Origin of the sequence: Nevskia soli DSM 19509, from assembly GCF_000711955.1 — a bacterium.
In the GTDB taxonomy this organism is placed as follows: Bacteria; Pseudomonadota; Gammaproteobacteria; order Nevskiales; family Nevskiaceae; genus Nevskia; species Nevskia soli.
Genome location: NZ_KL543998.1, coordinates 343,739 through 391,099, shown reverse-complemented (window position 1 = coordinate 391,099; position 47,361 = coordinate 343,739). Strand labels below are relative to the sequence as shown.

Below are 47,361 nucleotides of genomic sequence, written 5' to 3'. Positions count from 1 at the left end.
ATTGAAAATGAAAACGCCCGATGCGGCGCATCGGGCGTCTTTGGCACATCTTTCGTCCACCCTAGAAGGTGTCAACCCTGGCTAGGACGGGTCACCCCGCGGCGGTGCCCTCACCAGTCCTTCGCCCATCTTTACCCGGCGCGCAGCCCGTCCCTGTGCGGAAAAGACCTCCGAAAGGCTATGCTTGCGCATCCGTTTTGGAGTAATTTTCCATGAAGAGGTTCGTGGTGGCACTGTCGTTCCTGGCGGCGGCTGGTGTGGCGTCCGCCGCGACGCCGGTTGCCCTGAGTTATCCGCCCGCGGCGCGCGGCGAAGTGGTCGACGAATATCACGGCATCAAGGTGCCGGACCCGTACCGCTGGATGGAAGACATCGACTCGCCGCAAACCCGCAACTGGGTCGAAGCCGAAGCCAAGCAGAGCAGCGACTACCTGGCCGCGATCCCGGGACGCGACGGCATCGTCGAGCGCATGCGCAAGATCTGGAACTTCGAGCGCTGGAGCGCGCCGGAGAAGCACGGCAAATGGTGGATCTACTCGCACAACGACGGCCTGCAGAGCCAGTCCGTACTGTTCGCCACCGACAATCCCAAGTTGAAGGGCAAGATCCTGCTCGACCCCAACAGCCTGTCCAAGGACGGTACCGTGTCCCTGCGCGAGAGCGCCGTCTCCGACGACGGCCGCTACTTCGCCTACGCGCTGTCGGAAGCCGGCTCGGACTGGCAGGTGTGGCGGGTCAGGGACATCGCCAGCGGTCAGGACCTGCCCGACGAGCTGCACTGGTCCAAGGCCGGCGGCGGCAGCTGGCGCAAGGACGGCTCGGGCTTCTACTACACCGTCTACGACGCCCCCAGGGAAGGCGAACTGCTCAAGGCCGCCAACCAGTACGAGAAGCTCTACTTCCACAAGCTCGGCACGCCGCAGTCGGCCGACACCCTGGTCTACACCCGTAGCGACGATCCGGACTGGTTCGTCGGCGGCCAGGTCACCGACGACGGCCGCTACCTCGTCATCTCCGCCAACTACGGCGACCAGGTGCAGAACACCGTGCTGGTGCAGGACCTGTCCGTTGCCGACGGCAAGATCAGCGAAGTCATCCCCAAACCGGCGGCGCAGTACTCCGTTATCGGCAATATCGGCAGCACCCTCTACGTCCTGACCGACGACAATGCCCCGCGCTACCGCATCGTCGCCATCGACCTCGCCGATGCCGCGCCGGAGAAATGGCGCACGGTGGTGGCGGAAAGCAAGGACACCCTCGACCAGGCCAGCCTGGTTGGCGGCCAGATCGTCGCGCAGTACCTGCAGGACGCGCACAGCGCCGTGCGCCGCTACAGCCCGCAGGGCAAGCTGCTGGGCGAGGTGAAGCTGCCGGGCCTGGGCACCGCCAGCGGCTTCGCCGGACGCATCGACGACACCGATACCTACTACAGCTACAGCAGCTACACCACGCCGGCCTCGGTCTATCGCCTGGACCTGAGAAGCGGAAAATCCGCGCTGCTGCACGCACCGAAGCTGGCCGGCTTCAAGCCGGCGGACTTCGAAAGCCGCCAGATGTTCTACGCCAGCAAGGACGGCACCCGCGTGCCGATGATCGTCACCGCGCGCAAGGGCGTGAAGCAGGACGGCGCCAACCCCACCATCCTCTACGGCTACGGCGGCTTCAACATCTCCGTGCAGCCCACGTTCTCCGCGGCCATCGCCACCTGGATCCAGATGGGCGGCGTCTACGCCGTGGCCAATATGCGCGGCGGCGGCGAGTACGGCCGCGCCTGGCACGAAGCCGGCATGAAGACCCACAAGCAGAACGTGTTCGATGACTTCATCGGCGGCGCCGAATACCTCATCGCCCAGAAGTGGACCAGCCCGAAACGGCTGGCGGTCTACGGCCGCTCCAACGGCGGCCTGCTGATCGGCGCCGTGACGGAACAGCGCCCCGACCTGTTCGCCGCGGTGATCCCGCAGGTCGGCGTGATGGACATGCTGCGCTTCCGCGACTTCACCGTCGGCAAGGGTTGGGAATCGGATTACGGTTCGGTCGAGAACGCGGACGAGTTCAAGGCCCTGCTGGCGTACTCGCCGTACCACAACATCAAGGCCGGGGTGAAGTACCCGCCGATGCTGATTCTCACCGGCGACCATGACGACCGCGTCTACCCGGCCCACAGCTTCAAGTTCGCCGCGGCCATGCAGCACGCCGATCCGGACGGCAATCCCATCCTGATCCGCATCGACCTGCGCACCGGCCACGGCTCCGGCAAGCCTACCGGCAAGCTGATCGAGGAATACGCGGATATCTATGCCTTCGCGCTGAACGCCATGGGTCTGGCGAAGTAGCGACGAGGGTTTCCGGCACGGCTTCATGCCGCGGTGGCTTATGCTGTTGCGGCGTGTCCTGAACAAACTGGCTGAATGAACCTGCGTGAGACACGAGCGATGAAGAGATACGGTGGATTCGGACTTGCGTCGGCCGCGATGGCGCTCCTATGCCTGCTGGCGGGATGCTCCGCATCCGGAGGCAAGAACAAGGAACTCGCAGGCATGACGGACGACACCATCTGCCCACCTGCGACGCGGATGTTGGCGGCCACCGACAGTGCCTACGGGCAGGACTTCCTGAAGCGCTTCTCCAATCGCGTGTCCTACCCGACCGAAGCGCTGAACGCCGGCCAGATCGGCACCGTACAACTTTGCGCCATGATCAGCCGCGACGGCTTGGTACATAGCGGACGCATCGCCGAAGGTAGCGGGTTCCCCCTGCTGGATGGTGCGGCGCTGCTGGCTGTGGGCACGTTGAAGGGTGCCAAGGAACGTGCACCCCTGCCGCAAGACCTGGCGCCCGGCCAGCAGCAGGTATGGATCGTGTTCAGCGTGAACTTCAAACCCGAGCGGCCTGCCGACGCACCTTTGCACGAGGCGGCGCAGGATCGGCCCTGCAAGAGCACCGGAACGAAGGAAGGAGACGTCGGTGCCAAGGAGGTGACGGCAGAGGAATGGAGCGGTTTTCCGTCCGAATTTTCCGACGCGGTGAAGAAAGAACTGATCTTTCCGAAGTTGGCACTGGATGCCGGCGAGTCGGGATATACCCTGCTGTGCGTGTCGCTGGATCGCGACTCGCGCCTCCTCGGCGTTTCGATCAGCCGCAGTTCCGGCTCGGCCTTGCTGGACGGCGCCTCGCTGGTCGCGCTGGGGATGATGCAGTTGAATACCGAGATCCCATATATCCCGAATCGTGTGCGGGCGGCACATGACACCATCGTCTTCACCCAGGAGATCGACTGGAAGCCAACCAGCCCCTGAGCGACAGCACTCCCGCGGCCGATCGCCGAATCAACCGATGGCGCCTTGCGCCGCCGCTTTTCCGCTGCATCGTCCCCGGCCGATGCAGCCCACCCCGCTCAAACCGTCAGGAAAGCCTTTCGACCCGCTGGATCTGCGACTGTGCGGCCGGCGGCGTCACCGCCTGCGTCGGCTTGCGCAGGCTCAACATGCAGCGCAGCTTGTCGCGCTCACGCTCGTTCACCATCGCCAATATGGCCGGTGTCATGCCTCTGCTCATGGATATCTCCTCCTCTTGGAACGGCGGGTACTTTGCCCGCCTGCAATCAGTTTAGCGTACGGCAAACGGCTTAGCCGGAGACCTGGGCCGGCTGAACGTTGCCGGCAGGCCGCCAGACGGTGCACCGGGGTGTATCCAGGTTCAGAGCAGCCCCGGAATGATCGCCTTGCGCTCCCTCGGATAGTCGGGGAAGCGCTCGACGTACCAGCGATGATGCGATAAGGCCCGCGGCAGCAGGTTGGCGGTGCTGAAGACGGCGAAAGACAGGCCCGCCGGGGTGAAGCTCATCAGCGCCCAGCCGCACCACAGCACGATCTCGCCGAAATAGTTGGCGGACGATACGTAGCGGAACAGCCCGCCGTAGGGCACCTTGTAGCCGGTACTGCCGTCCTGCCGCAGCCCGATGAGAATGGTGTCGGCCTGGAAATTGATCAGCCAGCCGGCGACGGCGACAGCCAGGCCGACGACGAAGCGCGGGTCATGCAACCACGCCGCGTCCATCAGGTGCGGTGCGCGCGCCACCGCGTAGCCGTTGATAAAGCCGTTGATGCTGTTGAACAGGATGCCGAAGACCACGCCGCTCAGCGGAAAACGCTTGTGGCGGTCGCGCATGCGCAGCGGATAGACCAGGGCGCGGTAGCAATAGTGCGCCTGCCATAGCGCGAACAGGATTACCGCCGCCGTGGAGGGCGCATCGGCGCTGAGCCAGAAGGTGAGGGCGAAGGCGAACAATTGCGGCGCCTCGAACAGCAGCCAGGCCGGCAGCGCCGGCAGCGTATGGCGCTGGCCCGGCTGCATATGCCGTCCGTAAGGATTGACCGTGCGCAGGCTGCCCCAGAAGCTCAGCACCGAGACGACGAAGATGAAAATCGTCAGCCCCGCCTGGATATGGTTGACCATTCCGCGCCCTTGTCCCTTGTATTCCCCGGCTCAGACTAAAGGATCGGCCGCGCGGCGATTCAGCCGAATGGACGAGGGATCGTCATCTCCATCGATGGTTCGCGCAACAGGAAAGGCCCCGCGCCGCGGGGCCTTTTTTCGCTGCGGGCGGCGCTTACTTCTTGCCGCGTGCTTCGTCGATCTTCTCTTTCACCACGCCGATGCCGGCTTCGATGTGCTCTTTCACGTCTTCGATCTTGTCCTTGATCTCGCCCTTGAGGCGATCCTTCTTGCCTTCGACCCTCTGCGCCGTGCCCTTGGCTTCGAGTTCGTGATCGCCGATGGCGCCGCCGACCTTCTCCTTGACCTTGCCTACGGCCTCCTTGACCCGGCCCTTGGCCTTGTCGGCGCTGGCGCTGTGGGCCGCATCTTCTGCGGCATTGTGGATGCGTTCGCGCGCGTCGTCCTTGTCGTCCATGCTCATGATCGAACTCCTGTTCTGTATGGATTGCCTGCTTGTAGGGGATTGGCCCGATGGTATTGATCGGCCGTTGTTAAGACCCCCGCTACCGGTGAGGGTTCCGCCCCGGGAGTGGGCGTTCAAACTGAATTCCAGCTGAATCAATGGCATAGCCGCAGCTTCCGGCGAAATTCGCGGAACCGGGATAGGGGCGGGCGGTCTTAATCATGCCTGTCGCAGCAGCCCGGCGCATCGGAGTCAGGCTCCCATGCCCACCCGCCGGTATCACCGGCCGCCGCTCTCCAGCGGCGCTCAAGCAACGCTGCGGAAATGCCAGCAACGCAGCCGTTTCCTTCACGGCTCGGCAGCATTGCACGTGCCGGATTCATGTCGGCAGCAGGCTTCGTAGTCGCGGCTACATCCGCGTCTCCCATTCCAGTCGCGGCATGGTCCCGGACCAACGCAATGCCGCAAGCAAGCCCCATGACGTGGTTTTGCAGTTCGAAAATCACAGGGGAAAGGCGGACCCGATGAAAGCGATCCAGTCAGAAGCCGAGCAGGCGTTTTATCGTGAAGTGGTGAAACTGGTGGCCAGCGATGCGCCCGATGCCTGGGTCATCGCGGTGATGAAAATCGAAGTGAGCGAACCAGTCTGTGAAGTGACAGTCGACCATATCGACGCCACCGGCCACGTTATCTGGTTCGATATCACCAACGAACTGCGCCAGATGCTGTGTCGCGCCTGCGAACAATTCCGCGCCGCGATGCAGGACAGCGGCGGGACAGGCTGGCGGTGTGCTGCCCTGACGCTCTCTACCGGCGGTGTCATTTCAGCCGAATTCTGGAGCCGATGAGCGGACTGCGATGCGGCAGCCGCTACATCTGCGTCAGCGCCACGGTGAACCCGCCGAGGTAAAGGAGCAGGGCGAGCAGAATGCCTGCCAGCGGCACGCTGAACCAGTAGCGCCTGGCCAGGATCAGGTAGCACAGCAAAAACAGGCCGCCGAACACGGCCAGGAAACGATCCTGCAGCAGCAGGGCCGTGTGGTACAGGTCCAGATAGCCGTAAACCGCGCCGAAGCAAATCACGCCGAGGCTATGGCTGGCATTGAAGCCCACCCAGGCTTTCCACATGGTGGTGTCGCGCGAAATATTGGGCGAAACCTGCTTCAAGCGTGCTTCCAGCGCCGCATCGCCATGCGGACTGAATTTGTCGGTCAGGAAGGTGTAGGCCAGGTGCAGCAAGCCCATCGCCAGGATGATGCCGCTGCCGGCGAGAATCAGGTTGCGCGCGAGCATGCGTCTCCATTGCTATGGATGCGCGCTGCGGCTGCGCCTCAGACCGGTTCCGCCTCGCGGCGGCTCATCACCAGGGCGCAGGCCTGGCCCACGTCCAGCACGCGCATGGTGCGGCCGGCGCCCAGCCACAGCGAGCAGCACAAGGCCAGGTCGACGATCTCGTCGTCGCGGAACTGCTGGCGGAAACGATTCCAGAAAGCCTCGTTGTCGCGCAGGGCTACATGGTCCAGCGCGAAGCCCTCGGCATATTCCGCGGCAAGCTGCTCGCGCACGCTGTAATTGGTCGCCGTGCGCCACTGCGCCACGTTGGCGTAGAAGGCCTCGTCCATGCCCTGTTCCAGGCCTTCGGCGTAGCGGGCGTTGCGGCATACCTCGCACTGGTTGGCCAGGGCGATGCGCATGCGCGCGATTTCCTGCACCCGCAGCGGCAGGATCGACTTGCCGTACACGGCATCGCTCAGCGCCACCAGGCCGGGCGCCATCTCGGGCCGCAGCGCCATCCAGCCGCCCAGGTCGTCGGTCACATCGATACGTGGCATCGCCGTCTCCTCCGCGCCTCGTCTTGGGGCGGTGGCCCATTACCGCATTTTCAGGGGAGGCGGCGCAAGCCGGCACCGCAAACGAAGAAGCGGGCCAGCGGCAAGCGCCTGACCCGCTTCACGGATGCAGCGGCTACCACTTAATGATCGTGGTGGTCATGCCCATGATCGTCGTGCCCATGATCCGGGCCGCGGCCATGGTCGGGGCCGTGCCCATGATCGTCGTGTCCGCGACCCGGTCCCGGGCCATGCCCATGATCGTCCCGGTAGCCTGGGTCGCCGTGGTTCTGGTGGTAGCGCGGCGCGTAGACGTTGCTGTACCAGTTGTTCTTCACGAAATAGACGCGGTGGCCGCAGGCGTTGTATTCCATGCAGTGGTGACGCCAGTCCCGGGCATAACCCGGAGGCACGCGCAGGTAGATCGGCGGCCCCATGCTCTCCGGAACCTGCTGGATCACCACCGGCTGCCGGTAAACCACTTGCGGCGGCGGATAGCTCTCGCCGAGTTCGATCTGGCCGTAGAAACCGGGTTCGCCGATATTGACCGATACGCCCACGCCGGCGAACACCGGTGCGGCAAGCATGGCCATTGCCACGGTGAGCAGCATGCGCTTCATGTTGATTCTCCCTGTCGATATGAACACCCGCCCAGGATCTGCCATCGCCCAGGACGAACGATCATAGCAGCGGGGAGAGGGTGCGGCCGCTTATTGCTTGGCGGACACCACTTCGTAACCATGCTGCGTGTAACTGTCCACGCACTTGGTCATCAGGTCGTCCGCCACGCGGCTGGAAGTCACGCCGGTGGCACCCACGCCGCCCTTGCAGGAGGCCACCTCACCGTTTTGCGGATTCTTCAATGTCACTTCCGGGCCGCCGCAGGCCGCCAGCACGCAGCCCGCGACCACGATGGACAGCATTGTTGCTCTTGCCATGTCGAGCACCTCGTTCCTTGGCGCGATAAAGCCGGCGCACGGAATCCCTCGGATCGTCCGTGCCGGTCGCTATGTCAATCCGAGTACACAATGAGCGCGAAAGTTCAGCGGATCCCGGCGCGCGGGACGGGCGGTGCGGAATCCGGGGGCGAGCGGCAGCCGGGCAGGGGGCTGGGGCCAGGGCCTAAATGCGCCCTTTGCAGTTCGGCGCGCCGCAGCCGCAGCGCATGCCATCCTTGTGCGGCGTCATGCCGTAATTCACGGTGAGTTCGGCGCCGGCCTTGACCGGACGCAGCGTATAGACCTCGACCCGGTTGCGGATGATGCGCATATAGCAGTTGGCGGCGCAGCTATGGTTGAGATAGCGGAAACTGTTGCCGGTGGAGCACTCCAGCGCCTGCCGCGGATTCAACTCGATCAGATAGATCTTGTCCGACTGTTCCACCGTCTTCCACGCCCCCGGCAGCTTCACCACCTGCCCGGAGATTTCGCCCAGCTTCCTGCGACCGGGCAGATCGGCGGTGGCGAACAAGCCGCGCCCGTTGATGCGGCTGTTGCGAACTTTTACCGGAATGATGCGGTCACCTGGGGCGGACGGCTTGCGCTGCGTTCGGGGGATGGTCAAAGGCATGCTTGATCGTCAGGCGGGCGTGGGCCGGTATTGGGGAAGAACATGGCTATTGTGCAGGATCAGCGGGCCGCGCGGCACGGCATCGTGCCCGCCGCGTTTCCGGCCTGTCGCCTGATCCTCGGTGCCGCCGCATGCTTGTCCATCGCCGCATTCGCCGACGACAAGCTGCCGGAGAAGGCGCCGGATGCCGCGACCACCACCAGCGAACTTGCTCCGGTCATCGTCAACGGCCGCCGCAATCCGCTGGATAAAGCCGACCGGCGACTGAAGTCGCTGAAGGAAAGCCTGCCGGGCACCGACACCCCGCGCAAGCGCGACTTCGCCGACTGGTACCAGGCACACAGCGATCCCAATGCCTTGCCTGAACAGACGCAGGCCCTGATGCTGCATCTGATGCGCAAGGATCCGGATCAGGTGAATCGCGCTCCATGAATCATCTCCCCAAAACGGAGCACCTTCCGATCCGGGTCGCCATGACGCTTCGGGAAGCTCGACGCTACCGTTGATCGCACTGCACGGTACCAAGCCCGTCCGGAGCGGCGATACTGGCTTCCCCGACCAAACTCAAAACAGCGATAGACGGGGAGAGTGCGTCGCGCGGCAAGCGTGGCGGTATGATAGTTGAGGCGCCTGAAGCACCGTGCCTTGCTGATCCGTCGCGTTTGGAATCGCCGGCAAAGCTCTGCTGTCCTTGCAGGAAGAACCGATGGTTTCGGAGTGGGATTCAAAAGTACCGAAGAGTTCGCGTATGGTCGCGTTTCGCGCCAGTACGGTCTTCCTGCTGTTCGCCTTGCCGGGTTTGCTGCTCTACCTGACCGGTACCGAAGCGGCCCTGAAGCAGCTCTCCTTGGGTGCCACCTGGGTGCTGGTGGCGATGGCGCCGCTATGGGCGCTGCTCGGCTTCCTGTCCGCAACGATCTACCTGATGCTCAGCATCTCGCGTCCCTACAACGCGGCGCAACATCTGGTGGAAATGGTCGTGGCCGCGGCCGTGATCGTCCTGTTGCGACCGGTGTTCTGAGCGGCGCCGCCGGTAACTGTTTTGATTCCTTGGCGGAACCGCGGCAACAGCTGCAGGCACCGGCTCCCGATGCCCGCAGCCATCACCTGTGCGCTCCTACAGGCTCTGGTACACCGTGTACTCGAAGGCGAAGAACAGCGGCATGGCCTTGACGTCGGCGAACGGCAGGATCTGCGTCAGGAACACGCCGCCGATGCCGGTGGTGGGATCGATCCAGTAATAACAGTTGGTCAGGCCGGCCCACATCAGGCTGCCCGCCGGGCGCCCGGTGGGCAGCACCTTGGTGTTGATCATGTAGGCCAGGCCCCACTTGTGCGGCACGTCCGGCGGCAGTACCAGGTCGTTGGTCAGCATGCGGTTGGCGCTCTTCAGCGGCAGCACGTCCAGCGCGCCCATCTGGTTGGTCGACATCAGCTCCACCGTTTCCGGCTTGAGCACCTGTCCGCCGGCGGCCTGGCCGCGGTTGAGGATCATGCGGATGAACTTCAGGTAATCGCCGACCGTGCTGTAGAGCCCGCCGCCGCCCATTTCGAACTGCGGTTGTTGCGGCACCTCGAAATCGGTCGGCACCAGCGTGCCGTCCTCGAGCCGTTGATGGATCGCCGCCTTGCGCGCCCGCATCTGCGGCGTCATGCAAAAAGCAGTATCGCGCATGCCCAGCGGTTCCAGCACATGCTGCGTCAAATAGGCACCGAGCTTCTGCCCGCTTACCGCTTCCACCACGCGGCCGGCCCAGTCGGTGTTGATGCCATAACCCCAGCGCTCGCCTGGATCGGACAGCAGCGGCAGGCGCAGTTCCGCCAGCTCGCAGCTGAAGATGCCCTTGAGCCCCTTCGCCGCCTGGTACTTCTGGATGTCCTCGCTGAGGAATTCGTAGCTGAAGCCCGCCGTATGGGTCAACAGGTGGCGCAGCGTGATCGGCCGTTTCGGCGCCCGCAGGCGCGGCTGGCCCGCGGCGTCGAAACCTTCCAGTACCTGGATTTCACCCAGCTCCGGCAGCCACTTCGCCGCCGGGCTGTCGAGATCGAGCCGCCCCTGTTCCACCAGTTGCAGCGCCGCCGTACTGGTCAGCGCCTTGGTCATGGAGGCGATCAGGCCCACCGTGTCCGCCGTCATCGGCGCGTCCTGGCCCAGGCTGCGCTTGCCGAAGGCGCCTTCATAGACGGTACCCTGCCGGTTGGTGACCATCGCCACCACGCCCGGTACGGCGCCCGCTTCGGCCGCCTGCCGCAACAGCCCGTCCGCCTGCTCCTTGAGTGACATCGTTCCGCTCCTCTTGCGTTTATGTGTTTGTTCTTGAGGAAACCGGGCCCGCATGCGGGCCGATTCCTGGTGCCTGCAACGTTAGCATTCCCGCTGTATCCTCCGCCCACACTCGTTCGGGTAGTTGATGGGAGTGAATGACCGGCACATGGATCCGGGCTGGCTGCTGCTGCGCGCGGCGCTGGCGGCACCGGTAATCCTGATGGCCTGGCTCGTCCGGCGCGACATCCGCCGGGAAGGGCCCGCGGGGCGGCCGCCGCACCAATCCTGAACTGCGCCGCCCCGGCGCTGTCGAATGCTCTGCCACGGTTTGTGGCTGGCGGAATTTCTTCTTGTAAAACCGTCACTTGAAACGGATTTCTGCGGCCCCATGATGTTTCTTGGCGTATGCTTCCCAAACGCTCCCCGTCATCACCACAGAGAAACCACATGCCCATCGACCTGAACTCGATGCGAAACAATCCCGCGGTAGTCCAGACGCAGACCGATACCGGCTTGCGCGAGTACTTCCGTTCGATCTACAGCTACATGACCATCGCCCTGGCCCTGACCGGCCTGGTGGCGTACTTCGCCTTCGACTCCGGGCTTTATGCGAGCATCGCGCGCACCCCGCTGATGTGGGTGGTGATGCTGGCGCCGCTGGGCATGGTGATGTTCCTCAGCTTCCGCATCCAGAAGATGAGCCTGGTCACGGCCCAGGTGACCTACTGGGTCTTCGCCGCCGTCATGGGCCTGTCGCTGGCCGGCATCTTCGCGGTCTACGCGCATGAGAGCATCGCGCGCGTATTCTTCGTCACCGCGGCCACCTTCGGCGGCATGAGCCTCTACGGCTACACCACCAAGACCGACCTGACGCGCATGGGCTCGTTCCTGATCATGGGCCTGTGGGGCGTGATCATCGCCAGCCTGGTCAACATCTTCCTCAAGTCCAGCGCCGTGCAGTTCGCCGTCTCGGTGATCGGCGTGCTGGTGTTCGTCGGCCTCACCGCCTACGACACGCAGAAGATCAAGGCCATGTACTACGGCGCCGCCGGTTCCGGCGACACCCTGGGCAAGATGGTCGTGATGGGCGCCCTGACGCTGTACCTGGATTTCATCAACCTGTTCCTGATGCTGCTGCGCCTGTTCGGCGGCCGCCGCAACTAAAGCAGGGCCCGTGGAGCGGTTCGCTTCGCGGCAGTCGTAACAAGAGGGGCGGGACGGTGCAAGCTGTCCCGCCCTTTTTTTGCCTGTCGGGTCCTGAAGCCTCAGGGTTACCGAGGTAAAGACTTCACGGCACGGTCGAGCATGCTGCGCACAATCACCCGGTGAAACGGCAGGATCGCGGCGAGGTAGACGCGGCCCAGCAGGTTATGGGTATGAACCACCGTGGTCAGGGTAACCCGCTGTGTCCCGGCCGCCGCTGGCTGCACCGATACGGCGACGCGGAAATCCAGGTGCCGGTCGTCCAGCCCCATCAGCATCTCCTGCGGCGACTCGGCCAGCACCGGGAAAATCCCGATTCTGGCGGGCCCGTCCCCGGCCGGCTCGCGTATCCCGGGTTTCAGGCCGAACAGACCCACGATGCGGTTGCGTAAACCCATCAGCGCATCGACCCACCCGGGCTGCCGCTCCAGCATGCGCTGCGAGACCTGGCGCGCATCGAGGCCCGGGGTATTCAACGTCACCTGGTAGGCATCGGCGAAAGAAGGCGCGGGCAGCAAACCATGCAGACGAGGCTCGGGGCGCGTGGCGATCGCCTTCATCGCGGATTCTCGCGGGCTTCGGAAATGTTGCGCGGAGCGGCAGGGTGCCTTGCCAGGAGCATCGGGCCCTCCTGAGCGGGTGATGTTTGCGCCTAGCCTATGCTCGTTGGGCATGCGCGGGCAACACGCGCAGTATTGCCCGGCGACGGCCTCTGCAGGAGCGCCGAAATTCCGGGGTCGAAGCAGCCCTTGTCACCGTATTTCGTAGCAGACAGCTAGGCCGAACGGGTGAAATGCGTTGGGGTGGCGAGCTATAAGCTGGCATGGCGTTCAAACCAGGGGAGGAACGCCATGTCATCCAACGAAATCTTCTACGTCTGCATCGGCCTGCTGTCGATCGTGCTGACCATCTATCCCAACCGCCACCTGTTCACGGCTAAGGGCGGCGGTGTCGCTGTGCTGGAAGCGGTCTACTACCTCACCGCGCTGGCGGCCCTGCTGGTGGGCTGGTATTTCAACTTCCAGTACATGCGCACCTACGGCGCCGAGGCCACTTGGTCCAACTGGACCAAATTGCTGTTCGTCAATCCCGCCTCGGCCTCCGGCGGCCAGGACCTGCTCTTCGCCAACGTCGTGCTGTTTCCACTATGGACTTTCGCCGACGGCCGCCGCAGCGGCATGAAGTGGAACTGGATCTGGTTCCCGATGAGCGCCCTGACCAGCTTCGCCTTCGCCATGGCCCTGTACCTGGCGCTGAAGGAGCGGCAACTGCGCTGGAGCGCCGCCAGGTAACAGGCGGAACCCATGCGCTCCCGGGCGTCTTGTAATTTTTTTCCGGCCTTGGATAGCCGCAAGGATCGCCGCCGTCCTGCGTATCAAAAACCGGTTTACCCATCCGCGCAGGTTCGCGGGCTGCGCCCGCCACCCCGCCTTCCGTGCCGCCGTCACGACTTTTGCACAAATCGGCCACTTCGCCGGCAAAGCCGTTCGGCATAATGCGCGCCTGCACCCGTTTTCAGAACGAGCCCAAGGGAATCACCGTGACCAAAGCCGCCATCGCCGCCTTCCTGACCTGCTGCCTGCTGGCGGCCTGCGGCACCACGCCGCCGGCCCAGGATTCCGCCCTGGTTACCGCCGCACCCGCTCCGGCGCCGCTGCCGAAGATCGCCCTGGCCCTCGGCGGCGGCGCCGCGCGCGGCTTCGCCCATGTCGGCGTGATCAAGGTGCTGGAAAGCCACGGCATCGTGCCGGACATGGTGGTCGGCACCAGTGCCGGCTGCGTCGCCGGCGCCCTCTATTCGGCCGGTTACAGCGGCTTCGACCTGCAGCAGATGTCGTTCGACCTGGATCGCGCCGTGGTTACCGACTGGACCATGTTCGGCCGCGGCGTGATCAAGGGCGATGCCTTGCTGGCCTTTGTCGATCAGGCCGTGAAGCAGGCGCCGATGGAGAAGCTCAAGCGCCGCTTCGCCTGCGTGGCGGTGAAACTGCGCACCGGCGAGGCTGTGGTCCTCGACCATGGCGATGTCGGCGAAGTGGTCCGCGCGTCCTCCGCCGTGCCCGGCGTGTTCGAGCCGATGAAGATCCGCGGCGAGGACTACGTCGACGGCGGCCTGCGCAGCCCGGTGCCGATCCGCGAAGCCCGCGCCATGGGCGCCGACATCGTCGTCGCGGTGGATGTCTCCACTCCGCCGCAGGGCGATGCGGACAGCCGGCTGGCGGTGATGCATCGGGCCATCGACATCATGGGCAAGGGCCTGCGCGAGAACGAAGCGGCCCAGGCCGACGTCGTCATCACCCCGGACCTCGGCGCCATCGGCTCCACAGACTTCGACGATCGCATGCATGCCATCCTGGCCGGCGAGCGTGCGGCGCAGGCGGCGTTGCCGCAGATCAAGGAGAAGTTGGCGGAGCGGGGCATCGTGATGGGGATTTAGAGGTTCATTCATCCAAGAAAACTCATCGTCATTCCGGCAAAAGCCGGAATCCAGGCTTCGATGAATCTGGGTATCTGATGAACTCACCTTGGTCGCCGAACTGGCAACAAGGGCGGAATAAGCGAAGCGCATTGCGCCTGCGACACGGTGCCGCGAAGCGTGGGTGCGGGAGCAGGCGCAGCGGCCCCGGGATAATGTCGCCAACGCAGGCGGACGCCCCCTCCCGCACCCACCTCGCTACGCTCGGACACCGTGTCGGGGCCGCCCTTCCGCCGCAGGCGGAACACGGCCTTTCTTCTCACTTTGAAACTGTGGTGTACGCGCTTGCGCACGAGGCAAAGCAACATCAAAAGCCGGAATGTCGCTCTTGTGCGGTCCTCAACCTTCTTCGTCATCCCCGCGAAGGCGGGGATCCAGTCCTGCCGACCTCGATGCACGAATGCGGGCAACCAAATCCGAAAACCCGTCTCTAAAAACCTTCTTCGGACGTCCTGATACCTCCTGGACACCCCAAAAACGCTCCATTCGTTATTCGTTGGCCGCATGCGTGCCAACAACAAACCTTGGCACGCATGGCACGCATGGCACGCATGCCAATCCGGCCCTCCCGGCAGGTGCCCCGGTCGGCTCGCTTCGCCAACGCCACCCGGCGCTATATCATGGCCGCAATGGCGGACCCGTACGGAGCAGCGCGCAGTGGACAACAGGGCGATGAGCAGGGACGAGTACTACATGAACATCGCCATGGCGGTGCGCAAGAAGGCGAACTGCCTCGGGCGCAAGGTCGGGGCGGTGATCGTGCGCGAGAATCGGATCATTTCCACCGGCTATAACGGCACGCCGGAAGGCATGGTCAACTGCACCGACGGCGGCTGCGTGCGCTGCCGCGACCGCGCTACCTACCAGGCCAGCGTCGGCTACGATGTCTGCATCTGCGTCCACGCCGAGCAGAACGCCCTGATCACGGCGGCGCGCTTCGGCAACGCGGTGGAGGACGCCATCGTCTATTCCACCCTGCGCCCTTGCTTCGACTGCACCAAGGCCATGCTCCAGGCCCGCGTTACCTCCATTCATTACCTGCACAACTGGCACCATCCCATCGGCGCGCTGCAGGACCAGTACGAGCTGCTGCAGAGGTCCCTGCGCGGCGGGGTGCACCAGGTCACGATGCACGATCCGGAAGCGGACTGGGCCAACGCGAAATTGACTCCGACGCCGGACCAGTAACAGCCGGCGAATTCAGGCGTTGCCCAGGGCCTTGACGTAGTCGGCCGGCGAGCGTCCCACCAGCTTCCTGAAATCGCGGATGAAGTGCGCCTGGTCGGCATAACCCAGTTCCAGCGCGATATCCGCCCAGTCGATATCGCCGCCGGCGGCAAGCCGCGCCGCCGCCTCGTGCAGGCGGTAACGCTGGATCACCCACTTGGGACTGACGCCGATGTATTCGCCGAACAGCCGCTGCAGCGTGCGCAGGCCGACGCCGAATTCGCCGACCAACTGTTCCACGCGGTTGATGGCGCGGTCGGCGGCAATCCGTTCGGCGATGCCGCTGACAAGTGCGACCGAATGATCGGTTTGTGGCTTGCACTGGCGCAGGTAGGCCTCGAGTATGGCCACGGTCTCCGCATGCTCTTCCGGAGCCAGCGCCCGTAACGCCAGTCCTGCTGCTGCCTCGCCGAAAATCTCCTGCAAGGGAAAGCCCCGATCGGTGAAGTCCGCCACCGGCCGCATCACGAACGGCCTGAATCCACCGGGCCGGAACTTGATGCCGAAGACACGGCCCTTGCCTTCAAGGACACGGGTGAAACGGCGCCTGCTCACCCCGTGGACTTCACCCTTGCCGGCCTCCAGCACGATGTGCACCGAAGGATGTGGCAGGGTTTCCACGGTGCGTGGCGCGTCCAGGTCCCATGCCACCGTCCAGTAGTGCTCGACGAAGGGCGCCAGGTCCTCCGAGGGGTGATACCGCGCATGCCCGCTGACCGGCTGTGAGGCGGGCATATTGAGGATGCCGCGCGGCGGCTCGTCTTTGGGTCTGATCATGTCGCGTTTGTTCAATGCAGGCCGCGCTTCCCCGTCTACCATTGGCGCCCCGGTTCCAGTGAATCCGCGGCAGGTACAGTATGCACAAAGGCGATGGGCGGGAAATGCGCGTGCGCATCGTCGGTGCAGGCACCTTGGCGGCGCTCTGCCTGTTGCCCGGCCTGTCGCTTGCCGCCGGGGCGCCCGGTACCGCGTCTGAAACAAGCAAGAAGGAGAGGGTTGTGGCCAATCGTGCAAGCGGTGCGTTCGAGGTGAAGCTGAGCCCTCTGGAGATGGACGAGCCTACGCTCGGACGCATGTCGATCGACAAGCAGTTCCGCGGCGATCTCGAAGGCGTATCGAAAGGCCAGATGCTGACCGCGGGCACCGAGGTCAAAGGCTCGGCCGCCTATGTCGCCGTCGAACGCTTCACCGGCACGCTGGGCGGCCGCAGCGGCAGCTTCGTCCTGCAACACTACGCCAGCCTGAACCGCGGCACGCCGCAGCAGAGCATCGCCGTGGTGCCGGATTCCGGCACCGGCCAGTTACAGGGACTTGCCGGCACCATGACCATCCGCATTGCCGACGGCAAACATTTCTACGACTTCGACTACACCCTCGCAGCGGCGCCTTGAGCGTCTCCGGCGCCGGACGTACGGCGCATCACGGTGCCGAGAAAAAATCCCACTGCGCCTGCGTGGCGTCGATATTCTGCGAGGTGATGCCCAGCAGTATGGTGGAGAGAGTCACTTCCGCGCCAGGCCAGTTGTGGCCGCCGTTGACGATCTGGTAGAGCAGGGCGGGGCAGCCCGGTTTGCGGTGCAGAACCACGCTGGTGCCGTCGTTGACGCGGTTGGTCAAGGTGGTCGCGGTCTCCGCGCCATTGCATGCGTCTATGGTTTCCCATTGCGCCAGGGTAACTGGCGCGGACTGCAGAGAGCCCAGGCCGTTGTAAGGCACCTGGCTGTCCTTGGTGCCGGCAAAAATCATCATCTTCAGCGGCGTATGCGTTTCGCACGGCGTGGTCTTCAGCTGTGCCGCGGCGACCATGCCGAAGCCCGTCAGCAGGTCCGGCCGGGTGCAACCGAACAGGTCGGCCATGAAGCCGCCCTCGGAATAACCCGTCATGGAGACCTTGGCGGGATCCACCGGCATGTTGCGGGTTGCGTCATCGATGACGTGGGCGAGAAAGGTGATGTCGGTTCCCGTATCGCCATTCCCCGGCAAGCCGTTGTTCCAACTCGAACCCTGGTGAGCCGGAAAAGCCATCACCGTGCTGTTCCCAGTCAGGCTGTCGACTCCCGTGGCGTGTTCCCCGGCCTTGAGGAAATTGGCCATGAAGGTAGGATTGCCACCCAGGTAATCGAGCACGATCATCAGCGGCACTTGCGTCGCCGGTGCCTTGGGCGCATCGGCGGGAATGACGTAAAGCACCATGCGCCCGTCGACGGTGCGCACGAAGCCCCGCGAACCGGCCGGCAGATTCAGGATCGATGGCGGCGCGTCGCCAGAAAAGATGCGCAAGGGGCCACCCGAAGAGCTGCTGCCCGAGGAACTGCTCGACGAGCCCGACGAAGAACTCGAAGACGAGCTCGAGGAACTGGCCGAGCCGGAAGAAGAGCTGCTGGAAGAAGAACTGCTCGATGAACCCGACGAGGAGCTGGAGGAAGACGAACTCGACGAGCTCGAAGAAGACGAACTCGAAGAACTGGACGAACTGGAATGCGAGCCGGACGAAGAACCGCCGGACGACGCAGCCCCCGACGAGGAATTCGAAGAACTGGAAGAGCCGCTTGACGACGAGCCGCCCGATGAACTCGAAGCGAGCGATCCGCCCTGGTCGTTGGAGCCGCCGCAGGCGCTGAGCATCAACGCGGAAGCGGCGCCGATGGCCGCCAGGAAAATCTTCAACCGCATTGCTGCTTACCCCCGATAGGTGAATCGTCCCGCAGTGCGCGCGGAATCTGTACCGTCATTTGGTTTTTCAGTTGACGGGCCGCCGCCACACCACCCCGGGGCGGCCCGTGTCGCGATTGTCCCGCAGGATGATGGCGGGTGCATGACCCCGGTGCATTTTTACCATTGCCCGGAAAGGGGCTGCGGCCAATTTGTGCCCCTCATATGGGGCGTTCACGCGATATGGCCCTCAGCGCTCAGTTCCCGGCATCATCCCCGCTGCCGAACAGTCGTACGTCGCCGGAGCCGCCGGCCAGCCGCACCAGCCCTTCGAAGCGCAGGCCGATTTTCTCCAGCAGCCGGCCCGAGGCCTGGTTGTCCGGTGAAGTGATCGCCACGATGCGTTTCATGCCCAGGGTGTTGCGGGCATAGGCCAGCGTGGCCGCCGCCGCTTCATGGGCATAGCCCTGGCTGCGATACTGCGGCAGGAAGGCGAAGCCGATATCCACATCGTCCAGCGTATCGCGCTTGATCAGGCCGCAGAGGCCGATGGGGATGCCGCCATCCTTCAACTCGGCCAGGTACAGGCCGTGGCCGAGGCGGCGGTACATGTCGCGTGGTCCGATGCGGATATAAGTGTGCGCATCGTCCAGGTTTCTCACGCCTTTATCGCCGATAAAGCGCAGCCATGAAGGATCGTTGAGCAGTTCCAGGATGAACGGTGCATCTTCAGCGGTGAGCCAGCGCAGCACCAGGCGCTCTGTTTCGAGGACTTTCACGGCAAGGCCTTTTTCAATCGATAGGGTCCTGCCGCAGGCTTTCGAGCCGCTGCGGCGGGGGCGGATGGCAACAGCGTAGCGCATCGTCCGGGTCCGCCGCCCGGCCGGGAAAAATTCCGAATCCGCCCATCCTGGGAAATCGGTCACAGTGGCGCCGATCGTCGCGCACTACACTGCCGCTGCCTCGGCCAGAACCGAATCACGGGAGCGGAGCGTGTCCAGAAAAATTCCCTCACCTCTCAGCGCCGATGGCAGCGGGAGCGGCGGTTCCGTCGCGGTTGCAGGGAAAGCCCTGATGCGGCCCAGGCACCTGGTGCGCCGCATCTTCGGCGGCTTCGCGGAGGACATCGTGGAAACACCGTTGCCGGAGGACCTGGTGCGTTGGGTCGCCACTCATTTCAGCGCCGGGGACAGTGCCGCCGCCCTGGCCTGCCTCAAGCAGGCTGTGACCCACACCGGCGAGCCGGCCAGCCCGCGCTTCCTGCGTTGCGCCGCCCTGTCTTCCGGCGGCGAGCTGAAGCGGCTGCAGCAGCAGATCGCCCAGCTGCGCATCGACTGGCGCGACGTCATCGTGGCCGGCGAGTACAGCGTCAAGAACAAGAAACTGATCCGCTCGCGCGACCTCGCCAAGCCGATCGCGGGTGCCTGACTGAGCATCGGTTCAGCTTGATGCCGTGGTCAGCCGACCTTATCGTGTCGCCAGATTCCGTGCCCGAAGTTTTCCAGTGACCCTGATTCCCGATTTTATCGGATACCCAAGAACGCTGATCGTGGCGGCGGTGGTCTGCCTGCCCGCGCTTCCGGCCATCGCGCGATATTTTTTTGAGGATTTTGACACCTTCAAACACGACGCTTGGCTCGACAACAGCGCCGGACGCTGGGGTTGGCTGCTCGGGCTTGGCCGGATCGAGTACACCCTCGACTGGCGCATGCTGGGTTTTGTCGGGGCCTACGCGGGCCTGGTGGCGGCGGTGTATCAGCTGCTGGTGAAATTGCAGCACTGGTTGCACGCCGGGGCGACCTAGCCGGCCGCAGGGGCTGTACCCCGTTCCCGATCAAGCGGACCGGCCGGCGATTTCGCTATAGTGCGGCATCGAGCCCAGGGCTCAACCAATAACCGGGAACATCACTTGAAAAGCAGGCACTTGAAAGGCCGGCGCCGGATCGGCGGGACGGCTGTTTTTGCTTGTATGGGCGCGCTGGCGCTGAGCTCCCAGGCGGTGGCGGAGATCGCGCCGGACCCCCTGGCGCGGGACATCTTCAAGCAGCTGATCGAGATCAATACCTCGCTGTCCGTGGGCAGCACCACCGCGGCGGCGCAGGCCATGGCGCAGCGCCTGCTCGACGGCGGTTTCGCCGCCGGCGATGTGCAGGTGCTGGTGGGCCCCAATCCCAAGCGCGGCAACCTGGTGGCGCGCCTGCACGGCAGCGGCGCGCACAAGCCGATGCTGATCATCGGCCATCTCGACGTGGTCGAGGCCAGGCGCGAGGACTGGACCACCGACCCCTACGTCTTCACCGAGAAGGACGGCTACGTCTACGGCCGCGGCACCCAGGACATGAAGGACGGCGACGCCATCGCCGTGGCCTCGCTGATCCGCCTGAAGAAGGAAGGCTACGTCCCGGACCGCGACATCATCCTGGCGCTGACCGCCGACGAGGAAGGCGGCACCAACAACGGTGTCGACTGGCTGCTGAAGAACCACCGCGACCTGGTCGATGCCGAGTTCGCCATCAATCCGGATTCGGGCGGCGTCGATGCAGATGCCGGCAAGGCCGTGACCTTCAACCTGGAAGCCACCGAGAAGCTCTATTCCGACTTCCAGCTCACCGTCACCAATCCCGGCGGCCACAGCTCGCTGCCCAAGCCGGACAACGCCATCTACCACCTGGCCGATGCCCTGGGCCGGCTGGAGAAGAAGCCGTTCCCGTTCGAGCTGAACCCGGTGACGCGGGCCTGGCTGGAGTACATGGGCGGCATCGAAACCGGCCAGCGCGCCAAGGACATCAAGGCCGTGCTGCACACCCCGGCCAATCCCGCCGCCGTCGCCCGCCTGTCGCAGGATGCGCGCTACAACTCGACCCTGCGCACCACCTGCGTGGCGACCCGACTGGAAGCCGGCCACGCCAACAACGCCCTGCCGCAGCGCGCCACCGCCAACGTCAACTGCCGCATCCTGCCCGGCCATTCGCCGGAGGAAGTGCGGCAGGACCTGATCCGCGTCTTCGCCGACACCAAGGTGACGGTGGCGTGGATCGACTCCGCCACCAACCAGCCGCAGGACACGGCCCCTTCGTCCAAGGCGATGGCGCCGCCGCCGCCGCGCGCCGACCTGATGGCCGCGCTGAAGCAGGTTTCCGGCGCTCTCTGGCCGGGCGTGCCGATCGTGCCGGAGATGGAAACCGGCGCCTCGGACAGCATCTACACCATGGCCGCGGGCATGCCGAGCTACGGCTTTTCCGGCACCGCCATCGACCGCAACGATGTGCGCGCCCACGGCAAGGACGAGCGCCTGCTGCTCAGTTCCTTCGACGAGGGCGTGGAGTTTTATTATCGCTTTCTCAAGGCGATGACCGGAACGAAATAGGCCGGGTGCAGTCCATGAGTCCGCGCCGCCCGGTAAGATCGGCGCGATGCCTCGCGGCGCCCTATACCGGCGCGGGGCGAGGGTGGTCGGAAAAGTGGCCGGGACACCAGTCCCGTCGAATTCATTGCCTGTGGAGATTGCAATGCTGAAGCGTTTCGTCGTTGTTCTGGCCCTGCTCGCGTTCGGCGGTGCCGCCGTCGCGCAGGGGGGCGGCAAGTGGGTGGAAGGGAAGAACTACTTCCGCGTCGAGCCGGCGCAGCCGGTGTCGACCCCGGGCAAGATCGAGGTGCTCGACGTGTTTTCCTATGCCTGCCCGGCGTGCAACGGCTTCCAGCCGACGCTGGACAAGCTCAAGGCCGCCTTGCCGCCCGAGGCCAAGATGGCCTACCTGCCCGCCGCCTTCAATACTTCCGAGGACTGGCCGGTGTTCCAGCGCGCCTTCCTCGCGGCGCAGAGCCTGGACGTGGCTGAAAAGAGCCATGACGCGATGTACGACGCGGTATGGGGCAAGGGCACCCTCGCCATCACCGACAAGACCACCGGCCATCTGTTGCCCAAGTCGGAGCAGCCGACCATCGAGGACGTGGCCAAGTTCTATGTCGCTTATGGCGTCAAGCCCGAGGACTTCCTGGCGGTGGCCAAGTCGTTCACCGTCGAGGCGCAGATCAAGCGCTCCGATGCCGAGATGCTCAGCTACCAGGTCGACAGCACGCCGACCCTGATCGTCAACGGCAAGTATCGCGTGACCCCGACTTCGGCCGGCGGCGCAGCGCAGACGATCGAGCTGGTGCAATATTTGATAGCCAAGGAAAAGGCCGGCAAGTAAGCCGGTGCGAGGACGCGCACGCGGGCAGCGTGCGCCGTCCCTGCAGTGATCCGCGCCAGCGGGCGCGGTCGGCGGGGCCGGGTGAGGTGATCTATCCTTGGCTGGTGTCCATACCCGCCAAATCGCCCCGGAACCGGCCGCCAGGACTTCGGCAAGGCATTCCGGCATGAGAGTCCTGCTGGCCCTCATGCTGCTGGCCGTCGCCCCGGTGCTTTGCGCCGCGGTCTGGGTCCCGCCGCCGCAACCCGATCCCATGGTGATCCTCGGCCAGGCGCAAGCCGATGCCGCGGCGAAGCACTATGCGGACGCGCTGGCGAAACAGGTCTGGTTCCACGAGCACGCCCTGGACTACGCCCAGGGCCTGTACGGCGTGCGCCTGTCCTATGCCCTCAACGCCTGGGCTTCGCTGGGACAGGCTTACCCTCCGGCGCTGGAGAAGCTGCGGGCCGAGCGCGACGCGGCGGCCGATCATGTGCGCCAGGGAGACGGTGCGCGAGGCTATTTCAATGAAGTCGTCGCCATCGACCGGGCGCTGAAGGACGACGCGGCGACGCGGGGGCTATTTGTCTGGCTCGACGCCAACCGCAACGAAGTGGCCAGCCAGGTCTACGACATCGCCCAGCCTTCGCTGGTGCGGGCCAAGGACTATGCGCTGTGCGGCAAATACCTGCAGCCGCAGAAGGCCCTGCAAGCCATCCTCGATCAATACCGCACGGTGACGCAGCTCGCCGCCACCGCCGACCGTCCGGATGAGATGAAGGCGTTCGCGCAGAAGACCCTTGCCAACAAGACCGGACTGCTGATCGCCCTGCTGGTGCAGAACCACCGCAAGGACGAAGCCAACGCCATCGCCGCGCAGGCGGTGAAGGAATGGGACGACGCCGGCTACCGCCAGCAGTTGATCGAAGCGCTGTCGGGGCGGGTGCCCGAGCCCTGGCCGCTGTGATGCGACACGACCCTGCCTGGAAGGGCGCATCGGATTGGCGTGGCACGCTGGGTCTCCTGCTTCCAGTAGTGACGATCGAGCTGAGCTATGCCCTGGTGACGCGTCTGCTCATGCCGAGGTACTTTTCCGGTATCAGCGTGGAGTTGTACATCTCAGTGGCGCGACTCCTGACCTTGCCGCTCTACTGGAAGCTGTACCGGCCCTTGATCCGGAGCCGAGCCGCGCGGCTGGAAACGTTGGGCAAGCCATCATTCCTGGTCGGAGTGGTGATGCTGCTATCGGTGCCGCTGCTGTTCGGCAACGATGACTGGACAGATCCCGTTGCACGCACGGTTTTCGTCCTGACCAGCCCGGTGGTCGGCCTGCGCGAAGAGATCGTGTACCGTACCATCGTGCAGAATCTGCTGGAGGAGAGGCTGGGCAAGGCGGTTGCGATTCTCTTGGCCAGCGTTGTTTTTGCGCTCTATCACTACGGCTATGGCGGCTGGTCCTACAGCTGGCCGCGCTTCTTTGAATTGTTCCTGTTCGGCTGCATCTTCGGGGTGATGTACCGCATGAGCGGATCGCTGCTTCTGGCGGCGACACTGCACACGATGATTGACGTGGTCTATGCGGTTTCGCCGCTCATTCCCCAGCCGCTGCCGCGCGCTGACGGTCTGTGGGCCGAAGCCCTGGTCCTGCTGGTTTTTTTGGTCTGGGCGCGCCGCTGTGCGGATGATGGTTGCAGGCCCGGAATCGGATAAAGCGAGGGCGGTCCGAACTGAGTGGTTAGCCGAGCACTTTATCGAGTGCTGCAATCAGTTGATCGATGTCCTGTGCCGAGGTGTAGTGCAGGAACGACAGCCGCAGCGCGCCGCGCGCCGGATCGACGCCCAGGGCTTCGAGCAGGCGCACCGCGTAGAAGTGGCCGGCGGCGGCCATGATGCCGTGGCGGGCCAGCGCCGGCACCAGGTCGGCGGGCGTTTTCTTCAATGGCACAAAGGAGATGGTCGCGGCGCGCACTGAGGCATCGGCCGGTCCCAGCAGGCGTACGTCCTTGCGCTTGGACAGGTAATCCAGCACGCGGGCCAACAGCGGTAACTCCGCTTCGCGCAGCAGTTGCCGCACGCGCTGCGGCCGGCCTGCCGCAGTGCCGCCGCCGTGGTGGGCGTCCAGCGCATCGAAATATTCGGCCACGCCGCGCGCGGCGGCGATCTGCGCGTGGTCGGGGCCGGCGGGCACCAGGCGCTTGCGGGTATAGGCGCCGTTGAAATAATGCGCCTCGTTGCCGAGCCGCTCGAGCAGCGCTTGCCGCACCACCATCGCGCCCTGGTGGGGGCCGAAGGTCTTGTAGAGGGAGAACAGCAGGATGTCGGCGCCGAGCGCCGTCACGTCGGGCAGGCCATGCGGCGCGTAGGCCACGCTGTCCACCATGGTGATCACCCCGGCGGCGCGGGCCTTGGCCGTGATCGCGGCCACCGGGTTGATGTGGGCGACGATGTTCGAGCACTGGGAAAAGGCCAGCACGCGGGTGCGCTCGTTGATCAGTCCGTCCAGCGCGCCCGGATCCAGCATGCCGCTGTCCGGATCGACCGCCCATTGCCGCAGTACCGCGCCGTCGGTGGCGAGGCGGCGCCATACGCCGTTGTTGGCTTCGTGGTCCTGGTTGGTGACGATGACCTCGTCGCCCGGCTTCAGCAGCTTGCGCAGGGCCTGCGCCAGGACGTAGCTGTTCTGCGAGGTCGAAGGCCCGAAGTGGACTTCGTCGACGCCGACATTCAGGTACTCGGCCAGGCGCACATGGGACGCATCCATCCACTCGCCGGCTTCCTGCGAAGCGGGGTAGGCATAGTAGGGCTGCACCTTGAGCCGGCGGTAATACTCGCCGAGCCGGTCGATGACCTGGCGGCAGGCATAGGAGCCGCCGGCATTCTCGAAGAATGCCTGTCCCGCCAGGGAGGGTTCGGCGAAGGCGGGAAACTGGGAGCGCGCAAAGGCAAGATCGAGCGTGGTCAAGGGCGGTTCAGTTCCGGGATGATGCCGCTAGCATCGTCCGGTGTTGATCAGAGCGCAATCCTCCCGTGGCAAAACCCGCAGCTCAGGCTTAGACCGCGTTGAATCTTGCACGGCGGCTGCACGCCGTTTGCACAATCGCGCTCTAAGCTGATCGCTTGCCGCAGGGGCCGCACCGCCTTGCCAATTCCACGCCGGCCCGGAACCCGATGCACACCCCCGATCAAGTATTCGCTACCGTGCCAAGCCCGCAGCCGGAAAAGCGCCTGGCCGGCCTGGATCATCTGCGCGCGCTGGCGATCCTGCTGGTGCTGATCTTCCACTTCGGCCTGTTCGGGCATCCCCAATGGGTCGAGACCGTCGGCAGCTTCGGCTGGACCGGGGTCGACCTGTTCTTCGTGCTCAGCGGCTACCTCATCGGCGGCCAGTTGCTGGGCCGTGTGGCCGGCGGCAGGCCGCTGGCGCTGGGCGAGTTCTACTTCAAGCGCCTGCTGCGCATCGTGCCCGCCTACCTGGCGGTGCTGCTGTTGTACTTCAGCATCCCGGCATTCAAGGAGCGCGGCGAGCTGCCGCCGCTGTGGCGCTTCCTTACCTTCACCCAGAACTTCGGCCTCGACCTGCGCACCAGAAGCGCCTTTTCCCATGCCTGGTCGCTCTGCGTCGAAGAGCAGTTCTACCTGCTGATGCCGCTGGTGGTGCTGGCCCTGGCGGTGCTGAAACCGCGCCGCTGGGCCCTGTGGCTGGTGCCGGTGCTGTTCGGCCTGGGCCTGTTCCTGCGCTTCTACGGCTGGGAGCTGTTCATCGAGCCGATCCTCCAGTCCGGCAGCCGCAACGGCCTGGGCATCACCTACTACAAGTGGATCTATTACCCCAGCTACAACCGCATGGACGGCCTGGTGACGGGCGTTTGCCTGGCGGCCCTGTACCACTTCCAGCCCAGCCTGTGGTCGCGCCTGACGCGGCACGGCAATGCCTTGCTGCTGCTGGCTCTGGCCATGCTCACCGGGGCCTGGTTCCTCTGTGCGGATCTCATCACCTTCAATGCCACCGTGTTCGGCTATCCGCTGGTGGATCTCGGCTACGGCGTCCTGGTGTTGGCGGCCCTGAGCCCATCCGGCGTGCTCAGCCGCTTCGATTCCCGCGTCACGGCCTTCATCGCGGCTATTTCCTATTCCCTGTATCTGATCCACAAGCCGCTGATCCACCTGACCCAGGTCCTGCTTGCCCGCTACGGCTTTCCGGCGGACAGCAACGAGGTGTTCCTGAGTGCCTTGCTGACTGCCTTGCTCGGCGGGTGGGCATTGCATCTGGCGGTGGAAAAGCCCGCGCTGCGGCTGCGCGACCGGATCTTGCGACGGCGGGCTGCCGGCGCGCCGCATCCGGCGGGCCCCGCGGATGCCGGACAACAGGCCTGAACCCCCGTTGTTTGTTTCCGCCGGCGTGTCCCGATAGATTGGAACGGCGTGCCGCGACTAAAAACCATAAACGGCACCGGTTGTAGTTCGGAACATGGGGGCATGTCGATGCCGACGCCGTCTCGGGGAAACACTGCAATAGACAGCCGCGTTGCGGCCAGGGCCGATGCCCGCGCGGCAGCTCGGCACAATTGCGCGGCCGGCTCGCCACAATTTCAATCATTCAGGACAGGCCAGCGGGCTGATGTCCGGCTTGGCACTTTGCTTGCGTTGTCGAACAGGCCGGTCCGCGAGGCGATGGGGATCGCGGCGTACAAGACGGGACAGCAGTGGCGTAACACCTGAAAGACACTAGGGAGCGCCGCTGAACGGTTGGGGGAAGCCGTGCACATCGCGATATCTGGCGAAGCGTGCCGGCTGCGTTGTCTATCAAAAGGGCAGGGGGATTCGGCACATGTCGGGGAAATCGTTGTTGCAGAAGCTGTTTGACGGGCGGCGCCGTTCGTTGCTCGCCGGTGGAATGCTGTTGGCGCTGCTCGCCGCACCGTTGCCTTCGCTCGCGGCCTGGGAGGCGACGCTGTCCAAGGCGGTGACGCCCGATGCCTCTGCCGGCATGGCGCCGGTGCCGGCCGCCACCACCATGAACGTCCACCTCAGCCTGAAGATCCAGAACAAGGACGCGCTGGATGCGCTGCTGAAAAACCTCTACACCCCCGGCAATCCGCAATATGGTCAATACCTGACGCCGGCGCAGTTCGCGGCGGCGTTCTCGCCGAGCGAGGCGCAGGCGCAGAAAGTCGTCGACTACTTGCGCAGCGCAGGCTTCAGCAACGTCCGGCTGGCCGGCAATCGCCTGCTGGTCAGCGCCACCGGCACCGCGGCGGTGGTGCAGAAAGCCTTCAATACGCAGCTGGTGCTGGTGCCGCGCAATGGCCGCATCGTGCGCGCCAACGTCAAGGACCTGCAGGTGCCGGACAGCCTCGGCGGCATCGTGCTGGCGGTGCTGGGCCCGAACAACATGGCCGAATTCAAGACCAGCCTGGAGCAACAGGAAGCGCGCGCCGTGCTGACGCCGCTGACCCCCAATGCCTCGCGCGCCCTGGGCATGTTGAAGGGGGCGAGCGCGGCGGCGGCAGCGGCCGGGCAGGTCATCACGGCATTCCCGCCCACCGCCTGGGACGTCGCCTATGACGCCGGCACCTCGCCGGACGGCTCGCAGTCCACCATCGCCATCTCCACCTACGGCAGCGAGAACGTCAGCGTGGTCGATGACCTGCGCCAGATGGAGCGGCAATACGGCCTGCCCTATGTCCCGGTCGAGGTGCGTGAAACGGCGCCGTTCAGTGTGCCGACGCCGACCGGCGCCGGCGACGACGAATGGGATCTGGACACGCAGTCCTCGACCGCCATCGCCCACAACGTCAAGAAGCTCATCATCTACGCCTCCGAAAGCACCACGGACCTGATCAGCCAGTACAACGACTTCGCCACCAGCGGCGACGCCATCGCCGGCAACATGTCCTACGGCACCTGCGAGTTGCTGGCGCCCACCGGCCTGCTGCTGCCGGACATCGCCTCCTCCGATCAGGCCTTCGAGCAGGCCGCGGTCGAGGGCCTGAGCTGGCACGCCTCCACCGGCGACGACGGCGGCGTCTGCTCGCCGATCAACTTGCTGGGTGCGCCGCTGGCGGGCATCCCGCTGCTGGCCAACTATCCCGACTCCTCGCCCTACGTGGTGGCGGTCGGCGGCACCTCCCTGGTCACCGACGCCAAGTTCAACTACAGCTCCGAAACCGCCTGGCTGTCCGGCGGCGGCGGCATCAGCGTGCTGGAAGCGGCGCCGATCTGGCAGAAAGGCATCGTGCCGTCCTACGGACTGACCAACATCCCCGGTCTCGGCCTGTTCGGCAAGCTGCTCGGCGGCACTGGCGTCGGTCGCGGTGTGCCGGACATTTCGATGGATGCGGGTATCTACCTGCCTGAGGTCGCCATCGCCGCCTCGGCGGACACCATCGTCGGCGGCACCCACTACGCCGTGGTCGGCACCAGCCTGTCCTCGCCGCTGGCGGTCGGCGCCTGGGCGCGCCTGCAAAGCGCGCACTGCAACGCCCTGGGCTTCGCCGCGCCGGCGTACTACAAGCTGGATACGGCCGGCGGCCTGTTCTCCACCGCCACCGGCTTCCATGACGTCACCACCGGCACCAATGGCGACTACATCGCCACCACCGGCTGGGACTACACCACCGGCTTCGGCAGTATCGACCTGGCCGCGGTCAACGCCGCCCTGCCGGCCGCCTCCGGGAACTGCGTCGCGCCCAGGCCGCCGGTGGCGCGGCTCAAGTCGGGCGCCAGCAGCGGCCCGGCGCCGCTGAACGTCGGCTTCGACGCCAGCAGCTCCAGCGATCCCGCCGGCGACACCATCGAGTACTACACCCTCGATTTCGGCGACGATACCTTGCCGTTGCAGCAGCTGGTGCCGGTGTTCGCGCCGCACACCTACGCCTCGCCCGGTGTTTACACCGCCAGCCTGACGGTGCGCAACGCGCATGGCGCCGTCAGCGCCCCGGTGACGCAGACGGTGACGGTGGCGGGCGTGCCCACGGCCTGCACGGTGCCAGGCAAGACCCTGGTTACTTCGCCGGCCGGCAGCTCCAGCATCCCGCTGCCGGTGCCGATCGTCGGCAGTCTGCTGCCGGTGGTGCCCGATCCCTTGCCGGGCCAGGATTTGCTCACGGCCAGTGTGGCCGAGCCGACGAACATGCCGGGCAAGCTGGTGTTCACGCTCAAGGTGGATACGCTGGCCACGGTGACGCCGCTGACGCGCTGGGCGGTGTTCTTCACCCTGCCGGGCGACACTACGGCCTATTACGTCTCGATGAGCACCGATTCGCTGACGCCGACTTTCCGTTACGGCAAGCGCGGCAGCCTCGGCGGCGTCAAGATCAGCGCCCTCGGCCTGCTCACCCTGTACCAGGACATTGGGTCGCTCGATGCCGCCAGTGGCTTCAACGCCGACGGCACCATCACCCTGGTGCTGGACAAGTCCGTGCTCAAGCTGAGCACCGGCGAGACCTTGCAGGGCATCCTGAGCACCACCGCCATCCTCATCGACCTGCCGCCCAGCATCGCCGGTGCCGGCACGCAGATCGCGGTGGGCGAGACGGTCGATGCCGCCGGCACACGCTTCGGCTACACGCTGATCGGCAACGATAGCTGCGGCACCGGTTCGGGCAGCAGTTCCAGCTCGGGCGGCTCCGGCAGCAGTTCCTCCGGTAGCGGCAGCTCGTCGGGCGCCAGCTCATCCGGCGGTAGTTCCTCGGGGAGCAGTTCTTCCGGCGGCTCTTCCAGCGGTTCGTCTTCCGGCAGCGCGTCCTCGAGCGGCAGTGGCAGTTCTTCAGGCAGCTCGTCTTCGGGGAGTTCTTCGTCCGGCAGCGGTTCATCCAGCAGCGGTTCTTCGAGCACCTCTTCGGGCAGCGCTTCCTCCAGCAGCAGTTCGTCCAGCAGCAGTTCGGGCGGCGGTTCGTCGGGCGGCGCGTCGTCGTCCAGCGGCGGAACTTCCAGCAGCAGTTCCTCGGGGAGCACCACGTCCAGCAGTTCGTCAGGCAGCGGTTCGTCTTCGGGTGGCACCGCTCCCGGCAGCTCGTCGAGTGGCGTATCGGGCAGCAGTTCTTCCAGCGGCGGTTCCGGCGGCGGGGGCGGTGGCGGTGCCTTCGGGCTGTTCACGCTGTTGCCGCTCGGTGTGGCAGTGCTTCGCCGCAGGCGACGTCAGGGCTAGGCAAGTCCGTTGCAGGCTGGCGGCGCTATCGCGCCGCCAGCCTTCGGATGCGATCCGCGGCGGGCGCTTCGCCAACTCCACTTCGACGTAATTCGCCGCCATCTCGGCCAGGTAGCGGATGATGGTGAAGATGCCGCCGTTGACGATGATGCAGGCGATCCGCCTGCTGGCGGCGGGGCAGACCTGTATCCCTCGGTACTACTCGGTTGCCGGATGCGGCGTGCTGCGGATGCGGTGCACCAGGTACCACACCACCAGCAGGTTGATGACCAGCGCCGCGAGCTTGGCCGGCCCGACGTGGCGGGTCAGTTCCCAGACCTCGGCCGGCACCAGCAGGGCGGTGGTCAGCACCGTGATCCACTCGGCCCAGCGCTTGCGGCGCATCAGGCCGATGCCTTCCACCAGGAACAGCGCGGCATAGGCGAACACGCCGATGCCCACCGCCTTGATGCGGTGCGGCCCGAAGCCGGTCAGCGAATCCAGCAGATGCTGCGCCAGGATTTGCTGGGAGGCCAAAGGCAGCTGCGCGGCCCAGTCTTCCAGCCCCTTGATGATGTCGGGACGCAGCAATTCCAGGGCGGCGATGCCGGTGGCGCACAGCACCAGGGCTTCGAGCAGCTTCAGCACGGCGATGGCTTTCAGCATCAAGGCGCCTTTCCTTGATGATGGGTCGTTCGGGTGGATTTCTGACACGGGAACCGGATGCGAAGTGGAATTCATGGGGCTGCACGGTAGCATGCTCGTCCGGGACTTGCGTAAGGCATCATCGCAGGGCCGGTATGCTGCAGTGCGGTTTCAAAGCCTCGGCGGCGGCGGGGAAACTTAAGACAAAAACGCGGTCGAATGCAGGAACCAGGGCCCGTACGGCTAGATGAAACAACAAGAAACAACTCCGGCGCGGCGTGGTCCCGGTGCGCAGCTCGCCCCGAATGCCGACAACTGGCTGCTGTGGGTGCTGGGCGCGGTTGCGCTGCTGTTCGCGCTGGCCCGCCCGTTGCCGCTCTCCGCCTATCCGGCACTGGTGGACTGGCGCACCGTGGGCGCGCTGTGTGGCCTGTTGATCCTGACCAAGGGTATCGAGCTCAGCGGCATCCTGCAGCGCACCGCCAGCCGCCTGCTGTCGCAGGTACGGGACATGCGCCGGCTGGCGCTGCTGCTGGTGACGTTCTCCGCCGGCCTGTCGGCGCTGGTCACCAATGACGTGAGCCTGTTCCTGCTGGTGCCGCTGACCTGCAGCCTGGCGGCGCAGGCCCGGCTGCCGCTGGCGCGGCTGGTGGTGCTGGAAGCGCTGGCGGTCAATGCCGGCTCGGCCCTGACGCCGATCGGCAATCCGCAGAACCTGTTCCTCTGGCAAAGCTCCGGCATGGGCTTCGCCGCCTTCGTGGCGATGATGACGCCGGTGGTGGCGATCATGCTGGTGCTGCTCGGCGGTACCGTGTGTTGGCTGGTGCCGCGCAAGACCATCGAACTGAAGCCGCCCGCGGACGCCGGCGCGCTGTCGCTGCCCTGGTTCGCCATCTCGGGCGTTCTGCTGCTGGCTTTCCTGGCCGCGCTGGCTTTTCACCAGTTGCTGGCGGCGCTGCTGGTGGTTGCGGCCATCTACCTGCTGTGCAATCGCCGGGTGCTGGCGCGGACCGACTGGACGCTGCTGTTCATCATCGGCCTGATGTTCGTCGACCTGCGCCAGCTGGCCGATCTCCCCGCGATCACGGCCGTGGTGCAAGCCCTACCGATCGGCCAGGGCCTCGGCACCTACCTGGCCGGCATCGTCACCTCGCAGGTGATCAGCAACGTACCTGCCGCCATCCTGCTGGAGCGCCACGTGCACGATCTGCCCGCGCTCGCCGCCGGGGTCAGCGTCGGCGGTTTCGGCTTCTTCGTCGGCTCCCTGGCGAACATCATCGCGCTGCGCCTGGCGCGGGCGCCTGGGGCGTTCGGCGAATTCCATCGCATCGCCATCCCGTTCCTGCTGGCGACGACCGTGGCGGCGGGCCTGCTGTTCCTGCATTGAGGCAGCGGCGAAAGTTGCCGTTGCGCTCAGGATGCCTGCGCCAGCGCGTTTCCCGCGGCACTGTCGGCCAGGAAGAAATTGAGCCAGTCGATGCTGCGCAATGAGCGTCGTGCGGGAGCGGCGCTCTACGTTGTCGCCGAGGCTGCGGATCCCGGATTTTCCACGGCCATACTTTCCACGATGGCTCCCCTGGTCGATTCGTCCCCGGGCAAGGGAACGTTCGCCGCCGGACCGCCGCGGCATTCGCGACGCCCGATCTCGAACAGCGGCCCGGCAGGCGCATACGCCAGCCGGGCCGTGACGTCCTACCTCAACATTCGATGTCGAACATTTCCGCCGTGGTGACGGAAGGGAGCAGGGTGGGGTCTACGTGGAAATTGTAGGCCCAGTTGTAGGTCTGGGGATGTCCGTTCTTGTTCTCCATCTTGGGGGAATTCAGGATGGGCGAGGTGAAGACGGAGACGCCGGCGACATTGCGCAGACGCACGCGCGACTTCCAGATGTCGTTGTTGTCGGTGGTCATGGTCGCCAGGTTCAGCGTCGCATTGCCGCCGCCATCGAACACGATGGTGCCGCTTTGCAACACGCAGGCGTCCTTGCTGGTCTGCTTGAAGTTGAAGGTGTAGGTCTTGCCCGAGCTGGACGTATCGTCCGTGGGAACGGACGACTGGGCCTGAACCGCGAGTACAGGCGCGCACAGGGCAACCGCAGCGAAAATGCCGAATCCTTTCATTGTCATGTCTCCTTGTCCTTCTTGGACGCAATATGAGACAGCGGGATTTTCGATTGGTGCCGCCGGAAAAGCCTTGTGCAGTGCGGGAATTCGGCTGCTGGCTGGAATTTCGGATGTTGGCGGATGCAAGAAATGGCTGCGAATCCCCGGCTTGGGCGATGCCGCATTGTTCCTTCCGCGGATCGGTGATGACGGCATTTTTGGCGGTATTGTGTCGTGGATGTTTTCATCCATGAAAAGAAGCGGTCTGCGTGTTTTGCAAGTCTGAAATGCTCATATGCACCGGGCTGCAGGAGCGTTCCACGACGCTGTTGGCAAGTGCCCGGAAGCGGTGTATGTTCCTCCCGCATTGCCCGGTTCGCATCGGCAAATGCGAAACAGACGTACTAAACGGTACTCATAAAAACGAATGGCGCCAGCATCGCGCCGCTGGAGGAAGCAACGATGTCCGGGCAAGTGGTCAATCTGCGCGAATTGCTGGACGATCCCGCTTCGGCCAGGTTCCAGCGGCTGCTGATTCTCCTGCTGTGCTGCTTCATGTGCGTCGAAGGCTACGACATGCAGGTGCTGGGTTACGCCGCGCCGGCCATGATCAAGGCGCTGCATACCAGCAAGTCGGGCCTGGGCGTGGTGTTCGGCGGGGCCATGTTCGGCTTCATGATCGGCGCCTTCGTCATCGGCAACCTGGGCGATACGGTCGGTCGCAAGAAGGCGATCATCGGCGGCCTGGTCGTCTTCGGCCTGTTCACGCTGGGCACTTCCTTCGCCACCACCATTCCGGAACTGCTGATCATGCGCACCCTGGCCGGCATCGGCCTGGGTGGCGCGGTGCCGAACGCGGTGGCGCTGATGGCGGAGTACGCGCCTTCGAAGCGCCGCACCTTCTACGTGGCCGTGCTGTACATCGGCTACACCATCGGCTCGGCCACCGGCGGCGTCATCGCGGCCCGGATGATCCCGGTGGAGGGCTGGCCGAGCGTATTCATCCTCGGCGGCGTGATGCCCCTGCTGGTTGCCCTGCTGCTGTTGGGGACCTTGCCGGAGTCGGTGCGCTTCCTGGCGCTGCGCGGCAAGCGGCCGGAACAGGCGCTCGGGCTGCTGCGCCGGATCCGCCCCGACCTCTCATTTCCCGCGGGCACCACCATTGCCGCGGAAGAGGAAGTGCGGCCAGGTATTCCGGCGAAGCACCTGTTCACCGAAGGCCGCGCGCTGATCAGCATCCTGCTGTGGGTCGGCGCCATCGGCAACATGATGACGCACCATTTCATGACCAGCTGGCTGCCCACCGCCCTGAACAGCGGCGGCCTGCCGCTCTCCACCTCGATCATCGCCACCGCCGTGATGCAGGCGCTGGGCGCTTTCGGCAGCCTGTTCATCGGCTATGCGGTGGACCGCGTCGGCGTGATGGCGCTGGCGGGGCTGCTGATCCTGGGCGTGCCCTGCGTCATCGGGCTGGGCCATCTCAACGGCTCGGAGGCGCTGCTGCTCGGGCTGGTCGGCGGCACCGGCTTCTTCCTCATCGGCGGCCAGACCGGCCTCAACGCCGTCGCCGGCACCATTTATCCCACTTACATGCGCTCGACCGGCACCGGCTGGACCAACGCCATGGGGCGCCTCGGCGCGATGTTCGGCCCCATGCTGGGCGGCGTCATCCTGTCGTTGAGCCTGCCGCTGTCCACCGTGTTCCTGCTGTCGGCGGTGCCGGTGCTGATCTCGGCCTGTGCCCTGTTCGCGCTGGCGCAGGTGCAGAAGTCGCGCGGGCAGCCCCGGCCCCGCGGCGGCCCGACCAGGGAAATGCCGCGCGCGCAGCCGCGGCTGCTGGATAGCAGCCCGGTTCCCTGAGCCCGGCTTATTGAGGGATTTGGATCGCGGAGGCCTGCACCCGGCAAGCCTCCGCAAAAACGTCCCGGCTACTGCTGCTTGGCGCTGAGCGGGTGCTCGCGCAGCCAGGTGAACATCGCGTTGTTCTGCACCTGCGGCCAGATCAGGTGATTGAGGTTGCCCGCCGGATCGCCTGCGATGGTCTGGCTGGCGCAGGCGGCGTTGCAGGACTGCACCACCTGCTTGTTGGAATCCACGATCACCACGTTCTGCTGCAGCTTGGGGAAGAGCTGCGCCAGGTCCTTGTGGAACTGGGTGGAGGTCTGGCAGGTGCCGATGATGTCGCAGGCGTTGTGGATGTCCATGATCGGCGTCATGGTGGTGGCGAAGGGCGTCTGGTAGCAGGGATCCTGCACGTCGCTGAAGGGGGCCGGCGCGGAGTACACCGCGGCGGCGGCGATGGAGGGCGTGTTCAGCGCATACAGCTCGGCCAGGGCGGCGCCGTTGGACCAGCCGGTGGCGTAGACGCGATCGTTGTCGACGATGCCGCGTCCCTGCACCTGGGATACGAACTGGTCGATCGCGGCGACATCGAGGTTGAGGTCCGGGCTGCTGCGGTCGAGGTTGCGATACCAGTTGTCCCAGCCCAGGGCATAGTTGTCCGGGAAGGGATAGAAGTGGTGGGTGTTGCGGCCGATCGGCAGCAGCAGGATGAAGCCGGGCCGCTTGGTATCGCCGGTGAGATCGGCGGTCTTGCTCAGCGGAATCCAGTCGCTGAGGATCAGCTGCGGCGGTGCCGGGAACAGCGAACCCTGCAGGAACACCAGCAGCGGCAGCTGCGTGGTCTTGCTGGCGTTCGGCGGCACGAACAGGCAGGCGGTGCGCGCCTCGTTCTTGGCGTCGGTCCACTTCAGCGTTTCACCGCCGACCGTGGCGCACTGGTTGAGGACGTTGAGCAGGTCCGCCACGGCGCCGGCGCCGCTGCCGGAAGTTATCGTGGATACAGCCGCCGGCGCATCACCGTAAGGCACGGCGCAGTTCTTGGTGTCGGTGGCGCCGGGGCCGGTGGAAGCCGCGGCCGCCTGTGCCGGGGATGAACTGCCGCCACCATCGCTACCGCTGCCGCCGCAAGCGGAAAGACCCGCCCCCGCAAGGGAAACAGCTGCCAGGGACAATACGCCCCCGAGTGTCCTGAATTTCATGCCCGCTCCTCTGAACCGGTTGTGCTTTTGTTTTATGGAAATGCCGCCGGCCAAGAATGCCACAGCCGGGCGGCCGGGTTCACGCATCGCCGAAGGGGGAGCCGGGGCGGATGGTCGCGACGCAGGGCAGCACCGCGGCTACTGGATGGCGGCTTCCGGCCCGGCTCCAGACGATGAGTGCCGGGGGCGGGCTCGTCCGGTTGCATCGCCGGCCGCTCTGCGGCGTCCGCGCTACGCTTGTCGAGGCTCAGGCGCCGAAGGCGCTCAGCAGGATGACGACCGATTCTTCGGGCGGCAGGGTGGCGGCGATTTCCAGTCCCATGCCGATGGCGGCCGCATCGCCGGGCTTGGGCATGAATTCCTCGACCCGGTCGCAATTCAGCCGCGCCAGCCGGGCCTTCTCGGGGTCCACTTCGAGGTATTCGACGCGGCCTGAGGCATGCAGCCAGCGCTGCTCGCGCAGGGCCAGCTCGTAGCCGGCCGCGCCGGGCTGCGGCACATCCGCTGCCCCCGGCTTCAGCCCGGCCGGAGGGTCGGTCATGATGATCCTGACCGCGGATTTTTCCAGGTAAGGCTTGACGAAGCCGATCGAGGCGAAGCCGCCGAGGGCGCTGCCGACGATCACGGCCGGGTCGCGCTTGCTGTAGCGCAGCAGCTGCCGCCGCGTTTCATGTCCGACCACGGCGACGAAGTCCATCACGATGGTGGGGAAGGGATCGGGTCCGGCGCGCAGCCCGGTGACGAAACCCAGGCGGTCCGGATGCTCCAGCCAGCAGGTCAGCGCGTCGCGGCGCAGGTCGCGCGGATCGACGGCCGGCACGAATTCGACATGATGCTTCTGCGCCATTTCGAGCAGCACCGGTTCCAGCGCCTTGATCTGGTCGGGCGGCATGAACACGGTACTGGGCATTTCCAGCACCTTCGCGGCGCTGACGACCGCGCGCGCGCCTTTGACGCTGGCGGCCGCGGTGACGATGCCCAGCTTGCCCATCGAACGCATCAGCAGCATCTGGCCGATCAGGTTGATGACCTGTTCCGAGCCCGCCAGGCGCAGGTCTTCGCGCTTGAAGTAGATTTGCGCGCCGCCGAGGCTGCTGCTGAACTGCAGCGCCGGCTGCAGCGGCGTGGGGCGGCCCACCTCTTCGTTGATCAGGTCGATGAAGGTCTGCTGCAGCATCGGGTCGCGGCGGAATGCGGCGTAGGCCTCGCGGACCGGCGCCAGGTGCTCCCCCAGCGATTCGAATTCGGCGCCTTCGTAGTAGCGGCTCCAGCGCGCGCCGGCAGTTGGGTTTTCGATGCCGGCCACGGCCGGCGCCGCCGCGGGTTCCCGCGACAGGAGCTCTTCGGCTTGCTGCAGCACGCGCTGCCATTCGCCGTTATCGATGCCGGACACGCCGGTATCGCTGCGCAAGGCTTCGAGCTGCTGCTTGATGCGCAGGCCCTGCTGCGGCTTGCCGCCCGCGACATAGACCTCGATCAGTTTCTGGTACAGATCCAGGCGCCTGGGTTCGCGCGCCAGGGTGCTTTCCAGCAACAGGGCGATATCGTCGTAGAAGCCGGAAGCATCGATCACCTCGATGCCTTCGTGACGGCTGCGTTCCTGTGGTGGCGGTGCCGGCGCGGCGGGCGGAGAGGCGACGAAAGGAATGTATTCGATACGGTCATCGGCGGCCGTAGCGGTAGTGGGGGTGCTGCCGCCGTCGGCCCGGGGCGGGCTGGCCGTGACCGGGCCCGGCATAGTGCCAGGTGCCGCCGGTGGCTTGGATATCTGGCGCTGCGGCCGCCCCTCGGGCGTCCCGGCATTGCGGCGTCGGGACGGAAGCAGGGTCTGGAATTTCCCCGTGTACCAGGCATACCCGCCACCAAGCAGCAGTAGCGCGATGAACGGGTCAAGCCAGGGGAATCCGCCGGATTGCTTCGCTTCGGGAGTGGCAGTAGGTGAGGTGGTCGCGTTCTTCAGGGTGGCGGCTGTCGTGGCGACAGCCGGCGGCGCCTGCGCGGTGCTGTCGCCGGGCGGCGGCTGTTGCGGCGGCGATGCTGCCGATGGCGGCTGTGATTGCGGTCCCGGAACCGGTTCGATGGCCCGCGGCACCGGCATATGCAGCCCCGAGTCGAGGCGGAACAGGGCCGGCGAATTCGGCGGCGCGGCGGGGGAGGCTGTGGGCGCGACGCAGGCCGGAATGACCGGCACCACCGTCGCCGCGAGCGGGTGCGAATGGTTGCCGCCCGCGTGAGCGGCGGGCGCCGGCGCGCTGCCGGCGGCTTGTGCCGGCGGCGGTGTCGCGGACGCAATCGTGGCGGGCGGGATTGCGGTGATTGCGGCCGTTGCCGGGGCGGAGGATGGCTGCCCGGTGGGCGTTTGCGCGGCGGCGTGTTCCGTGTCGGATACGCTCGGATCGAGCAGCAGGTCGTAGCGATGGCGCAGCACGCCCGACGGCAGGGCCACCTGCACGATCAGTGGAATGTAGGGTTCGAGAATCCGCTGCTCGGTGCGTACATGGACCAGCACCTGCGCGCCGGCTGGCTCCAGCGTGATCCGCACGCTGTCGAGCAGATCGGGGCGGCGGGTGCCGAGCGCGGTGTAGGTCGCATCCCCGGCGACGCTGACGGTGGGCAGTTGCGTCGTGTCGGCGTCGAGCATCACCGGAAACACCACGTCCAGCGGACTGTTCAGGGGCGATTGCGACAGGAGCTCGCCGAACCCCAGCGCCGGTGCGGCGGGGCTCGCCAGCACCAGGACAAGGCCGCCCAGCAGGCCGGTGATGCGCTGGAACGACCACGAACCGCAAGGTGCCATGAGCTCGCGCGTTTCTTGAAGCATCGCCACCTCGAACAGACCTGTTTTGCGCCGCGCCCGGGCCATCGGGTTTGTATATATGGTGCAAGTTTATGAAAAATTTGGTCAAGTGGGCGGCGAATGGTATGTTTCGCCCACGCTCCGGGAGGCTGCTGCCGGGCGCCGGTTGCGGAAACAGGAACTGCATGGGGGCAGGTGCCGCTGCGGGCCCGGGCAGGTTCATAGGGCGGTGGGTGCCGACGCGAGCGGGCACGGCAGGCGACAGATCCGGCTGGCCTGGCGGCTCGGGTGGCCTCGTGCTGGAGGTGGTGTTTTCCGTCGACAGGCCTTGCGCCTGAAGCGGCGCCCATCGCTGGCGCGCCGCGGTTTTATGGACGCCCGCGGGTTACTGTTTCTCCACCGATCCGTTGCCGTGGAGCCGGCTGGTGACCTTGGGGTCGCCGCGGTAGTGGATGTCGCCGCTGCCGTAGACGCTGGCCTCGAGGGTCTGCACCGCGTTGACCGTCACGTCGCCGCTGCCGTTGATCCTGACTTCTGCGGTATCGGCCCGCAGCGGGCCGAGCCGCGCGTTACCGGAACCGTTGACCAGTACGGCGAGACTTGCGACATGGCCGCTGGCGTCGATGTCGCCGGAGCCGTCGACGCGCAGCGCCAACTCGCCGCCGTTGAGGCCTTTCAGCGCGGCGTTGCCGCTGCCTTCCATGTCCACGGCGGACAGCGCGGGCAGGACGATCCGCACGTGCGGGTCGCGGTCGGCGCTCCAGCTGCCCTTGCTGTCGATGAGCAGGGTCCTGCCATGGACCTCGGTGCGGATCAGGGCTTGCAGGTTGTCGTCCATATCCACCGCGACGGCGGTCTGCGCGCCGATGACGATGTCCAGGTCCACCGCGCCCTTGGTCTGTACGGAGTCGAAGGCACCGGTCTGGCGCGACTGGCTGACGATGTTGCCGGAGCCGGCGACCACCGGGCCGTCGCCCAGCGTGAGGGAGGCATGCTGGCCGGCTTGCGCCGGCCCGGCCAGCAGGGCGGCCGACAGCAGCGAGGCGGCGAGGGCGGCGAAGGATTGCTGCGGCATGGCGGGAATCTCGTTCTGGTATTTGCCTGTTGGACGCGCCGCGGACGCCTGGCGTTTAGCCGTCGGTCCGGTCCGCCATGTAAGCTGCGGCATCAGCCCTCGCCGCAGAGCGAGTCGGGAGTGAACATGCCCAGGGTGCGGATGCTGTGGTCGCTGTCGCTGGCCTTGTCCGTGTCGGCCTGCCTGCCGGCGCCGCACCGGGTATACCTGGCGCCGCGCATCAGCGGCACGGTGACCCGCGGCGGCGAACCGGTGGCGGGGACGCAATTGCGTCTGCGCGCCACCGGCACCGAGCAGGTGGCTGTCGCTACCACCGGCCTGGACGGACATTTCGAACTGGGGCCGCTGTCGGAACTGGCCATGACCACCTCGCTGCTGCACGACGCTTCCTACGGCTACGTGCTCGAGCTGAGCGATGGCGGCCAGGACTATCCGGGCCTGACGCAGAACGAGGACGGCTTCCCGCCGCCGCTGCTGCCGCTGGATTGCGATCTGGCGCAACCGCGCGGCAGCGCCGCGGATGTGCATTACTGCGAGCGGCGCTGAAGCGCGTCTTGCGGATTCCCATTACGCGGGAACTGCGGCAGTGTCCTGTCCCAGCGCTTCCAGCATCGCGGCGAGTTGCGCCCGCAATGCCGGCGAGGCGCCGTGTATCGGGGCGCGGCAGACGTCTTCGATCAATCCCTGTTGCGCCAGCGCGGCCTTGATGCCGGCCGGGTTGGGCTCGGCGAACAGCAGCTGGATCAGCGGCCACAGCCAGTGGAAGATCGCGCGTGCCCGCTGCAGCCGTTGCGCGCCTATCGCTTCGTATACCTCGGTATAGCGCCGCGGGAAGATGTGCGCCGCGGCGGTGATGGCGCCGCTGCCGCCGGCGCAAAGCGTGGTCAGGATGTTGCCGTCTTCACCGGCGAGAATCTGCAGGCGGGTGCGGGTGATGAGATCGAGCGTCAGCCCGGCGCTGCCGCCGCAGTCCTTCACCGCCTGGATATTGGGATGGGTGGCGATGCGCTCGAAGGTGTCGAACTCCATCGCCACACCGGTACGGTAGGGTATGTTGTAGGCGATCAGCGGACAGTGCGCATGATCGGCCAGATCGAGGAAGTAATCGGCGATGGCGGCCTGCGACGGGCGCACATAGTAGGGCGGGGGTACCAATAGCCCGGCCAGCGGGCGGCTGCGCAGGCTGGCCAGCTGCGCATGCAGGCGCGGCCGGTGCGGGCCGCCGACGCCCATGACCACCGGCGTGCCGGGCGCGGCCTGCAGCACCGTGTCGAGCACGGCCAGTTGCTCCTCCTCATCCAGCGCATGGGCTTCGCCGGTGGAGCCGCAGACCACCAGCCCCGACACCTGCGGTGCAAGGTGCGCAGCTAGCATGCGCAGTGCGGCGTGATTGATGGCGCCGTCGCGGTGGAACGGAGTCACCAGCGGCACCCAGATACCTGAAAAGCTTGTCATTCCGATTCTCCAGTGGAACAAAGTCAGACCGTCGGTGCGGTCAGGCTTGCGGACTGGAGAATGCGAGGTGCAACCGGTATTGCGCGCGATCCCGTCAGCTCGCCTGACGGGACACACGCCCCGGTCAGGTGAGCGTGTGTTTTTTGCTCTGCGCGCGCGCCATGGTGCCGTGGATGCGGCTGGCGGAAAACCTGTTGGCGGCGATAGGGCTCATTGCGTGCGCAGTATCGGACAGCGAGGAAAGCCCGTCAAACAACGAATGCGTTCCACCGAGGGGAAAGAGGATGGCGCCGGATTCCGGCCCGGGATCGCAAGTCCGATTCGCAATGATGCCGCTTGCGCTCTACTATGCCGCTGATGGTCGCTGGTTAGCGGCGCGGAGCGCCGGGGACGGATTGGCAATGAGTGAATACGCGGCGACGGAAATCCGTCGACTGGTGTGGTCCGGCTTTTACGATGCCCCGATGGTGCGGGATATCGTGCTGGAAGAGATCTTCGAGCCGGGCGAGATCGAACCCGAGTGGGTCGAGCGCCAGATCGATGAGGAATTCGCGCGCAAGCTGGCGGTGGAGCGCGCCTGGCCTCTGGTGACCGACTGCGACAAGCTCGATCGCGCCTTCGACGAACTCAACGAAAGCGGCATCATCGCCCTGCAGAACGCCGGCTTCACCCAGGACGAAGGCATCGAGGACGTGACCGAGGTCTACCAGGAACTCGGCGGGGAAGAGTCCGCGGTGGAAGGTTATTGCTTCTACCACGGCCAGGATCTGGAGCGCGCGGTCGATGGCGAGGGCCTGCTGCTGACCTTCGGCGACATCCTCGGCACCGACCTCAAGGGCGAGGAAATCGGCGAGCGCATCGTCGAGGTGCTGCATCGCCACGGCCTGGCGGTCACCTGGTCCGGCACCATCGCCGAACGGATCGAGCTGCCGGAGATCGAGTGGCGGCGGCGCTATGTGCCCTGACGCGGCGGCATAGCGCCCGTCTTCAAGGCTGTGCGGCGGGCGGCGTCTGCTCCACCACCTGCGCGGGCTGCCACTCGGCATTGCCGCCCAGCGCGAGGAACAGCTGCGCCGTATCCTGGTAGCGTTGCGCCTGGGCGCGGACATAGCCGAGCCGGGCCTGCTGGTACTGCCGCTCCGCGTCCAGCACCTGCAGCACGCCGACATTGCCCACAGCATAGCTCTGCCGCGTCAGCCCCAGGCTGGCTTCGGCGGAGTCCAGGGCATTCTTCTGCGCGTCGAGCTGTTCGGCATCGTGATCCAGTGCGGTCAGCACGTCGGCGACCTGGCCGAAAGACTGCAACACGGTCTGCTCATAGGTGTCGAGCGCGGCCTTGGCCGCGTCCTGCGCCCCGCGGCGCTGCGCCCGCAAGGTGCCGCCGTCGAACAGCGGCGCGGTGAGACCCGCGGCCACGCCCCAGGCGGTACTGGAGGCATCGAACAGGTGCGACAGCGTGGTCGACTGCTGACCCACCGAGGCGGTGAGGTTGATCTGCGGATACAGGTTGGAGGTCGCCACTCCCACGGCGGCGGTGGCGGCGTGCAGCTGCGCTTCCGCGGCCAGGATGTCCGGCCGGCGGTGCGCCAGTTCCGAAGGCAGGCTCAGCGGCAGGGCTTGTGGCAGCTGCAACTGGTCGAGTTCGAAGTCGGGCGGCGCCCAGTCCGCCGGCGCCTTGCCGGCCAGAATCGACAGGGCATGACGCGCCACGCTGAGTTGTTGACGCAGCGGCGGCAGCAGGGTCTGGTCATTGGCGAGCTGGCTCTGCGCGCTGAGCACGTCGACGCGCGTCACCGAGCCGGCGGCGAACGCGCTCTGCACCAGCGACAGGTTCTTGCGGTCTTCTTCCAGCAGCTGTTCCGCCGCCGCGATCTGCGCCCGTGCCGAGGCGATGGCCAGGGCCTGCTGGGCGACATTGCCGGTGAGGCTGAGGTAGGCGGCCTGCAACTGGAAGGCCTGGTAATCGGCCTGGGCCCGCTGCTGCTCCACGGCGCGGCGCTGGCCGCCGGTATAGTCGACCAGGTAGCTGACGCTGGGGCCCACCGAGTAGTAGTTGAAGATGGGAAAGGTCTCGGGGCCGCTGAACTGCGCGCCATACTTCTGGCGGCCGGCACCGGCGTCGAGGCCGACCTGCGGATACAGGGCGCCGGCGGCGGCATTCACCGTTTCGCGCGCCTGCGCCAGCGTCGCCTGGGCGGCGGCGAGGCCGTGGTTGCCGGCGACGGCCTGCCGCATGGTTGCATCCAGCTCGGCGGAGTGGAAACCGGTCCACCACTGCGCATCAGGGTCCTGTCCCGGCGCCAGGTGCTGGCCGCTGCCGTCCTGCAAGCCGGCCAGCGTTTCATTGGTATACGCCCGGGTGTCCGGCGCTTGCGGGCGCTGGTAGTCCGGCCCGACGGTGCAGGCGGCGAGCAGGGCGGCGGCGATGAAGATCGTGCCGCGCGTAGCGATGATGAGGCTGGTGCGGGATTTCATGGGGAACTCATTCGGCGGCGACATGCGGCGCGTCCTTGGGTGCTGATTTGGCGGCGCGCACCAGCAGCAACAACGGCATCGCCAGCAGCGTGAGGATGAACATCAACTGGAAGTCGTCGATGTAGGCGATCATGGTGGCCTGCGCGGTCAGCGCGCCGTTGAAGGCGGCGGCGCCGGTGTGGCTGGTGATCTGCGCCAGCAGTTCGGGATTGCGCGCGGCGAGGTTGTAGGGCGAGACGTGCTCGGCCAGGGCGGCATGCACCACCTGGGTATTGCTGACCAGCAGGGCCTGCACCACCGAGATGCCGACGCTGCTGCCGATGTTGCGGGTCAGGCTGAACAGGGCGGTGCCTTCGTTGCGCAGCTGCGGCGACAGCGTGGCGAAGGTCATCGCCGCCATCGGCACATAGGCGATGCCGGTGCCGAGACCCTGGAACACGCCGGACCAGAATACCGGCACGCCGTTCATCTGGATGTCGAAGCGCGTCATCAGCCAGAGTGACAGCGCGGTGAGGCCGAAGCCGATGCCGATGATCAGGCGCGCATCGAATTTCCCCACCATGCGGCCGACGATGAGCATGGCGGCGAGCGAACCGAGGCTGCGCGGCGCGGTGAGCAGGCCGGCCTGGTACACCGGGTAATTCATCAGGTTCTGCAGCAATGGCGGCAACAAGGCCAGCGTGGCGAACAGCACGATGCCGACGACGAAGATGAAGACGTTGCCGGTAAGGAAGTTGCGGTCCTTGAACAGCGAAGGCCGGATGAAGGGATTGGGGCTGGTGGCGCTGTGCACCATGAACAGGTAGAAGGCGAGCCCGGCGACAGTGGCCTCGATCCAGATTTCATTGGAGCCGAACCAGTCCTTCAGCGGGCCGCGGTCGAGCACCAGCTGCAGCGCGGCGATGGCGATGCTGAGCAGGGCGAAGCCGAAGAAGTCGAAGCGCGAGCGGCGCGTCTCGCCTTCCGGCAGGAACGCCAGCAGGCCGACGAAGGCGAGGATTCCCAGCGGCACGTTGATGTAGAACACCCAGCGCCAGCTGTAGTTGTCGGTGAGCCAGCCGCCGAGGATAGGGCCGAGCATCGGCCCGAGCAGTACGCCCTGGCCCCAGGCGGCCATGGCCTTGCCGTGGTTCTCCGGCGGGTTGATGTCGAACAGCACCGCCTGCGACATCGGCACCAGCGCCGCGCCGGCCAGGCCCTGCAGGAAGCGGAACAGCACGATCTGCGGCAGCGTCTGCGCCAGCCCGCAGAACATCGAAGTGATGGTGAAGCCGACCACCGAGGCCAGGAACAGCCGCCGGCGCCCGAACTGTCCGGCGAGCCAGCCGGTCAGCGGCGTCATGATGGCGGCGGCGACGATGTACGAGGTCAGCACCCAGGTCATCTGGTCCTGGGTCGCCGACAGCGAGCCCTGCATCTTCGGCAGGGCCACGTTGGCGATGGTGTTGTCCAGCGTCTGCAGGATCGAAGTCAGCATCACCGTCAGGGTGATCATGGTTCGATTCAGCGGGGGCCGCTCCGGCGCCGCTGTAGTGGTGGCCGACACGGTCTGGCTCACTGCGCCGCGTGTGCGCCGAACAGGCTGCGGCGGTGGCCGGTGTCCACCTCGACCGTGGCGCTGAGGCCGGAATGCAGCGGCAGGTCCGCATCCGCGTTCTCGAGCTCAAGCCGCACCGGCAGGCGCTGCACCACCTTGACCCAGTTGCCGGTGGCGTTCTCGGGCGGTAGCGCCGAGAACTGCGAGCCGGTGCCGGGGGCGATGCTGATCACATGCGCCTTGAAGGTTTTGCCGGAATAGGTGTCGATGTCCACCGTGGCGGTCTGCCCGGCGCGCATATGGGTGAGCTGGTCTTCCTTGAAGTTGGCTTCGATCCAGACATCGCGGGTCGAGATCAGGGCGAACACCGGGTTGGCGGCATTGATGTAGTCGCCCACCTGCAACTGCTCGACCTTGGTGACGATGCCGTCGTCCGGCGCCACGATGCGGGTATAGGCCAGGTTCAGCTTGGCCCGGTCCAGTACCGCCTGTGCCTGCTGCACCGTGGGGTGCTGGTCCGGGTCGATGTCGGGATTGCCGGCGAGCATGGCCAGCACGCTCGCCACCTGCTGCTGCGCCGAGGCGAACTGCTGCCGCGCCGTGTCCCGCGCATGCTGCGCCTGGTCGTACTGCATCTGCGAGGAGATGCCGGACGTGAGCAGCTTCTGCTGGCGCTGGTACTCGCGCTCCTGGTAGGCCAGCGTGTCCTGCGCCGAACGCAGCGCGGCGAGCTGCTGGCGGTAGGTGGACTTGCCGGCGATGATTTCCATCCGCGCGGTGCCGAGCTTGGCCTGCGCTTCCTCCACCGCGATGCGGTAGGGCTGGTCGTCCAGCCGGAACAGCAGGTCGCCGCGATGCACCCGCTGGTTATCGCGCACCGCCACCTCCGCCACCTGGCCGGCGACGTTGCTGCTGATGGAAGCGCGCGCCGCCTGCACATAGGCGTCGTCGGTGGACATGTAGCGGCCGCCGGTGAGCCAGAAATACAGGGTGCCGATAATGACCACCAGCACGCCGCCGATCATCAGCGGCAGGCGCAGCCGTTCGGCGCGGGACTTGATGGTGCCGGCCGGGACGCCGCCGGCAGTGGGACTGATTGCGCTCATCGGGATACCTTTCTGTGGCCGCAGCGGGCGGCTGAGAGTGCGGAAGTGGAGTGGGAAGCGGTGTCCGCTGTGGTGCCGGAGAATGCGGCCAGGGCGGCGACGCGGGCGCGGCCGACGAAGCGCCGGATGGCATCGACATCGGCGGAGAGCGAGCGACCGCCGGTGAACCAGACATACAGCGCGGCGGCGGCGACCACCAGCATGCCGCCGAGCATGGCGGCCAGGTGCTGCGGCTTGCCGCTGCCGGCGTGGAAATCGTTGACGGGAGTTGCTGTGCTCATCGGGATGCCTTCTTGCTGCTGCCGGCTGCGGCCGGGAGTTCGGGAGTGGATGGCGGGGCCGGGTCGTCGGACAGATCCGGCGGGCAGGGCGGGGCGCCGGCTTCGGCGCCGGGCAGCAGCGTGGTCAGGTTGGCGTGGACCTTTTCCAGCAGCCCCACCAGCAGGTTCTGCTCCGCCGCAGACAATCCGGCCAGCGCTGCGGCGCGGGCGCGGGCGGCGATGCGCCAGATCTCCAGCAGCACCGGCTGCGCGGCCGCCGTCATGAACAGGCGCCGCGCACGGCGGTCCGCCGGATCCTGCCGGCGCTCGATCAGGCCGTCACGCTCCAGGCGGTCGAGGTTGCGCACCAGGGTCATCGGGTCGATATCGGTGAGCTCGGCCAGGCGCACCTGGCTGATGCCCTCGTTCTGCTGCAGGTAGAT

Annotated in this window: 50 protein-coding genes (1 of these 50 running past the window's edge); 25 read left to right on the top strand and 25 right to left on the bottom strand. The window is 66.0% G+C overall.

Annotation, left to right across the window (positions count from 1 at the left end; translation table 11 throughout):
* The first annotated feature begins 212 nt into the window (after positions 1-212).
* Complete coding sequence (locus BP26_RS0124235; RefSeq protein WP_036517836.1) at positions 213-2,336, top strand: prolyl oligopeptidase family serine peptidase; 2,124 nt, start codon at positions 213-215, stop codon at positions 2,334-2,336.
* 204 nt (positions 2,337-2,540) lie between these two features.
* On the top strand, positions 2,541-3,299 hold the full coding sequence (locus BP26_RS0124230) for a TonB family protein (RefSeq protein ID WP_169740778.1): 759 nt from the start codon (positions 2,541-2,543) through the stop codon (positions 3,297-3,299).
* 106 nt (positions 3,300-3,405) lie between these two features.
* Here the strand turns inward: BP26_RS0124230 and BP26_RS29920 are convergent, their stop codons facing one another.
* From BP26_RS29920 to BP26_RS0124215, 3 genes are all read right to left on the bottom strand, one after another.
* Entirely contained in the window at positions 3,406-3,558 is a 153-nt protein-coding gene (locus BP26_RS29920; RefSeq protein WP_157572748.1) for a hypothetical protein, read from the bottom strand.
* A gap of 141 nt (positions 3,559-3,699) precedes the next feature.
* Complete coding sequence (locus tag BP26_RS0124220; protein ID WP_029923126.1) at positions 3,700-4,458, bottom strand: DUF1295 domain-containing protein; 759 nt, start codon at positions 4,456-4,458, stop codon at positions 3,700-3,702.
* A gap of 154 nt (positions 4,459-4,612) precedes the next feature.
* Positions 4,613-4,921: a CsbD family protein gene (locus tag BP26_RS0124215; RefSeq protein ID WP_211255039.1), complete on the bottom strand. Its 309-nt coding sequence runs from the start codon at positions 4,919-4,921 to the stop codon at positions 4,613-4,615.
* Positions 4,922-5,427: 506 nt separating this feature from the next.
* Here BP26_RS0124215 and BP26_RS0124210 point away from each other — a divergent pair.
* Entirely contained in the window at positions 5,428-5,751 is a 324-nt protein-coding gene (locus BP26_RS0124210) for a hypothetical protein (protein WP_029923124.1), read from the top strand.
* Positions 5,752-5,773: 22 nt separating this feature from the next.
* Here the strand turns inward: BP26_RS0124210 and BP26_RS0124205 are convergent, their stop codons facing one another.
* The 5 genes from BP26_RS0124205 to BP26_RS0124185 form a co-directional block, all read right to left on the bottom strand.
* On the bottom strand, positions 5,774-6,196 hold the full coding sequence (locus BP26_RS0124205; protein WP_029923123.1) for an LIC_13387 family protein: 423 nt from the start codon (positions 6,194-6,196) through the stop codon (positions 5,774-5,776).
* A 38-nt stretch (positions 6,197-6,234) separates the two neighbouring features.
* Positions 6,235-6,735, bottom strand: coding sequence for a carboxymuconolactone decarboxylase family protein (locus tag BP26_RS0124200; protein ID WP_029923122.1), 501 nt, complete (start codon positions 6,733-6,735; stop codon positions 6,235-6,237).
* A 140-nt stretch (positions 6,736-6,875) separates the two neighbouring features.
* A complete protein-coding gene (locus tag BP26_RS0124195; protein ID WP_029923121.1) occupies positions 6,876-7,352 on the bottom strand; it encodes a hypothetical protein in 477 nt (158 codons plus the stop codon).
* Between the two features lie 90 nt (positions 7,353-7,442).
* A complete protein-coding gene (locus BP26_RS0124190; RefSeq protein WP_157572747.1) occupies positions 7,443-7,670 on the bottom strand; it encodes a hypothetical protein in 228 nt (75 codons plus the stop codon).
* Positions 7,671-7,854: 184 nt separating this feature from the next.
* On the bottom strand, positions 7,855-8,295 hold the full coding sequence (locus tag BP26_RS0124185; RefSeq protein WP_051749412.1) for an SET domain-containing protein: 441 nt from the start codon (positions 8,293-8,295) through the stop codon (positions 7,855-7,857).
* Between the two features lie 48 nt (positions 8,296-8,343).
* Between BP26_RS0124185 and BP26_RS0124180 the strand changes: the two genes are divergently transcribed.
* Positions 8,344-8,733: a hypothetical protein gene (locus BP26_RS0124180; RefSeq protein ID WP_029923118.1), complete on the top strand. Its 390-nt coding sequence runs from the start codon at positions 8,344-8,346 to the stop codon at positions 8,731-8,733.
* A gap of 316 nt (positions 8,734-9,049) precedes the next feature.
* Entirely contained in the window at positions 9,050-9,322 is a 273-nt protein-coding gene (locus tag BP26_RS0124175) for a hypothetical protein (protein WP_029923117.1), read from the top strand.
* Positions 9,323-9,418: 96 nt separating this feature from the next.
* Here the strand turns inward: BP26_RS0124175 and BP26_RS0124170 are convergent, their stop codons facing one another.
* The gene (locus BP26_RS0124170) at positions 9,419-10,585 is read right to left on the bottom strand and encodes a serine hydrolase domain-containing protein (RefSeq protein ID WP_029923116.1); all 1,167 of its coding nucleotides are present in this window, start codon (positions 10,583-10,585) and stop codon (positions 9,419-9,421) included.
* A gap of 148 nt (positions 10,586-10,733) precedes the next feature.
* Here BP26_RS0124170 and BP26_RS30970 point away from each other — a divergent pair, with 148 nt between their 5' ends.
* Entirely contained in the window at positions 10,734-10,856 is a 123-nt protein-coding gene (locus tag BP26_RS30970) for a hypothetical protein (RefSeq protein WP_281172788.1), read from the top strand.
* 158 nt (positions 10,857-11,014) lie between these two features.
* Positions 11,015-11,731: a Bax inhibitor-1/YccA family protein gene (locus BP26_RS0124160; RefSeq protein WP_036517831.1), complete on the top strand. Its 717-nt coding sequence runs from the start codon at positions 11,015-11,017 to the stop codon at positions 11,729-11,731.
* A gap of 107 nt (positions 11,732-11,838) precedes the next feature.
* On the opposite strand, the gene BP26_RS0124155 is transcribed toward BP26_RS0124160, so the two are convergent.
* Positions 11,839-12,330: a DUF2867 domain-containing protein gene (locus tag BP26_RS0124155; RefSeq protein ID WP_029923114.1), complete on the bottom strand. Its 492-nt coding sequence runs from the start codon at positions 12,328-12,330 to the stop codon at positions 11,839-11,841.
* A 291-nt stretch (positions 12,331-12,621) separates the two neighbouring features.
* Between BP26_RS0124155 and BP26_RS0124150 the strand changes: the two genes are divergently transcribed.
* The 3 genes from BP26_RS0124150 to BP26_RS0124140 all read left to right on the top strand — a co-directional run bounded on the left by BP26_RS0124150 (position 12,622) and on the right by BP26_RS0124140 (position 15,434).
* The gene (locus tag BP26_RS0124150; RefSeq protein WP_029923113.1) at positions 12,622-13,062 is read left to right on the top strand and encodes a DUF2834 domain-containing protein; all 441 of its coding nucleotides are present in this window, start codon (positions 12,622-12,624) and stop codon (positions 13,060-13,062) included.
* Positions 13,063-13,310: 248 nt separating this feature from the next.
* On the top strand, positions 13,311-14,207 hold the full coding sequence (locus BP26_RS0124145; protein ID WP_051749425.1) for a patatin-like phospholipase family protein: 897 nt from the start codon (positions 13,311-13,313) through the stop codon (positions 14,205-14,207).
* Between the two features lie 711 nt (positions 14,208-14,918).
* Positions 14,919-15,434: a deoxycytidylate deaminase gene (locus tag BP26_RS0124140; protein ID WP_084183407.1), complete on the top strand. Its 516-nt coding sequence runs from the start codon at positions 14,919-14,921 to the stop codon at positions 15,432-15,434.
* Positions 15,435-15,446: 12 nt separating this feature from the next.
* Here BP26_RS0124140 and BP26_RS0124135 read toward each other — a convergent pair whose 3' ends face one another.
* Positions 15,447-16,250, bottom strand: coding sequence for an AraC family transcriptional regulator (locus tag BP26_RS0124135; RefSeq protein WP_029923110.1), 804 nt, complete (start codon positions 16,248-16,250; stop codon positions 15,447-15,449).
* Between the two features lie 221 nt (positions 16,251-16,471).
* Between BP26_RS0124135 and BP26_RS0124130 the strand changes: the two genes are divergently transcribed.
* Positions 16,472-16,864, top strand: coding sequence for a DUF3224 domain-containing protein (locus BP26_RS0124130; protein ID WP_029923109.1), 393 nt, complete (start codon positions 16,472-16,474; stop codon positions 16,862-16,864).
* A 28-nt stretch (positions 16,865-16,892) separates the two neighbouring features.
* On the opposite strand, the gene BP26_RS29915 is transcribed toward BP26_RS0124130, so the two are convergent.
* The gene (locus BP26_RS29915; RefSeq protein ID WP_029923108.1) at positions 16,893-17,687 is read right to left on the bottom strand and encodes a CE1 family esterase; all 795 of its coding nucleotides are present in this window, start codon (positions 17,685-17,687) and stop codon (positions 16,893-16,895) included.
* Here BP26_RS29915 and BP26_RS30455 point away from each other — a divergent pair.
* On the top strand, positions 17,665-18,165 hold the full coding sequence (locus tag BP26_RS30455) for a hypothetical protein (RefSeq protein WP_157572746.1): 501 nt from the start codon (positions 17,665-17,667) through the stop codon (positions 18,163-18,165). The two genes, BP26_RS29915 and BP26_RS30455, sit on opposite strands and share 23 nt — an antisense overlap.
* A 217-nt stretch (positions 18,166-18,382) precedes the next feature.
* Here the strand turns inward: BP26_RS30455 and BP26_RS0124115 are convergent, their stop codons facing one another.
* Complete coding sequence (locus BP26_RS0124115) at positions 18,383-18,904, bottom strand: GNAT family N-acetyltransferase (RefSeq protein WP_029923106.1); 522 nt, start codon at positions 18,902-18,904, stop codon at positions 18,383-18,385.
* Between the two features lie 295 nt (positions 18,905-19,199).
* Between BP26_RS0124115 and BP26_RS0124110 the strand changes: the two genes are divergently transcribed.
* The 6 genes from BP26_RS0124110 (at position 19,200) to BP26_RS0124085 (ending at position 24,007) form a co-directional block, all read left to right on the top strand.
* Positions 19,200-19,553, top strand: a complete 354-nt coding sequence (locus tag BP26_RS0124110) for a hypothetical protein (RefSeq protein WP_029923105.1) — start codon at positions 19,200-19,202, stop codon at positions 19,551-19,553.
* A 76-nt stretch (positions 19,554-19,629) separates the two neighbouring features.
* Positions 19,630-19,929, top strand: coding sequence for a hypothetical protein (locus tag BP26_RS0124105; RefSeq protein ID WP_157572745.1), 300 nt, complete (start codon positions 19,630-19,632; stop codon positions 19,927-19,929).
* Between the two features lie 165 nt (positions 19,930-20,094).
* Positions 20,095-21,492 (top strand): M20/M25/M40 family metallo-hydrolase, encoded by a 1,398-nt coding sequence (locus BP26_RS0124100; protein ID WP_051749406.1) that lies wholly within the window; start codon positions 20,095-20,097, stop codon positions 21,490-21,492.
* 142 nt (positions 21,493-21,634) lie between these two features.
* Positions 21,635-22,318, top strand: a complete 684-nt coding sequence (locus BP26_RS0124095; protein WP_084183405.1) for a thiol:disulfide interchange protein DsbA/DsbL — start codon at positions 21,635-21,637, stop codon at positions 22,316-22,318.
* Positions 22,319-22,484: 166 nt separating this feature from the next.
* Entirely contained in the window at positions 22,485-23,264 is a 780-nt protein-coding gene (locus tag BP26_RS0124090) for a hypothetical protein (protein ID WP_029923101.1), read from the top strand.
* A 68-nt stretch (positions 23,265-23,332) separates the two neighbouring features.
* Positions 23,333-24,007, top strand: a complete 675-nt coding sequence (locus BP26_RS0124085; RefSeq protein ID WP_029923100.1) for a CPBP family intramembrane glutamic endopeptidase — start codon at positions 23,333-23,335, stop codon at positions 24,005-24,007.
* A gap of 25 nt (positions 24,008-24,032) precedes the next feature.
* Here BP26_RS0124085 and BP26_RS0124080 read toward each other — a convergent pair whose 3' ends face one another.
* Positions 24,033-25,259 (bottom strand): aminotransferase class V-fold PLP-dependent enzyme, encoded by a 1,227-nt coding sequence (locus BP26_RS0124080; RefSeq protein ID WP_029923099.1) that lies wholly within the window; start codon positions 25,257-25,259, stop codon positions 24,033-24,035.
* Positions 25,260-25,465: 206 nt separating this feature from the next.
* On the opposite strand from BP26_RS0124080, the gene BP26_RS0124075 reads away from it, so the two are divergent.
* Both BP26_RS0124075 and BP26_RS0124070 read left to right on the top strand, forming a co-directional pair.
* Positions 25,466-26,671 (top strand): acyltransferase family protein, encoded by a 1,206-nt coding sequence (locus BP26_RS0124075; RefSeq protein ID WP_051749404.1) that lies wholly within the window; start codon positions 25,466-25,468, stop codon positions 26,669-26,671.
* Between the two features lie 454 nt (positions 26,672-27,125).
* A complete protein-coding gene (locus BP26_RS0124070) occupies positions 27,126-30,446 on the top strand; it encodes a protease pro-enzyme activation domain-containing protein (RefSeq protein WP_084183403.1) in 3,321 nt (1,106 codons plus the stop codon).
* A 198-nt stretch (positions 30,447-30,644) separates the two neighbouring features.
* On the opposite strand, the gene BP26_RS0124065 is transcribed toward BP26_RS0124070, so the two are convergent.
* Positions 30,645-31,091, bottom strand: a complete 447-nt coding sequence (locus BP26_RS0124065; protein ID WP_029923096.1) for a DUF2127 domain-containing protein — start codon at positions 31,089-31,091, stop codon at positions 30,645-30,647.
* 226 nt (positions 31,092-31,317) lie between these two features.
* Here BP26_RS0124065 and BP26_RS0124060 point away from each other — a divergent pair, with 226 nt between their 5' ends.
* Positions 31,318-32,457 carry an SLC13 family permease gene (locus BP26_RS0124060; RefSeq protein WP_051749399.1) on the top strand — a complete coding sequence of 380 codons (1,140 nt, stop codon included), beginning with the start codon at positions 31,318-31,320 and terminating at the stop codon, positions 32,455-32,457.
* 310 nt (positions 32,458-32,767) lie between these two features.
* Here the strand turns inward: BP26_RS0124060 and BP26_RS0124055 are convergent, their stop codons facing one another.
* Complete coding sequence (locus tag BP26_RS0124055; RefSeq protein ID WP_029923094.1) at positions 32,768-33,190, bottom strand: DUF6294 family protein; 423 nt, start codon at positions 33,188-33,190, stop codon at positions 32,768-32,770.
* On the opposite strand from BP26_RS0124055, the gene BP26_RS29905 reads away from it, so the two are divergent.
* Positions 33,174-33,458 (top strand): hypothetical protein, encoded by a 285-nt coding sequence (locus BP26_RS29905; protein WP_157572744.1) that lies wholly within the window; start codon positions 33,174-33,176, stop codon positions 33,456-33,458. The genes BP26_RS0124055 and BP26_RS29905 overlap by 17 nt on opposite strands.
* Positions 33,459-33,634: 176 nt before the next feature.
* The gene (locus BP26_RS0124050; RefSeq protein WP_029923093.1) at positions 33,635-35,032 is read left to right on the top strand and encodes an MFS transporter; all 1,398 of its coding nucleotides are present in this window, start codon (positions 33,635-33,637) and stop codon (positions 35,030-35,032) included.
* Positions 35,033-35,100: 68 nt separating this feature from the next.
* Here the strand turns inward: BP26_RS0124050 and BP26_RS0124045 are convergent, their stop codons facing one another.
* The 3 genes from BP26_RS0124045 to BP26_RS30240 form a co-directional block, all read right to left on the bottom strand.
* Positions 35,101-36,213, bottom strand: a complete 1,113-nt coding sequence (locus BP26_RS0124045; protein ID WP_169740777.1) for an alpha/beta hydrolase family protein — start codon at positions 36,211-36,213, stop codon at positions 35,101-35,103.
* 247 nt (positions 36,214-36,460) lie between these two features.
* A complete protein-coding gene (locus tag BP26_RS0124040) occupies positions 36,461-39,034 on the bottom strand; it encodes a pyridoxal-phosphate dependent enzyme (RefSeq protein WP_169740776.1) in 2,574 nt (857 codons plus the stop codon).
* Positions 39,035-39,395: 361 nt separating this feature from the next.
* Entirely contained in the window at positions 39,396-40,085 is a 690-nt protein-coding gene (locus BP26_RS30240; protein ID WP_029923090.1) for a head GIN domain-containing protein, read from the bottom strand.
* 120 nt (positions 40,086-40,205) lie between these two features.
* Here BP26_RS30240 and BP26_RS30235 point away from each other — a divergent pair, with 120 nt between their 5' ends.
* Entirely contained in the window at positions 40,206-40,631 is a 426-nt protein-coding gene (locus BP26_RS30235; RefSeq protein ID WP_169740775.1) for a carboxypeptidase-like regulatory domain-containing protein, read from the top strand.
* Between the two features lie 21 nt (positions 40,632-40,652).
* Here the strand turns inward: BP26_RS30235 and BP26_RS0124025 are convergent, their stop codons facing one another.
* Positions 40,653-41,540, bottom strand: coding sequence for a 4-hydroxy-tetrahydrodipicolinate synthase family protein (locus tag BP26_RS0124025; protein ID WP_029923088.1), 888 nt, complete (start codon positions 41,538-41,540; stop codon positions 40,653-40,655).
* 401 nt (positions 41,541-41,941) lie between these two features.
* Here BP26_RS0124025 and BP26_RS0124020 point away from each other — a divergent pair, with 401 nt between their 5' ends.
* Positions 41,942-42,505, top strand: a complete 564-nt coding sequence (locus tag BP26_RS0124020; protein ID WP_051749397.1) for a DUF6891 domain-containing protein — start codon at positions 41,942-41,944, stop codon at positions 42,503-42,505.
* 22 nt (positions 42,506-42,527) lie between these two features.
* On the opposite strand, the gene BP26_RS0124015 is transcribed toward BP26_RS0124020, so the two are convergent.
* The 5 genes in view from BP26_RS0124015 to BP26_RS0123995 are tightly spaced (at most 59 nt apart) and all read right to left on the bottom strand, a layout consistent with a single transcriptional unit that may run on beyond the window.
* The gene (locus BP26_RS0124015) at positions 42,528-44,015 is read right to left on the bottom strand and encodes an efflux transporter outer membrane subunit (RefSeq protein WP_051749394.1); all 1,488 of its coding nucleotides are present in this window, start codon (positions 44,013-44,015) and stop codon (positions 42,528-42,530) included.
* 7 nt (positions 44,016-44,022) lie between these two features.
* On the bottom strand, positions 44,023-45,510 hold the full coding sequence (locus BP26_RS0124010) for a DHA2 family efflux MFS transporter permease subunit (RefSeq protein ID WP_051749392.1): 1,488 nt from the start codon (positions 45,508-45,510) through the stop codon (positions 44,023-44,025).
* A 59-nt stretch (positions 45,511-45,569) separates the two neighbouring features.
* Positions 45,570-46,658, bottom strand: coding sequence for an HlyD family secretion protein (locus BP26_RS0124005; protein ID WP_029923084.1), 1,089 nt, complete (start codon positions 46,656-46,658; stop codon positions 45,570-45,572).
* On the bottom strand, positions 46,655-46,939 hold the full coding sequence (locus BP26_RS0124000; RefSeq protein ID WP_029923083.1) for a hypothetical protein: 285 nt from the start codon (positions 46,937-46,939) through the stop codon (positions 46,655-46,657). Before BP26_RS0124000 ends, BP26_RS0124005 begins: the two co-directional genes overlap by 4 nt.
* A protein-coding gene (locus BP26_RS0123995; RefSeq protein WP_051749390.1) for a MarR family winged helix-turn-helix transcriptional regulator crosses the window boundary here: on the bottom strand, positions 46,936-47,361 show its 3' portion. The gene runs 117 nt beyond the window's last position; the window shows 426 of its 543 coding nt (coding positions 118-543); the start codon falls outside the window, past its right edge; its stop codon occupies positions 46,936-46,938. Before BP26_RS0123995 ends, BP26_RS0124000 begins: the two co-directional genes overlap by 4 nt.

Excerpts from the sequence above, each read along its gene's own strand:
- BP26_RS0124235 (WP_036517836.1), top strand. The coding sequence starts at position 213 with ATGAAGAGGTTCGTGGTGGCACTGTCGTTCCTGGCGGCGGCTGGTGTG.
- BP26_RS0124230 (WP_169740778.1), top strand. The coding sequence starts at position 2,541 with ATGACGGACGACACCATCTGCCCACCTGCGACGCGGATGTTGGCGGCC.
- BP26_RS29920 (WP_157572748.1), bottom strand. The coding sequence starts at position 3,558 with ATGAGCAGAGGCATGACACCGGCCATATTGGCGATGGTGAACGAGCGT.
- BP26_RS0124220 (WP_029923126.1), bottom strand. The coding sequence starts at position 4,458 with ATGGTCAACCATATCCAGGCGGGGCTGACGATTTTCATCTTCGTCGTC.
- BP26_RS0124215 (WP_211255039.1), bottom strand. The coding sequence starts at position 4,921 with ATGAGCATGGACGACAAGGACGACGCGCGCGAACGCATCCACAATGCC.
- BP26_RS0124210 (WP_029923124.1), top strand. The coding sequence starts at position 5,428 with ATGAAAGCGATCCAGTCAGAAGCCGAGCAGGCGTTTTATCGTGAAGTG.
- BP26_RS0124205 (WP_029923123.1), bottom strand. The coding sequence starts at position 6,196 with ATGCTCGCGCGCAACCTGATTCTCGCCGGCAGCGGCATCATCCTGGCG.
- BP26_RS0124200 (WP_029923122.1), bottom strand. The coding sequence starts at position 6,735 with ATGCCACGTATCGATGTGACCGACGACCTGGGCGGCTGGATGGCGCTG.
- BP26_RS0124195 (WP_029923121.1), bottom strand. The coding sequence starts at position 7,352 with ATGAAGCGCATGCTGCTCACCGTGGCAATGGCCATGCTTGCCGCACCG.
- BP26_RS0124190 (WP_157572747.1), bottom strand. The coding sequence starts at position 7,670 with ATGGCAAGAGCAACAATGCTGTCCATCGTGGTCGCGGGCTGCGTGCTG.
- BP26_RS0124180 (WP_029923118.1), top strand. The coding sequence starts at position 8,344 with ATGGCTATTGTGCAGGATCAGCGGGCCGCGCGGCACGGCATCGTGCCC.
- BP26_RS0124175 (WP_029923117.1), top strand. The coding sequence starts at position 9,050 with ATGGTCGCGTTTCGCGCCAGTACGGTCTTCCTGCTGTTCGCCTTGCCG.
- BP26_RS0124170 (WP_029923116.1), bottom strand. The coding sequence starts at position 10,585 with ATGTCACTCAAGGAGCAGGCGGACGGGCTGTTGCGGCAGGCGGCCGAA.
- BP26_RS30970 (WP_281172788.1), top strand. The coding sequence starts at position 10,734 with ATGGATCCGGGCTGGCTGCTGCTGCGCGCGGCGCTGGCGGCACCGGTA.
- BP26_RS0124160 (WP_036517831.1), top strand. The coding sequence starts at position 11,015 with ATGCCCATCGACCTGAACTCGATGCGAAACAATCCCGCGGTAGTCCAG.
- BP26_RS0124155 (WP_029923114.1), bottom strand. The coding sequence starts at position 12,330 with ATGAAGGCGATCGCCACGCGCCCCGAGCCTCGTCTGCATGGTTTGCTG.
- BP26_RS0124150 (WP_029923113.1), top strand. The coding sequence starts at position 12,622 with ATGTCATCCAACGAAATCTTCTACGTCTGCATCGGCCTGCTGTCGATC.
- BP26_RS0124140 (WP_084183407.1), top strand. The coding sequence starts at position 14,919 with ATGAGCAGGGACGAGTACTACATGAACATCGCCATGGCGGTGCGCAAG.
- BP26_RS0124135 (WP_029923110.1), bottom strand. The coding sequence starts at position 16,250 with ATGATCAGACCCAAAGACGAGCCGCCGCGCGGCATCCTCAATATGCCC.
- BP26_RS30455 (WP_157572746.1), top strand. The coding sequence starts at position 17,665 with ATGCGCCCGTCGACGGTGCGCACGAAGCCCCGCGAACCGGCCGGCAGA.
- BP26_RS0124110 (WP_029923105.1), top strand. The coding sequence starts at position 19,200 with ATGCGGCCCAGGCACCTGGTGCGCCGCATCTTCGGCGGCTTCGCGGAG.
- BP26_RS0124100 (WP_051749406.1), top strand. The coding sequence starts at position 20,095 with ATGGGCGCGCTGGCGCTGAGCTCCCAGGCGGTGGCGGAGATCGCGCCG.
- BP26_RS0124095 (WP_084183405.1), top strand. The coding sequence starts at position 21,635 with ATGCTGAAGCGTTTCGTCGTTGTTCTGGCCCTGCTCGCGTTCGGCGGT.
- BP26_RS0124090 (WP_029923101.1), top strand. The coding sequence starts at position 22,485 with ATGAGAGTCCTGCTGGCCCTCATGCTGCTGGCCGTCGCCCCGGTGCTT.
- BP26_RS0124075 (WP_051749404.1), top strand. The coding sequence starts at position 25,466 with ATGCACACCCCCGATCAAGTATTCGCTACCGTGCCAAGCCCGCAGCCG.
- BP26_RS0124070 (WP_084183403.1), top strand. The coding sequence starts at position 27,126 with ATGTCGGGGAAATCGTTGTTGCAGAAGCTGTTTGACGGGCGGCGCCGT.
- BP26_RS0124065 (WP_029923096.1), bottom strand. The coding sequence starts at position 31,091 with ATGCTGAAAGCCATCGCCGTGCTGAAGCTGCTCGAAGCCCTGGTGCTG.
- BP26_RS0124060 (WP_051749399.1), top strand. The coding sequence starts at position 31,318 with ATGAAACAACAAGAAACAACTCCGGCGCGGCGTGGTCCCGGTGCGCAG.
- BP26_RS29905 (WP_157572744.1), top strand. The coding sequence starts at position 33,174 with ATGCCGAATCCTTTCATTGTCATGTCTCCTTGTCCTTCTTGGACGCAA.
- BP26_RS0124055 (WP_029923094.1), bottom strand. The coding sequence starts at position 33,190 with ATGAAAGGATTCGGCATTTTCGCTGCGGTTGCCCTGTGCGCGCCTGTA.
- BP26_RS0124050 (WP_029923093.1), top strand. The coding sequence starts at position 33,635 with ATGTCCGGGCAAGTGGTCAATCTGCGCGAATTGCTGGACGATCCCGCT.
- BP26_RS0124045 (WP_169740777.1), bottom strand. The coding sequence starts at position 36,213 with ATGAAATTCAGGACACTCGGGGGCGTATTGTCCCTGGCAGCTGTTTCC.
- BP26_RS0124040 (WP_169740776.1), bottom strand. The coding sequence starts at position 39,034 with ATGCTTCAAGAAACGCGCGAGCTCATGGCACCTTGCGGTTCGTGGTCG.
- BP26_RS30240 (WP_029923090.1), bottom strand. The coding sequence starts at position 40,085 with ATGCCGCAGCAATCCTTCGCCGCCCTCGCCGCCTCGCTGCTGTCGGCC.
- BP26_RS0124025 (WP_029923088.1), bottom strand. The coding sequence starts at position 41,540 with ATGACAAGCTTTTCAGGTATCTGGGTGCCGCTGGTGACTCCGTTCCAC.
- BP26_RS0124020 (WP_051749397.1), top strand. The coding sequence starts at position 41,942 with ATGAGTGAATACGCGGCGACGGAAATCCGTCGACTGGTGTGGTCCGGC.
- BP26_RS0124015 (WP_051749394.1), bottom strand. The coding sequence starts at position 44,015 with ATGAAATCCCGCACCAGCCTCATCATCGCTACGCGCGGCACGATCTTC.
- BP26_RS0124010 (WP_051749392.1), bottom strand. The coding sequence starts at position 45,510 with ATGATCACCCTGACGGTGATGCTGACTTCGATCCTGCAGACGCTGGAC.
- BP26_RS0124005 (WP_029923084.1), bottom strand. The coding sequence starts at position 46,658 with ATGAGCGCAATCAGTCCCACTGCCGGCGGCGTCCCGGCCGGCACCATC.
- BP26_RS0124000 (WP_029923083.1), bottom strand. The coding sequence starts at position 46,939 with ATGAGCACAGCAACTCCCGTCAACGATTTCCACGCCGGCAGCGGCAAG.